General features: G+C 67.8%; 58 protein-coding genes (1 of these 58 running past the window's edge). 42 read left to right on the forward strand and 16 right to left on the reverse strand.

All coding sequences use genetic code 11. The features are described from left to right. Positions 1–63 precede the first annotated feature (63 nt). The 6 genes from fabZ to BRO63_RS12935 all read left to right on the forward strand — a co-directional run bounded on the left by fabZ (position 64) and on the right by BRO63_RS12935 (position 4,363). Positions 64–519: a 3-hydroxyacyl-ACP dehydratase FabZ gene (fabZ, locus tag BRO63_RS12910; protein WP_008167730.1), complete on the forward strand. Its 456-nt coding sequence runs from the start codon at positions 64–66 to the stop codon at positions 517–519. Further along, complete coding sequence (gene lpxA / locus BRO63_RS12915) at positions 520–1,314, forward strand: acyl-ACP--UDP-N-acetylglucosamine O-acyltransferase (protein WP_088140178.1); 795 nt, start codon at positions 520–522, stop codon at positions 1,312–1,314. Further along, positions 1,311–2,507 (forward strand): lipid-A-disaccharide synthase, encoded by a 1,197-nt coding sequence (gene lpxB / locus BRO63_RS12920; protein ID WP_088140179.1) that lies wholly within the window; start codon positions 1,311–1,313, stop codon positions 2,505–2,507. The genes lpxA and lpxB overlap by 4 nt, the downstream gene beginning before the upstream one ends. After that, a complete protein-coding gene (gene rnhB / locus BRO63_RS12925; RefSeq protein ID WP_088140180.1) occupies positions 2,494–3,102 on the forward strand; it encodes a ribonuclease HII in 609 nt (202 codons plus the stop codon). The genes lpxB and rnhB overlap by 14 nt, the downstream gene beginning before the upstream one ends. Then, positions 3,099–3,887 (forward strand): TrmH family RNA methyltransferase, encoded by a 789-nt coding sequence (locus tag BRO63_RS12930; protein ID WP_088140181.1) that lies wholly within the window; start codon positions 3,099–3,101, stop codon positions 3,885–3,887. Before rnhB ends, BRO63_RS12930 begins: the two co-directional genes overlap by 4 nt. Positions 3,888–4,093: 206 nt before the next feature. Then, positions 4,094–4,363 carry a hypothetical protein gene (locus BRO63_RS12935; RefSeq protein WP_256943295.1) on the forward strand — a complete coding sequence of 90 codons (270 nt, stop codon included), beginning with the start codon at positions 4,094–4,096 and terminating at the stop codon, positions 4,361–4,363. A 15-nt stretch (positions 4,364–4,378) separates the two neighbouring features. Here BRO63_RS12935 and ppsR read toward each other — a convergent pair whose 3' ends face one another. Further along, the gene (gene ppsR, locus BRO63_RS12940) at positions 4,379–5,206 is read right to left on the reverse strand and encodes a posphoenolpyruvate synthetase regulatory kinase/phosphorylase PpsR (RefSeq protein WP_088140182.1); all 828 of its coding nucleotides are present in this window, start codon (positions 5,204–5,206) and stop codon (positions 4,379–4,381) included. 192 nt (positions 5,207–5,398) lie between these two features. Here ppsR and ppsA point away from each other — a divergent pair, with 192 nt between their 5' ends. Continuing rightward, complete coding sequence (gene ppsA, locus BRO63_RS12945; protein ID WP_088140183.1) at positions 5,399–7,765, forward strand: phosphoenolpyruvate synthase; 2,367 nt, start codon at positions 5,399–5,401, stop codon at positions 7,763–7,765. 72 nt (positions 7,766–7,837) lie between these two features. Here ppsA and BRO63_RS12950 read toward each other — a convergent pair whose 3' ends face one another. Further along, complete coding sequence (locus tag BRO63_RS12950) at positions 7,838–8,680, reverse strand: bifunctional transcriptional activator/DNA repair enzyme AdaA (RefSeq protein ID WP_088140184.1); 843 nt, start codon at positions 8,678–8,680, stop codon at positions 7,838–7,840. A gap of 101 nt (positions 8,681–8,781) precedes the next feature. Continuing rightward, complete coding sequence (locus BRO63_RS12955) at positions 8,782–9,519, reverse strand: glutamine amidotransferase (RefSeq protein WP_088140185.1); 738 nt, start codon at positions 9,517–9,519, stop codon at positions 8,782–8,784. Between the two features lie 168 nt (positions 9,520–9,687). Between BRO63_RS12955 and BRO63_RS12960 the strand changes: the two genes are divergently transcribed. The 3 genes from BRO63_RS12960 (at position 9,688) to BRO63_RS12970 (ending at position 12,363) form a co-directional block, all read left to right on the forward strand. Continuing rightward, on the forward strand, positions 9,688–10,122 hold the full coding sequence (locus tag BRO63_RS12960) for an NfeD family protein (protein WP_088140186.1): 435 nt from the start codon (positions 9,688–9,690) through the stop codon (positions 10,120–10,122). Between the two features lie 101 nt (positions 10,123–10,223). Then, positions 10,224–11,150, forward strand: a complete 927-nt coding sequence (locus BRO63_RS12965; protein WP_054456873.1) for an SPFH domain-containing protein — start codon at positions 10,224–10,226, stop codon at positions 11,148–11,150. 25 nt (positions 11,151–11,175) lie between these two features. Next, positions 11,176–12,363 (forward strand): GGDEF domain-containing protein, encoded by a 1,188-nt coding sequence (locus BRO63_RS12970; protein WP_088140187.1) that lies wholly within the window; start codon positions 11,176–11,178, stop codon positions 12,361–12,363. A 1-nt stretch (position 12,364) separates the two neighbouring features. Here BRO63_RS12970 and smpB read toward each other — a convergent pair whose 3' ends face one another. After that, the gene (smpB, locus tag BRO63_RS12975) at positions 12,365–12,838 is read right to left on the reverse strand and encodes an SsrA-binding protein SmpB (protein WP_059380331.1); all 474 of its coding nucleotides are present in this window, start codon (positions 12,836–12,838) and stop codon (positions 12,365–12,367) included. Between the two features lie 104 nt (positions 12,839–12,942). Here smpB and BRO63_RS12980 point away from each other — a divergent pair, with 104 nt between their 5' ends. The 7 genes from BRO63_RS12980 to BRO63_RS13010 all read left to right on the forward strand — a co-directional run bounded on the left by BRO63_RS12980 (position 12,943) and on the right by BRO63_RS13010 (position 18,428). Beyond that, complete coding sequence (locus tag BRO63_RS12980; RefSeq protein WP_006223413.1) at positions 12,943–13,377, forward strand: type II toxin-antitoxin system RatA family toxin; 435 nt, start codon at positions 12,943–12,945, stop codon at positions 13,375–13,377. After that, on the forward strand, positions 13,367–13,714 hold the full coding sequence (locus tag BRO63_RS12985) for an RnfH family protein (protein ID WP_088140188.1): 348 nt from the start codon (positions 13,367–13,369) through the stop codon (positions 13,712–13,714). Before BRO63_RS12980 ends, BRO63_RS12985 begins: the two co-directional genes overlap by 11 nt. Positions 13,715–13,910: 196 nt before the next feature. Continuing rightward, positions 13,911–15,065, forward strand: coding sequence for an acyl-CoA dehydrogenase family protein (locus BRO63_RS12990; RefSeq protein ID WP_088140189.1), 1,155 nt, complete (start codon positions 13,911–13,913; stop codon positions 15,063–15,065). Next, positions 15,062–16,237: an enoyl-CoA hydratase/isomerase family protein gene (locus BRO63_RS12995; RefSeq protein ID WP_088140190.1), complete on the forward strand. Its 1,176-nt coding sequence runs from the start codon at positions 15,062–15,064 to the stop codon at positions 16,235–16,237. The genes BRO63_RS12990 and BRO63_RS12995 overlap by 4 nt, the downstream gene beginning before the upstream one ends. A 100-nt stretch (positions 16,238–16,337) precedes the next feature. After that, entirely contained in the window at positions 16,338–17,228 is an 891-nt protein-coding gene (mmsB, locus tag BRO63_RS13000) for a 3-hydroxyisobutyrate dehydrogenase (RefSeq protein ID WP_088140191.1), read from the forward strand. Between the two features lies 1 nt (position 17,229). Further along, positions 17,230–17,667, forward strand: coding sequence for a PaaI family thioesterase (locus tag BRO63_RS13005; protein ID WP_088140192.1), 438 nt, complete (start codon positions 17,230–17,232; stop codon positions 17,665–17,667). A 71-nt stretch (positions 17,668–17,738) separates the two neighbouring features. After that, positions 17,739–18,428: a VIT1/CCC1 transporter family protein gene (locus BRO63_RS13010; protein ID WP_088140193.1), complete on the forward strand. Its 690-nt coding sequence runs from the start codon at positions 17,739–17,741 to the stop codon at positions 18,426–18,428. A gap of 76 nt (positions 18,429–18,504) precedes the next feature. On the opposite strand, the gene ygfZ is transcribed toward BRO63_RS13010, so the two are convergent. Further along, positions 18,505–19,503, reverse strand: a complete 999-nt coding sequence (gene ygfZ / locus BRO63_RS13015; RefSeq protein ID WP_088140194.1) for a CAF17-like 4Fe-4S cluster assembly/insertion protein YgfZ — start codon at positions 19,501–19,503, stop codon at positions 18,505–18,507. A gap of 152 nt (positions 19,504–19,655) precedes the next feature. Between ygfZ and mltG the strand changes: the two genes are divergently transcribed. The 5 genes from mltG to BRO63_RS13040 all read left to right on the forward strand — a co-directional run bounded on the left by mltG (position 19,656) and on the right by BRO63_RS13040 (position 24,295). Next, positions 19,656–20,819, forward strand: coding sequence for an endolytic transglycosylase MltG (mltG, locus tag BRO63_RS13020; RefSeq protein ID WP_088140195.1), 1,164 nt, complete (start codon positions 19,656–19,658; stop codon positions 20,817–20,819). Then, the gene (gene tmk, locus BRO63_RS13025) at positions 20,816–21,439 is read left to right on the forward strand and encodes a dTMP kinase (RefSeq protein WP_088140196.1); all 624 of its coding nucleotides are present in this window, start codon (positions 20,816–20,818) and stop codon (positions 21,437–21,439) included. The genes mltG and tmk overlap by 4 nt, the downstream gene beginning before the upstream one ends. Next, positions 21,436–22,527 carry a DNA polymerase III subunit delta' gene (gene holB / locus BRO63_RS13030; RefSeq protein ID WP_088140197.1) on the forward strand — a complete coding sequence of 364 codons (1,092 nt, stop codon included), beginning with the start codon at positions 21,436–21,438 and terminating at the stop codon, positions 22,525–22,527. The genes tmk and holB overlap by 4 nt, the downstream gene beginning before the upstream one ends. A gap of 68 nt (positions 22,528–22,595) precedes the next feature. Continuing rightward, on the forward strand, positions 22,596–23,366 hold the full coding sequence (locus tag BRO63_RS13035) for a TatD family hydrolase (RefSeq protein ID WP_088140198.1): 771 nt from the start codon (positions 22,596–22,598) through the stop codon (positions 23,364–23,366). A gap of 38 nt (positions 23,367–23,404) precedes the next feature. Then, positions 23,405–24,295 (forward strand): ankyrin repeat domain-containing protein, encoded by an 891-nt coding sequence (locus BRO63_RS13040; protein WP_088140199.1) that lies wholly within the window; start codon positions 23,405–23,407, stop codon positions 24,293–24,295. Between the two features lie 44 nt (positions 24,296–24,339). Here BRO63_RS13040 and BRO63_RS13045 read toward each other — a convergent pair whose 3' ends face one another. Then, a complete protein-coding gene (locus tag BRO63_RS13045; RefSeq protein ID WP_088140200.1) occupies positions 24,340–25,038 on the reverse strand; it encodes a GntR family transcriptional regulator in 699 nt (232 codons plus the stop codon). 164 nt (positions 25,039–25,202) lie between these two features. Here BRO63_RS13045 and gabT point away from each other — a divergent pair, with 164 nt between their 5' ends. From gabT to BRO63_RS13130, 17 genes are all read left to right on the forward strand, one after another. Continuing rightward, the gene (gabT, locus tag BRO63_RS13050; protein WP_088140201.1) at positions 25,203–26,561 is read left to right on the forward strand and encodes a 4-aminobutyrate--2-oxoglutarate transaminase; all 1,359 of its coding nucleotides are present in this window, start codon (positions 25,203–25,205) and stop codon (positions 26,559–26,561) included. A 10-nt stretch (positions 26,562–26,571) separates the two neighbouring features. Continuing rightward, on the forward strand, positions 26,572–27,552 hold the full coding sequence (locus BRO63_RS13055; protein WP_088140202.1) for an aminopeptidase: 981 nt from the start codon (positions 26,572–26,574) through the stop codon (positions 27,550–27,552). Beyond that, the gene (locus BRO63_RS13060; RefSeq protein WP_088140203.1) at positions 27,549–28,322 is read left to right on the forward strand and encodes an enoyl-CoA hydratase/isomerase family protein; all 774 of its coding nucleotides are present in this window, start codon (positions 27,549–27,551) and stop codon (positions 28,320–28,322) included. The genes BRO63_RS13055 and BRO63_RS13060 overlap by 4 nt, the downstream gene beginning before the upstream one ends. Before the next feature lie 29 nt (positions 28,323–28,351). After that, positions 28,352–29,551: a CaiB/BaiF CoA transferase family protein gene (locus tag BRO63_RS13065; RefSeq protein ID WP_088140204.1), complete on the forward strand. Its 1,200-nt coding sequence runs from the start codon at positions 28,352–28,354 to the stop codon at positions 29,549–29,551. Positions 29,552–29,670: 119 nt separating this feature from the next. Further along, positions 29,671–30,906 (forward strand): ABC transporter substrate-binding protein, encoded by a 1,236-nt coding sequence (locus tag BRO63_RS13070; protein ID WP_256942955.1) that lies wholly within the window; start codon positions 29,671–29,673, stop codon positions 30,904–30,906. Positions 30,907–30,934: 28 nt separating this feature from the next. Next, entirely contained in the window at positions 30,935–31,810 is an 876-nt protein-coding gene (locus BRO63_RS13075; protein ID WP_088140206.1) for a branched-chain amino acid ABC transporter permease, read from the forward strand. Positions 31,811–31,814: 4 nt separating this feature from the next. After that, entirely contained in the window at positions 31,815–32,717 is a 903-nt protein-coding gene (locus tag BRO63_RS13080) for a branched-chain amino acid ABC transporter permease (protein ID WP_088140207.1), read from the forward strand. Beyond that, complete coding sequence (locus tag BRO63_RS13085) at positions 32,714–33,475, forward strand: ABC transporter ATP-binding protein (protein WP_088140208.1); 762 nt, start codon at positions 32,714–32,716, stop codon at positions 33,473–33,475. Before BRO63_RS13080 ends, BRO63_RS13085 begins: the two co-directional genes overlap by 4 nt. After that, positions 33,472–34,218: an ABC transporter ATP-binding protein gene (locus tag BRO63_RS13090; protein WP_088140209.1), complete on the forward strand. Its 747-nt coding sequence runs from the start codon at positions 33,472–33,474 to the stop codon at positions 34,216–34,218. Before BRO63_RS13085 ends, BRO63_RS13090 begins: the two co-directional genes overlap by 4 nt. Before the next feature lie 81 nt (positions 34,219–34,299). Beyond that, on the forward strand, positions 34,300–35,652 hold the full coding sequence (locus BRO63_RS13095) for an amidase (RefSeq protein ID WP_088140210.1): 1,353 nt from the start codon (positions 34,300–34,302) through the stop codon (positions 35,650–35,652). Between the two features lie 184 nt (positions 35,653–35,836). Next, the gene (locus tag BRO63_RS13100; RefSeq protein ID WP_088140211.1) at positions 35,837–36,583 is read left to right on the forward strand and encodes an IclR family transcriptional regulator; all 747 of its coding nucleotides are present in this window, start codon (positions 35,837–35,839) and stop codon (positions 36,581–36,583) included. Between the two features lie 74 nt (positions 36,584–36,657). Further along, on the forward strand, positions 36,658–37,401 hold the full coding sequence (locus BRO63_RS13105; RefSeq protein WP_013393488.1) for a transporter substrate-binding domain-containing protein: 744 nt from the start codon (positions 36,658–36,660) through the stop codon (positions 37,399–37,401). Beyond that, entirely contained in the window at positions 37,398–38,066 is a 669-nt protein-coding gene (locus BRO63_RS13110; protein ID WP_088140212.1) for an amino acid ABC transporter permease, read from the forward strand. Before BRO63_RS13105 ends, BRO63_RS13110 begins: the two co-directional genes overlap by 4 nt. An 8-nt stretch (positions 38,067–38,074) precedes the next feature. Beyond that, complete coding sequence (locus BRO63_RS13115) at positions 38,075–38,860, forward strand: amino acid ABC transporter ATP-binding protein (RefSeq protein ID WP_088140213.1); 786 nt, start codon at positions 38,075–38,077, stop codon at positions 38,858–38,860. Further along, complete coding sequence (gene hutG / locus BRO63_RS13120) at positions 38,857–39,804, forward strand: formimidoylglutamase (protein WP_088140214.1); 948 nt, start codon at positions 38,857–38,859, stop codon at positions 39,802–39,804. Before BRO63_RS13115 ends, hutG begins: the two co-directional genes overlap by 4 nt. A 297-nt stretch (positions 39,805–40,101) precedes the next feature. Then, positions 40,102–41,391 (forward strand): Glu/Leu/Phe/Val family dehydrogenase, encoded by a 1,290-nt coding sequence (locus BRO63_RS13125; protein ID WP_088140215.1) that lies wholly within the window; start codon positions 40,102–40,104, stop codon positions 41,389–41,391. 344 nt (positions 41,392–41,735) lie between these two features. Then, positions 41,736–42,845 (forward strand): porin, encoded by a 1,110-nt coding sequence (locus tag BRO63_RS13130; protein WP_088140216.1) that lies wholly within the window; start codon positions 41,736–41,738, stop codon positions 42,843–42,845. Between the two features lie 197 nt (positions 42,846–43,042). Here BRO63_RS13130 and BRO63_RS13135 read toward each other — a convergent pair whose 3' ends face one another. The 6 genes from BRO63_RS13135 to BRO63_RS13160 all read right to left on the reverse strand — a co-directional run bounded on the left by BRO63_RS13135 (position 43,043) and on the right by BRO63_RS13160 (position 47,195). Then, on the reverse strand, positions 43,043–43,861 hold the full coding sequence (locus tag BRO63_RS13135; RefSeq protein WP_088140217.1) for an RsiV family protein: 819 nt from the start codon (positions 43,859–43,861) through the stop codon (positions 43,043–43,045). Positions 43,862–43,895: 34 nt separating this feature from the next. Further along, positions 43,896–44,672: a lipoate--protein ligase family protein gene (locus BRO63_RS13140; RefSeq protein ID WP_088140218.1), complete on the reverse strand. Its 777-nt coding sequence runs from the start codon at positions 44,670–44,672 to the stop codon at positions 43,896–43,898. Then, the gene (locus BRO63_RS13145; RefSeq protein WP_013393496.1) at positions 44,669–44,944 is read right to left on the reverse strand and encodes a lipoate protein ligase C-terminal domain-containing protein; all 276 of its coding nucleotides are present in this window, start codon (positions 44,942–44,944) and stop codon (positions 44,669–44,671) included. Before BRO63_RS13145 ends, BRO63_RS13140 begins: the two co-directional genes overlap by 4 nt. Positions 44,945–44,974: 30 nt before the next feature. After that, a complete protein-coding gene (locus BRO63_RS13150; protein WP_088140219.1) occupies positions 44,975–45,439 on the reverse strand; it encodes a GNAT family N-acetyltransferase in 465 nt (154 codons plus the stop codon). Positions 45,440–45,450: 11 nt separating this feature from the next. Next, positions 45,451–46,152, reverse strand: a complete 702-nt coding sequence (locus BRO63_RS13155) for a glutathione binding-like protein (protein WP_088140220.1) — start codon at positions 46,150–46,152, stop codon at positions 45,451–45,453. A gap of 137 nt (positions 46,153–46,289) precedes the next feature. Further along, positions 46,290–47,195, reverse strand: a complete 906-nt coding sequence (locus BRO63_RS13160; protein WP_088140221.1) for a DMT family transporter — start codon at positions 47,193–47,195, stop codon at positions 46,290–46,292. A gap of 123 nt (positions 47,196–47,318) precedes the next feature. On the opposite strand from BRO63_RS13160, the gene BRO63_RS13165 reads away from it, so the two are divergent. Next, on the forward strand, positions 47,319–47,786 hold the full coding sequence (locus BRO63_RS13165; protein WP_088140222.1) for an Lrp/AsnC family transcriptional regulator: 468 nt from the start codon (positions 47,319–47,321) through the stop codon (positions 47,784–47,786). Between the two features lie 8 nt (positions 47,787–47,794). On the opposite strand, the gene BRO63_RS13170 is transcribed toward BRO63_RS13165, so the two are convergent. Both BRO63_RS13170 and BRO63_RS13175 read right to left on the reverse strand, forming a co-directional pair. Further along, positions 47,795–48,286 carry a glutathione peroxidase gene (locus BRO63_RS13170; RefSeq protein ID WP_088140223.1) on the reverse strand — a complete coding sequence of 164 codons (492 nt, stop codon included), beginning with the start codon at positions 48,284–48,286 and terminating at the stop codon, positions 47,795–47,797. A gap of 13 nt (positions 48,287–48,299) precedes the next feature. After that, positions 48,300–49,505, reverse strand: a complete 1,206-nt coding sequence (locus tag BRO63_RS13175) for an MFS transporter (protein WP_088140224.1) — start codon at positions 49,503–49,505, stop codon at positions 48,300–48,302. A gap of 261 nt (positions 49,506–49,766) precedes the next feature. Between BRO63_RS13175 and BRO63_RS13180 the strand changes: the two genes are divergently transcribed. After that, positions 49,767–50,099, forward strand: coding sequence for a tetratricopeptide repeat protein (locus tag BRO63_RS13180; RefSeq protein ID WP_088140225.1), 333 nt, complete (start codon positions 49,767–49,769; stop codon positions 50,097–50,099). A gap of 29 nt (positions 50,100–50,128) precedes the next feature. On the opposite strand, the gene BRO63_RS13185 is transcribed toward BRO63_RS13180, so the two are convergent. Beyond that, entirely contained in the window at positions 50,129–51,100 is a 972-nt protein-coding gene (locus tag BRO63_RS13185) for a methyl-accepting chemotaxis protein (RefSeq protein WP_088140226.1), read from the reverse strand. A gap of 130 nt (positions 51,101–51,230) precedes the next feature. Then, entirely contained in the window at positions 51,231–52,649 is a 1,419-nt protein-coding gene (gene phrB, locus BRO63_RS13190; protein ID WP_088140227.1) for a deoxyribodipyrimidine photo-lyase, read from the reverse strand. A 283-nt stretch (positions 52,650–52,932) separates the two neighbouring features. Here phrB and BRO63_RS13195 point away from each other — a divergent pair, with 283 nt between their 5' ends. Then, positions 52,933–54,369 carry the 5' portion of a CoA transferase gene (locus BRO63_RS13195; RefSeq protein WP_088140228.1) on the forward strand. The gene runs 12 nt beyond the window's last position, so 1,437 of the gene's 1,449 nt are visible here — the first part of the coding sequence; its start codon is at positions 52,933–52,935; the stop codon falls past the right edge of the window.

Genomic DNA, 54,369 nt, shown 5'->3' on the forward strand with positions numbered 1-54,369 from the left:
CACTGCCGCCCCTGGCGCGTCCGCGCCGCACAATTACTTTACTTCGCAGGAAAGCATAGAAAAATGGAACTCGACATCAAGGGGATCATGGAGAGGCTGCCGCATCGTTACCCGATGCTGCTGATTGACCGCGTCGTCGAAATGGTGCCTGGCAAGTCCATCGTGGCCATCAAGAACGTCTCGATCAATGAACCGTTTTTCAACGGCCATTTCCCGCACCACCCGGTGATGCCGGGCGTGCTCATCGTGGAAGCCATGGCTCAGGCCTCCGCCCTGTTCTCGTTCACCGACGAGAACGGCGGCCTGAAGTGCGAAGGTTCCAAGACCGCGTATTACCTGGTCGGCATCGACGGCGCGCGTTTCCGCCGCCCCGTGGTGCCGGGCGACCAGCTGCGCATCGAGGTCGAAGCCGAACGCCTGAGCCGCAGCATCTGTAAGTACCAAGCGCGCGCGACAGTGGACGGCCAGGAAGTCGCCTCGGCCAAGCTGATGTGCGCGATTCGCAGCCTGGAAGAGTAAATGGCAGGAAACATTCACCCCACCGCCGTGGTTGATCCGGCGGCAAAGCTCGACCCGACCGTCGTCGTGGGTCCGTTCGCGACCATCGGTCCCGATGTGACCATCGGCGCGGGTACCGAGATCGGCCCGTACTGCATGGTGGACGGGGTGACGACCATCGGGCGCGACAACCGCTTCTACCGCTATTGTTCGGTGGGCGGCATGCCGCAGGACAAGAAGTACCAGGGCGAGCCTACTCGCCTGGAAATCGGCGACGGCAATACGTTCCGGGAGTTCGTCACGCTCAACACGGGCACCGTGCAGGACGGCGGGGTCACGACCATTGCCGACGACAACTGGATCATGGCGTACGTGCACGTCGCGCATGATTGCCACATCGGCAGCCACACCATCCTGGCCAACTCGGTGCAGCTTGGCGGCCACGTCCACGTCGGCGATTGGGCCATCGTGGGCGGCCTGACCGGCGTGCACCAGTTTTCGCGCATCGGCGTGCACAGCATGACGGGCGGCAACAGCTCCCTCATGCAGGACACGCCGCCGTTCGTGCTGGCCGCGGGCAACCCCTGCCGTCCGGTGGGCATCAACGCCGAAGGCCTCAAGCGCCGCGGCTTTACACCCGCCGACATCGCGGCGCTGCGTGACGCCTACAAGATCATCTATCGGCGCGGGCTGTCCCTGGACGCCGCGCGAGCCGAGCTGCGCGCCCGCCAGCAGGCGGAGCCCGAAGTGGCCCCGCATCTGCAGACCTTGCTCGACTTCCTGGACGTCGCGAGCCGCGGCATCATCCGCCCATGAGCACTCGGATCGGCATGGTGGCCGGCGAGCCTTCGGGCGACCTGCTGGCCGGGCGCATCATTGCCGGTCTGCAAGCGCGCGACGCCGGCGTTCGCTGCGAGGGTATCGGAGGGCCGCAGATGCAGGCCCGCGATTTCGACACCTGGCATCCCATGCACGCCTTGACGGTGTTCGGCTATGTCGACGCGCTTAAGCGCCTGCCCAGCCTGCTCGGCACCTATCGCGACGTGAAGCAACGCTGGCTGGCGGAGCCGCCCGCGGTCTTCGTCGGCATCGACGCGCCAGACTTCAACCTGCGGCTGGAGCATCAGCTGCGCCAGGCGGGCACGCCCACGGTGCATTTCGTCGGGCCGTCGATCTGGGCCTGGCGCTACGAGCGCATCCACAAGATCCGCGAATCCGTGTCGCACATGCTGGTGCTGTTCCCGTTCGAGGAAGAGATCTACCGCAAGGAAGGCATACCCGTCACGTACGTGGGCCATCCGCTGGCCGGCGCCGTGCCCATGCAGCCGGACCGCGCCGCGGCGCGCGAGCGCCTGGGCATGGACCAGGATGCGCGCGTGCTGGCGATCCTGCCGGGCAGCCGTTCCTCCGAAATCCGTCTGCTGGCGCCGCGCTTCCTGCAAGCCGCGCAGATACTGCAGAAGAAGGATCCGGCCCTGCAATGCGTCGTTCCCATGGTCAACGACCAGCGGCGCGCGGAGTTCCAGGCCATCCTGGCCCAGTATCCGGTGCCGGGGCTGCGCTGCGTCACCGCGAATGATCTGCACGGCGAGGGCGGAGAACGCCAGGCGCCCGTGGCCTGGTCGGTCATGGAGGCGGCCACGGCCGTGCTGGTGGCCAGCGGTACCGCCACGCTGGAAACGGCGCTGTACAAGCGGCCCATGGTCATTTCCTACGTGCTGTCGCCCTGGATGCGCCGCATCATGGCCTGGAAGTCCGGCCAGCAGCGCCCGTATCTGCCCTGGGTGGGCTTGCCGAACGTGCTGCTGCGCGATTTCGCCGTGCCGGAACTGCTGCAGGACGATGCGACCCCCGAGAAACTTGCCGAGGCGACCTGGACGTCGCTGACCGACGACGCGGGCAGGGCGCGCATCGAGGCCCGCTTTACCGCCCTGCATCAGGAACTGCTGCGCGATACGCCCGCGTTGGCCGCACAGGCGATCCTGGAGGTGGCCGGTGGAGCAGCCTGACCTGTTCGTGGCTCCCGAGCAGCCTGCCATGGTCACGGCGGGCGTGGACGAGGCGGGCCGCGGCCCGCTGGCGGGCGCCGTCTACGCTGCGGCCGTCATCCTGGACCCGGCCCGGCCCATAGGCGGCCTGGCGGATTCCAAGGTACTCAAGGCCGCCACGCGCGAGGCGCTGGCGCTCGAAATCCAGGAATTCGCGCTGGCCTGGTGCATCGCCAGCGCCAGCGTGGCCGAGATCGACAGCATGAACATCCTGCGCGCCACGATGCTGGCGATGCAGCGCGCGGTGCAGGGCCTGTCCACCATGCCGCAGCTGGCGCTGGTGGACGGCAATCAGGCTCCCAAGCTCGGCTGCACGGTGCAGACCGTCATCAAGGGCGATGCCCTGGTGCCCGCGATTTCCGCGGCCTCCATCCTCGCCAAGACGGCGCGCGACGCGGACCTGCTGCGCCTGCATGCGCTGTATCCCCAATACGCCTTCGACCAGCACAAGGGCTATGGCACGCCGCTGCATCTGGAGATGCTGCGCGAGCACGGCCCCTGCGCCGAGCACCGGCGCAGCTTCGCACCCATCAAGGCCTTCGGCCTGAATTCATGAAGCACATCAGTTCTCGCGACAATCCCGCGGTCAAGGCGCTGGTCAAGCTGGCCGGCACGGCGGGCAAGCGCGGCGCGCCGGTGCTGCTGGACGGCGTGCACCTGTGCCAGGCCTGGCTGCAGCACCACGGCGCGCCCGATCAGGCGATTTTCGACGTGGAGCGCTTGTCCCAGCCCGACATCGCGGCACTGGCGGCGGCCGTGCCGGAGCGCGACTGCCTGGCCCTGGACGCGCGGCTGATGCAGTCCCTGGCGGCCGTCGAAAGCGGGCAGGGCGTGGCGTTTCTGGTGACTCCTCCGATCCTGGAGTTGCCGCAAGCCGTGGACGAGAACTGCGTGCTGTTCGATCGCATCCAGGATCCCGGCAATGTCGGCACGCTGCTGCGCACCTGTGCGGCGGCGGGCGTGAAGCGCGTCTTCCTGGCCACGGGCACGGCCGCGGCCTGGTCTCCCAAAGTGCTGCGCAGCGGCCAGGGCGCCCATTTCGCCCTCGCCATCCACGAACATGTCGATCTGGCCGCCTTGCTGCCCAGGCTGCAGGTGCCGTTGGTGGCGACCGCGCTGGATGGCGCGCGCGACCTGTACGAAGGCGTGCTGCCGCAACGCTGCGCCTGGGTGTTCGGCCACGAAGGCCAGGGCGTGGCCGCGGAGCTGCTTGGCGCCGCGCGCCTCAGAGTGCGCATACCGCACGACATGGCGGCGGTGGAATCGCTCAATGTGGGCGCCGCAGCTGCAATCTGCCTCTTCGAGCAGCGGCGGCAGGCCTTGCGCGGCGCGTCCCGCTGACACGCTTTTTTTGCTGCCAGGCGGCCGTGTCCAGCCTGCTGTTTTCCCGAGGGAGCATGATGGCGTCAATACTGGGGAATGGGTTCATGCGTGCAGGGCGGGCGCTATTGCTGACCGCCGGGTGCGCGCTGGCGGTGAGCGCTTGCGGTTCTGGCGGCGCTCAAACGGTCGGGATGGTCCGGGCGGATGTTTCCGAGTCGGCCTACGTGATCCAATTGTCCCGGGCGGTGTCGGCGATGCTGCCGGACAAGACGGCCGTCGACCTGGCGGCGTCGTCCAGATGGGTCCGGGTGGGAGCGTTGCCGCAAGGCGACGTTTATCGGGGAGCCGACGGCCCGTTGATGCTGCAGGGCCGCCGGGGCGAGGCCCGTCTCGTGGCCTCGTCGGGCAAGCTGCTGGGGGTTTACCTGCCGGGAGAGAGCCTTTACCTGCCCCTGTCCCGGCCGATGCCCCTGCCGATGTCGGTGCGCCAATAAGCGCCTACAGGCCTTTCAGCCCCGGTCCAGGCCTACTTCCTGCAACACCGTCGTGGCGATCTCCTCGATCGATTTGGTGGTGCTGGACAGCCAGGAAATGCCCTCGCGGCGCATCATGCGTTCGGCCTCGGCCACTTCGTAGCGGCATTGCTCCAGCTGGGCGTAGCGGCTGTTGGGGCGGCGCTCGTTGCGGACTTCGGCCAGGCGCTCGGGCTGGATCGACAGGCCGAACAGCTTGCCGCGATGCGGCGCGATGGTCGAGGGCAGGGTGCCGCGCTCGAAATCGTCTGGCGTCAGGGGGAAATTGGCCGCCTTGATGGCGTATTGCATGGCCAGGTACAGGCTGGTGGGCGTCTTGCCGCAGCGCGATACGCCGACCAGGATCACGTCCGCCTGGTCCAGTTGGTTCACGAACTGGCCGTCGTCATGCGCCAGGCTGAAATTGATGGCGTCGATGCGGTTGCGGTACTTTTCCGAGTTGGCCTGCATGTGCGAGCGGCCAATGGAATGGCTGGACTTCAGGCCCAGCGCCTGTTCGATATGGCTGACGAAGGTGCCGAACAGGTCCAGGAAAACGCCGTTCGCCTGGCGAACGCGCGCCAGGATGTCGGGATTGACCAGGGTACTGAACACAATCGGGGGGACGCCGGCCTCCTGGGCGCTGCGGTCGATCCGCATGGCCACTTCCGCCGCCTTTTCCAGCGTGTCGACAAAGGGCAGGCGGATAGGCTTGAAATTGACCTCCTCAAACTGCGAAAGCACTGACTGGCTGAAGGTTTCTGCGGTGATGCCGGTACTGTCGGAAACGATGTATACCGTGCGTACGATCGGGGTAGATGTCATGTGTAAAAAATTCCAACCAGGCAGATGGCCGGATGCACTCCACCGAGTACAATCAGGCCCCTATAAGTCACCCCAAGGGCGGTCCAAGGCCAGTTTGGTCAGCGCGTAAATTGGGGCTGTGATCCGGTTCTGATCCAGCTTCCTGATGCATTGACCAAACTCGCTTTCATTCCATTGTAAAAGGTGACTTCAATGTCGTACGTTGTTTTGTTCGAGCAGCTCCGCATGACGGATGTGGACTCGGTAGGAGGCAAGAACGCATCACTAGGCGAAATGATCAGCCAGCTGTCTGGCGCGGGCGTCCGCGTACCGGGCGGCTTTGCCACGACCGCTGATGCTTTCCGCGACTTCCTCAAGGCCTCGGGCCTGGACAAGCGCATCGCCGAACGCCTTACCACGCTGAACCCCGAAGACGTGCGCGAACTGGCCAACGCCGGCTCGCAGATCCGTCAATGGATCATCGACGCGCCGTTCTCGTCCGAGTTCGAAACGCAGATCCGCGAGGCCTTCGCCAAGCTCGACGCTGACGGCAAGGGCTCGTTCGCCGTGCGTTCCTCCGCCACCGCCGAAGACCTGCCCGACGCCTCGTTCGCCGGCCAGCAGGAAACCTTCCTGAACGTCGTCGGCATCGACGACGTGCTGGACAAGATCCGCCACGTGTTCGCGTCGCTGTACAACGACCGCGCCATTTCCTATCGCGTGCACAAGGGCTACGCCCACGCCGACGTCGCGCTGTCGGCCGGCATCCAGCGCATGGTGCGTTCCGACAAGGGCAGCGCCGGCGTCATGTTCACCATCGACACCGAATCGGGCTTCCAGGACGTGGTGTTCATCACCTCGTCCTACGGCCTGGGCGAAACCGTGGTGCAGGGCGCGGTCAACCCCGACGAGTTCTACGTCTTCAAGCCGACGCTGGCCCAGGGCCACTATCCGATCGTCGGCCGCCGCATCGGCTCCAAGCTGATCAAGATGGAGTTCGACCCCGAGCGCCCCGAAGGCCGCGCCGTGCGCACGGTCGACGTGCCGGTGTCCGAGCGCAACCGCTATTCGCTGACCGACGACGAGGTCAACGAGTTGGCCCGCTACGCCGTCATCATCGAGAAGCACTACCAGCGCCCGATGGACATCGAGTGGGGCCGCGACGGCATCGACGGCAAGATCTACATCCTGCAGGCGCGCCCGGAAACCGTGAAGTCGCAGCAGGGCGTCAACGACGTGCAGCAGCGCTACCGCCTGAAGGCCACCGGCCAGGTCCTGATCACCGGCCGCGCGATCGGCCAGAAGATCGGCTCGGGTCCGGTGCGCGTGGTCGGCGACATCTCCGACATGGACAAGGTCCAGCCGGGCGACGTGCTGGTCACCGACATGACGGATCCCAACTGGGAACCCGTGATGAAGCGCGCCTCCGCCATCGTCACCAACCGCGGCGGCCGCACCTGCCACGCGGCGATCATCGCGCGCGAGCTGGGCATTCCGGCGGTCGTGGGCTGCGGCAACGCCACCGACCTGCTCAAGGAAGGCCAGGCCGTGACCGTGTCTTGCGCCGAGGGCGACGAAGGCCGCATCTATGACGGCCTGATCGAGACCGAAGTGGAAGAAGTGCGCCGCGGCGACATGCCCCCCATCGATCTGAAGATCATGATGAACGTGGGCAACCCGCAGCTGGCCTTCGACTTCGCCCAGATCCCCAACGGCGGCGTGGGCCTGGCTCGCCTGGAATTCATCATCAACAACAACATCGGTATCCACCCCAAGGCGGTGCTGGACTACCCGAACGTCGACGGCGAACTGAAGAAGGCCGTGGAATCGGCGGCCCGCGGCCATGCCAGCCCGCGCGCTTTCTTCGTCGAGAAGATGGCCGAAGGCGTGGCGACCATCGCCGCCGCCTTCTATCCCAAGCCCGTCATCGTGCGCATGTCGGACTTCAAGTCCAACGAGTACCGCAAGCTGGTCGGCGGTTCGCGCTATGAGCCCGAGGAAGAGAACCCCATGCTGGGCTTCCGCGGCGCGTCGCGCTACATCGCCGAGGACTTCGCCGAGTGCTTCCGCATGGAATGCGAAGCGCTGAAGAAAGTGCGCGATGAAATGGGCCTCACCAACGTCGAGATCATGGTGCCGTTCGTGCGCACCCTGGGCCAGGCGTCCAAGGTGGTGGACCTGCTCGCCAAGCACGGCCTGGCGCGCGGTGAAAACGGCCTGAAGCTCATCATGATGTGCGAAGTGCCGTCCAACGCCATCCTGGCCGACGAGTTCCTGCAGTACTTCGACGGCTTCTCGATCGGTTCGAACGACATGACCCAGCTGACGCTGGGCCTGGACCGCGACTCCGGCATGGAACTGCTGGCCGCCGACTTCGACGAACGCGACGAGGCCGTGAAGTTCATGCTGCGCCGCGCGATCAAGGCTTGCCTGGCCGCCAACAAGTACGTGGGCATCTGCGGCCAAGGCCCCAGCGACCACCCGGACTTCGCGCAATGGCTGAAGGACGAGGGCATCCTGTCGATGTCGCTCAACCCGGACACCGTTGTCGATACCTGGCAGCGCCTGGCCAAGAACTGATAGGCCTTGCCCACGTAAAAACCCCGCGCCTGCAAGGGCGCGGGGTTTTTTTGTTGCTGGACCAAGGTAGGGCTAGGCCGCCAGCGCTTCGCGCGCAATCAATTCGCGCTTGCGGTCTATGCCCCAGCGGTAGCCGGCAAGCGAGCCGTCGGTGCGGACCACGCGGTGGCAGGGGATGGCCAGCGCGATGTTGTTGGTGGCGCAGGCGCGGGCCACGGCGCGCACGGCACGCGGCGAACCGATGCGTTCGGCGATGTCGGTGTAGGTGGCGGTCGCGCCCACGGGGATCTCGCGCAGGGCTTGCCATACCTGGCGCTGGAAGGCGGTGCCGCGCACGTCCAGGGGTAGGTCCAGGCCGCGGGAGGGGTCTTCGACGAAGCCCACCACGGCCGCCACCCAGCTTTCGAACTGCGCGTCCGCGCCGATCAGGCGGGCGGCCTTGAAGCGGTCCTGCAGGTTGCGCACCAGTTGTTCCGGGTCTTCGTGTAGCGCGATTTCGCAGATGCCGGTGTCGCTGGCCGCCACCAGCAGCGCGCCCAGGGAGCATTGCGCCACCGCGAAGCGGATATCCACGCCCTCGCCGCTCTTGCGGAAGGCGGTGGGCGTCATGCCCAGAATGGCGGGGGCGGCTTCGTAGAAGCGGCCGCTGGAATTGAAGCCGGCGTCGTACATGGCGTCGGTGACGCTGGCGCTCTGCTTGAGCTGCTGGCGGGCGCGGCCCGCGCGCAGGGCGTCGGCGTAGGCCTTGGGGGTGATGCCGGTGGCCGCCTTGAAGATGCGGTGAAAATGGAAGCGGCTCATGCCAGCCTGTTCGGCCAGGGTGGACAGATCCGGCGGCTGCTCGGCTTCCAGGGCGCGGCAGGCGCGTTCGACGGCGGCGGCGTGCTGTTTGCTCAGGGCGGCGGCTTGGTTCATGAAAAAGCTCCTGTTGCGCATGGATTCACGCGCTTGGACCCATCGTCTCAAAAGCCTGCCGCCGCCGCACTCCGTATGTTGCGCGGCGGCCGCGCCGGGTGTCACGCGGGCGCGTAGGCGTCCAGAAAGCGCCGCAGCAGGCCGCCCGCGACCGGCGTGGCGCGGACGTTGGCGGATAGCCCAGGGACGTCGAGGTTTTCAGCCGCGTAGCGGCGGCCGAAGCGTTCCAGATGGGCGCGGATGAAGTCAGGGCCGAATTCGGGATGGAACTGGGTCGAGAACACGTTGAGCCCGATGCGGATCATCTGGTGTTCGTCCAGGTCCGAGCGCGCCAGCACCGCGGCGCCAGGCGGGGGCTGCAGCACGGTCTGCGCATGCAGCATCTGGGCGGGGAAGGTGGACGGCAGTCCGGCCAGCAGCTTGTCGCCGGCGGCGGGCGGCAGCAGCTCCACGGTCTGGGTGCCGACTTCGCGCCCGGCGGGGTTGTAGCCGACCTTGCCGCCCAGCGCGTAGGCCAGCAATTGGTGGCCGTAGCAGACGCCGAACATGGGCAGGCCGGCGGCGGCAGCTTCGCGCAGCCAGGCGGCGGTGTCCTCGCTCCAGGGTTCCTTGTCGGTCACCATGGCGGGCGAACCCGTGATCAGCGCGGCGCGATAGCGGGCGGGGGCCTGCGGCCGCTTGCCCTCGTGGACGGGCACGATTTCCATGGCCTCGGCGGTCAGGCCGGCGGCCTGCGCGAGTTGTTCGGCATAGCCGCCGAACTGGCTTTTGAGCGTGTCGTCCGGATCGCCGGTGTGCAGGATCAGGACGGGGAGAGCGGAGGGTATTGCAGCGGTCATTGGGGGCTTGTGCGTAAAGGATGCGGGCGCCGGGTTCCAGGGGGAGATCCACCGCCAGCGCACATCATAATCCAGCGCTCCGATCCACGATGAAAGGCGCTTTTCCGTTCCGTCCCGGAAATACGTACAATCCGCTCAGATACTCATCCTTTCGGGCGAACGAAGACTATGTGGATTTGGCTGGGACTGGCCGCGCTGGCCCTGATCGGGGAATTGGCGACTGGCACTTTCTATCTGCTGCTGGTGGCCCTGGGGCTGGCGGCCGGGGGCGTGGCCGCCTGGTTCGGCGCCGGCCTGGAGTGGCAACTGGTGGGCTGCGGCATCGTGCTGTTGCTGGGCCTGCTGGTGCTGCGCAAGACCCGCGTGCTGAAAAAGCGCGAGGTCGATTCCGCCCGCAATGCCGACGTGAACCTGGACATCGGCCAGACGGTGTCGGTCGAGGCCTGGTCCGACCAGGGCACCGCGCGCGTCTGGTACCGCGGCGCGCACTGGCAGGCGGAGCTGGCCCAGGGCCAGGCGCCGGTGGCCGGGGAACAAACCATCATTGAAATGCGCGGCTCTATCCTGGTGCTGGCCCCCAAGGGCGCACCCGGCTTGGCCTGAGCAAGGCCGGCCCGCCGCGGGCGGGGCCGGCTGCGGACGTCCGCAAGGTCCGGACGGTTTTCCGCGTATGTATTTACCAGAAGGAGAGGCTCCGAATCATGATGATCGATACATCCACCATCGTCCTGCTCGTCATCGTCGCGCTGGCGATACTGATAGTCATCAAGGCGATCGCCATCGTGCCTCAGCAGCACGCCTGGGTGGTCGAGCGGCTGGGCAAGTTCGACCGGGTGCTGTCGCCCGGCGCGGGCTTCGTCATTCCGTTCATCGAGCGTGTGTCGTACAAGCACTCGCTCAAGGAAATCCCGCTGGACGTGCCCAGCCAGGTCTGCATCACGCGCGACAACACGCAGTTGCAGGTCGACGGCGTGCTGTACTTCCAGGTCACCGATCCCATGCGCGCGTCGTATGGTTCGTCGAACTACATCTCGGCCATCACGCAGCTGGCGCAGACGACCCTGCGCTCGGTCATCGGCAAGATGGAACTGGACCGCACCTTCGAAGAGCGCGACTCCATCAACAGCAACATCGTCTCCTCGCTGGACGAGGCGGCGCTGAACTGGGGCGTGAAGGTGCTGCGCTACGAGATCAAGGACTTGACCCCGCCCAACGAGATCCTGCGCGCGATGCAGGCGCAGATCACGGCCGAGCGTGAAAAGCGCGCCCTGATCGCGGCCTCCGAAGGCCGCCGCCAGGAGCAGATCAACATCGCCACCGGCGAGCGCGAAGCCGCCATCGCCCGTTCGGAAGGCGAGAAGCAGGCGCAGATCAACCAGGCGCAGGGCGAGGCCGCCGCGGTGCTGGCGATCGCCGAGGCCACCGCCAAGGCCATCACCCAGGTGGCGGACTCGGTGCGTCAGCCGGGCGGCATGGAAGCCGTGAACCTGAAGGTGGCCGAGCGCTACGTCGAGGCTTTCGGCAACGTCGCCAAGGAAGGCAATACGCTGATCCTGCCGGCGAACCTGGCGGACGTGGGCGGCATGATCGCGTCCGCCATGACGATAGTGAAGTCCACCCGCAACAGCTGATAACCGCGCCCGGCGGCGCCTGACGATGATCGCTCCCGTTAACTTGCTTCTGATAGCGGCATTGGCGGGAGTGCTTGCGCTGTGCGTGCTGGGGTCCCTGGCCCGCAGCGGCATGGCGGGCATCAAGGAGGCGATCCGCGCCAATCTGCTGACGCTGGCGGCATTCGGGCTCTACGCCTTGCAGGTCACCGAGGCGCCGCTGTGGGTGTCGGTGATGGCCGCCAATACCGCCGTTGCCCTGGCGCTATGCGCGTACTACACGGGATTGCGACGGCTGGTCGGCCTGACCGTCCCCAAGCGCCTGATGGCGCTGGCTTGCGGCGTGAGCCTGCTGGCGCTGGCGTTCTACACCTACATCGATCCCCAGGTCGGGCCGCGCATGGTGGTCATGTCCTGGCTGATGTTCGGGTTCATGGCGGCCATCGCCATGACGGTCAAGCGCGGCATGCCGATGAACCGGTCGCGCTACAGCTACCATTTCGTGCGCGTGGTGGCCCTGATCTCCGCGCTGGTGTGCGCGACGCGGGCCGTCGTCTACATGTTCGACATCGCCATCGCGCAGGCCCTGTTGCTGCCCACGGCATGGAACATCGCGTTCATGACGCTGGGCGTGCTGACGATGCCATGCCTGACGCTGGGCACCATCATGATCATCCACGACCGCATGCTGGCCGACCGCGAACAGGAGGCCAGCACCGACTTCCTGACGGGCCTGATGTCGCGCAAGGCGTGGTGGCTGCAGGCCGAACGCTATTGCGCGCAGGCCCTGCGCACGCGCCGCCCGCTGACGCTGCTGTTGCTGGACATCGACCATTTCAAGCGCATCAACGATACCCACGGCCATGCTGCCGGGGATGCGGTGCTGCGGCATTTCGGCCTGCTGGCCACCGCCACGCTGCGCACCGGCGACCACGTCGGGCGCGTGGGCGGCGAGGAGTTCGCGGTGCTGTTTCCGGACATGCGCAGCGACGCGGTGCTGGATGTGGCGGAGCGGCTGCTGGATTCGGTGCGGCGCACGCCTTGCGCGCACGGCGGCAGCACCATGTCCTATACGTTCAGCGCCGGGGTGGCGGACTGGATGCCCGGGGAGAGCCTGCAGGCATTCTTCGAACGGGCCGACCGCAAGCTGTACGCGTCCAAGGCGGCGGGGCGCAACCGCATCACGGGCCCGGGGCAGGAGTCCGACCGCCAGGCGCTGCCCGAGGCCGCCTGAATCAGTCGTCCTTGCCCTTGCGCGGGGCGCGGGTGTCGTGCTTCATGATGCGCTCTTTTTCGCGCTGCCAGTCCTTTTCGCGCGCGGTGTCGCGCTTGTCGAACAGCTTCTTGCCGCGGCCCAGCGCGAAGTCCAGCTTGATGCGCCCGTTCTTGTAATGCAGGTTGAGCGGCACCAGCGTGTAGCCGCGTTGCTCGACCTTACCGATGAGCTTGCTGATTTCCTCGGCCTTGAGCAGCAGCTTGCGCGTGCGCATGGCGTCGGGGTGGATATGGGTGGAGGCCGTGGGCAGGGGGCTGACGTGCATGCCCAGCAGGTAGAGCTCGCCGTCGCGCACGATGACGTAGCTTTCCTTGAGCTGCACGCGGCCATCGCGGATCGCCTTGACTTCCCAGCCCTGCAGCACCAGGCCAGCCTCGTAGCGGTCTTCGATGAAATAGTCGTGCGTGGCCTTGCGATTGTCGATAATGCTCATAAAGCCCTTGTGCCTGGGTGTCGCGCGCCATGGCTAGGCGTATTCTGGCCCCAGGTCGTGTTGTGCCGGTAAAATCGTGCCATTCTAGCCATTTGCGATAGTCGATGCACAAAGTACAACGATCCGTCCTGGTGCCTTACAGCGCCGCCCAGATGTTCGATCTGGTCGCCGACGTGGAGAAGTACCCCGAGTTCATGCCCTGGTGCGGCGGCGCCGAGGTGCAGACCCGCGACGAGCACGGCATGCAGGCCTCCATCCTGATCAGCTTCGCGGGCATGAAGCAGCGCTTCACCACCCGCAACACCCACGTCTATCCCGACCGGATCGACCTGGAGCTCGTCGACGGGCCGTTCTCCAGCCTGGTGGGGCACTGGGAGTTCCAGCCGCTGGCCGAGGATGCCTGCAAGGTCCTGTTCACCATGGAGTACGCGTTTTCCAACCGGGCGCTGGAAATGGTGGTGGGGCCGGTGTTCAACCGCATCGCCACCAGCTTCATCGATTCCTTCACCAAGCGCGCGCAGGCCAAGTATGGCGAATGAGCCGTCCGCGGGGCCGCAGATCGGCGTCAGCGTCTGCTATGCCTTGCCGGGCCATGTCTGGCTGCGTGAATTGCGCCTGCCCGATGGCGCCACCGTGGCCGACGCGCTGGCGGCCAGCGGTTTCGCCCAGGCCTTTCCGGTGGTGCAGCCCTGGACCCGGGGCGTGGGCATTTTCGGCCGCGCCACCGAACCGCAGGCCAGGCTGGCCGACGGCGACCGCGTGGAAATCTACCGCGGCCTGAGTTTCGATCCCAAGGAATCGCGCCGCCGCCGCGCCGAGCACCGCCGCGCCAAGACGGCCAAGAACGGCAGGGTCCGCCCGGCCGGACTGCTGTAGGAAGCCTCGCGGGGGCGGCAACTTGCCGCCCCACGCAATGTCGCGAATAGGACAAATGCCGCCGCCGCTTCCGGCGTAACATAAGCACCGTCACGCATTTACGTTTACGTCAACGTCATGTCAAAATCGACGGGCAGGCGTTCACGAGACGGCAGCAACGCCAACAGAGAATACTCAGTACAACAGGAGACAGGCTGTGGACTTGGAACTGACCGACGAGCAACGCGCTTTTGCGCAGGCGGCGCGCGACTACGCCGAGGGCGAGCTGGCGCCCAACGCCGCGCGCTGGGACGCCGAAGGCATCTTCCCGCGCGAGGCCTTCGCGCGGGCGGGCGAGATGGGTTTTTGCGCCATCTACGCCAGTGAGGACATTGGCGGCCTGGGCCTGCCGCGGCTGGACGCCACCCTGGTGTTCGAGGAAATGGCGGCGGTGGACCCGTCGACCACGGCTTTCCTCACGATCCACAATATGGCCACCTGGATGGTCGGCAACTGGGGCCAGCCCGCGCTGCGCGAGGCCTGGGGGCCGTTGCTGGCGAGCGGCCAGAAGCTCGCCTCCTACTGCCTGACCGAGCCGGGCGCGGGTTCGGACGCCGCATCGCTGTCGACCCGGGCGCAGCGCCAAGGTGACGACTACATCGTCAACGGCGCCAAGGCCTTCATTTCCGGCGCGGGCGACACGGACCTGCTGGTGGTCATGGCGCGCACCGGCGGCGAGGGCGCGGGCGGCATCAGCGCGTTCGCCATTCCAGCCGATAGCGAGGGCATAGCCTATGGCCGCAAGGAAGAGAAGATGGGCTGGAACAGCCAGTCCACGCGCCCCATCACCTTCGAGAACGTGCGGGTGCCTGCTGCCAACATGCTGGGCCAGGAGGGCGAGGGCTTCAAGATCGCCATGAAGGGCCTGGACGGCGGACGCATCAACATCGGCACCTGCTCGGTGGGCGCGGCGCAGGGCGCGCTGGACGCTGCTCGGCGCTACATGGACGAACGGCGCCAGTTCAACCGGCGCCTGGCCGAGTTCCAGGCCCTGCAGTTCAAGCTGGCCGACATGGCGACGCACCTGGTGGCGGCGCGCCAGATGGTACGTCTGGCGGCCTGCAAGCTGGATGCCGGGGCGCCGGACGCGGCGACCTACTGCGCCATGGCCAAGCGCTTCGCCACCGACATGGGTTTCCAGATTTGCCTGGACGCGCAGCAGATCCACGGTGGCTACGGATACCTGCGGGACTATCCCTTGGAGCGTCTGGTGCGCGATACTCGCGTTCATCAGATTCTGGAAGGGACCAACGAGATCATGCGCGTGATCATCGCCCGCCAATTGTTGGAAAAAGGAGCCGACATAAGATGAATGCACCGGTGCTGTTCGAAGAAAAAGCCGCTGCCAATGGAGTACGGTTCGGGATCGCGACGCTGAATTCGCCGCAGACCCTGAACGGCCTGTCGCTGGAAATGGTGGACCTGCTGGCCGAGCGCCTGGACGCCTGGGCACGCGATCCGGGCGTGGCCCTGGTGGTCCTGCAGGGCGCGGGCGAAAAAGCTTTCTGCGCGGGCGGAGACCTGCACGGCCTGTACCGCAGCATGACGGAAAACGCCGGCAAGCCGGGCTGGAACAACGCCTACGCGCGCCGCTTCTTCGAGCACGAGTACCGGCTGGACTACCGTATCCACACCTATCCCAAGCCGGTGCTGTGCTGGGGCCATGGCATCGTCATGGGCGGGGGCATCGGCCTGATGATGGGCGCCAGCCACCGGGTGGTCAGCGAGACCTCGCGCCTGGCGATGCCGGAGGTCACGATCGGCCTGTTTCCGGACGTGGGCGGCAGCTGGCTGCTGAACCGCATGTCAGGCAGGATCGGGCTGTTCCTGGCCCTGACCGGCGCGCAGCTGGGCACGTCGGACGCCATTTTCGCCGGCCTGGCGGACTTCCGCCTGGACCACGCGGATTGGCCCAAGCTGCTGGCTTCGCTGGAAGAGCAGCCCTGGGCTGGCCAGGCGGCGGATGCGGCGGAGGACGCCATTCCCCCGCGCTCGATCAACGATGGCCTGCTGCGCCGCGCCCTGACGGCGCTGGAGCCCAAGACGCCGCTCGCGCCGGGCAACCTGCGCCAGCATTCGTTCCTGATCAACAGCCTGTGCAACGGCAACCGCCTGGACGACATCTACGAAGAACTCGCGGCGCTGAAGGACCACGAGGATCCGTGGCTGGCGCGCGCTGCGCAGACCATGCTGGCCGGCTCGCCCGGATCGGTGCGCCTGTCGTTCGCGCTGCAGCAGCGCATGCGCCTGCGTTCGCTGGACGACGTTTTCCGCGCCGAGTACATTGCGGCGCTGGCCTGCACCGGCCATGGCGATTTCGCCGAAGGCATCCGCGCCTTGCTGATCGACAAGGACAAGAAGCCGCGCTGGAATCCCGCCGCCATCGACATGGCGACCGACGCCTGGGTGCAGAAATTCTTTGACGAGCCCTGGCCCGAGGGCGAGCCCCATCCGCTGGCGGACCTGGGGCAGGAAGGGCGCTAGGCGCCACGCGGCGGCGTTTCGGCCGCCGCCTGCCGGCGCGGCAACGCTAGTAACACGATGATTTCACACCTATAGCTATAGCAACAGGAGACAGGACATCATGAGCAGCATCGCGTTTATCGGTTTGGGCAACATGGGCGCGCCCATGGCATTGAATCTGGTCAAGGCCGGACATAGCGTGACGGTTTTCGATCTGGTGCCGGCAGCGGTGAAGACCCTGACGGACGCCGGCGCCCGGGCCGCCGCGTCCGCCTCGGAAGCCGTCAAGGGGGCCGAGGTGGTGGTCTCGATGCTGCCCGCCAGCAAGCACGTCGAAGGGCTGTACCTGGGCGAGGACCTGCTGGGCAAGATCCCGTCGAGCGCGCTGGTCATCGAATGCAGCACCATCGCGCCGGACTCGGCGCGCAAGGTGGCGCAGGCGGCCGAGGTGCGCGGCATCGCCATGATCGACGCGCCGGTTTCCGGCGGCACCGGCGGCGCGGCCGCGGGCACGCTGACCTTCATCGTCGGCGGCCAGGCTGCCGCGCTGGAGCGCGCCCGTCCCGTCCTCGAAAAAATGGGCAAGAACATCTTCCACGCGGGTCCGGCCGGCGCCGGCCAGGTGGCCAAGATCTGCAACAACATGCTGTTGGGCATCCTGATGGCGGGTACCTCCGAAGCCTTGGCGCTGGGCGTGGCCAACGGGCTGGATCCCAAGGTGCTGTCGGACATCATCGCCAAGAGTTCCGGCCGCAATTGGGCCACGGAGCTCTACAACCCCTGGCCCGGCGTGATGGAACATGCGCCGGCCTCCAAGGGCTATGCGGGCGGTTTCGGCGTGGACCTGATGCTGAAGGACCTGGGCCTGGCGGTTGAGGCCGCCTTGTCGGCGCGGGCCTCGATCCCGCTGGGCGAGCTGGCGCGCAACCTGTATTCGCTGCACAGTTCCGGCGGTTCGGGCAAGCTGGACTTCTCCAGCATCGTCAACCTGGTCAAGCGCGAGCAAGACTGACATGGCGCCATCGCAAGCGCAGCTGGACCCGGCTGGCCGGGTCCAGGAGAGCTTCGCCCGGCAAAGCATCATGACTTTGCTGGGTGCGCAGCTGGACGTGGTCGAGCCGGGCAGGGTGGACATCGTGCTGCCTTACCGCGCCGACCTGTGCCAGCAGAACGGCTTTCTGCACGCCGGCATTTCCACGACCATCGCCGACAGCGCCGGCGGCTATGCCGCCTATACCTTGTTCGCGCCCGGCGAGGACGTGCTGACCTCGGAGTTCAAGATGAACTTCCTGGCGCCCGCCAAGGGCAGCCGCTACGTGGCCAGCGGCCGCGTGGTCAAGCCCGGCAAGCGCCTGTCCGTCTGCCAGGTCGAGGTGCATGCGTACGACGGCGAGCAAGCCACGCTTTGCGTGATAGGCTTGCTTACCGCGGTGCGCGTGACGCCGCGCTGAATCCCGCGCGCGGCGGGTCCCGGTCGCTGGACCCGCCGCGCGTTCATCGCGCGGTGCATGGGTTTGCGGCAATGCCTTCAAAAGAACATCATCGGATTTTCCGCAGCAACTGGCTGCGCGCGGCCGTGCTGGGCGCCAACGACGGTATCGTGTCCACCGCCAGCCTCATTACCGGCGTGGCGGCGGCCCAGGCCACGCACGGTGCCATCCTGACCTCGGGCGTGGCCGGACTGGTGGCGGGGGCGCTGTCGATGGCGGCGGGCGAGTACGTGTCGGTGCGCTCGCAGGCCGACACCGAGGCCGCCGACCTGCGCCTGGAGCAGCGCTCGCTCAAGCGCAATTCCAGCGAGGAACTGGCCGAACTGATCGACATCTACGTGGCGCGCGGCCTGACCCGCGATCTGGCCGAACAGGTGGCGCGGCAATTGACCAGCCACGATGCGCTGGACGCGCATGCCCGCGACGAGCTGGGCATCTCCATGCATAACCGCGCCCGTCCGGTGCAGGCCGCCGTGGCGTCCGCGGCATCGTTTGCAGGCGGCGCGGCCTTGCCGCTGGCCGTGGCGGCGACGGCGCCCTTGCCGCAATTGATCGTCTGGGTCATAGGCGCATCGGTCGCCTGTCTGGCCGGCCTGGGCGCCCTGGCCGCGGGCGCGGGCGGAGCGCCCAAGGGGCCGGCGGCGTTGCGGGTGACGATCCTGGGCGGCCTGGCGATGGCGGCGACGGCGGGCGTGGGCGCGTTGTTCGGCGTGGCGGTGTAGGGGCAAAGGCCGGCTTGAGAGCATCCGGTCCGGCGCAACCGTGCCGGCTCAGGCGCCGGCGCGGCGGCCCCTGGTTTTACGGCGTGATGGAGTAGGGCAGCGCGACGGCCGAAATGCGCGGACCGTCCGCGGCGCCCAGGCGCAGGTCGCCTTCGGGCAGCGCCGCCAGCGTGGTTTCGAACAGCACCGAGACGACGCCTTGCGCGCCGGCCGCGTCCACGATCCGGCCGGTGGGCTCGCCGGGCTGGGTGGCGTCATAGACGTCCACGCCGGCCAGCGCCTGGTCCTGGACGGCGGCGTCGGCGATGGTGCCGTAGGCCATGCGCCGCTTGACCGTGCCGCGATAGTGGCTGCGCGCCACCACTTCCTGGCCCGGATAACAGCCCTTGGTGAAGCTCACGCCCTGGATCAGGTCCAGGTTGACCGTCTGCGGGATGAAGACGTCCTGGGTGGCCGCGGTGATCCACGGGATACCCGCGGCCAGGTCGGCGGCGTGCCATTGCGCGGCGGGCGCCAGGCCCAGCGCGCCGGCCAGCGCGGCTGACTGCTCCAGTTGTTCGTCGGAGGCGATCCACCACCAGCGCAGGCGCGCGTCGGCGGACGGCGCGGCGATCCAGGTGCCGGACGGCAGGTCGGCGCGCTGCCAGGGCGCGCGCGGCAGCGCACCGGCGGCGGCTTCCAGCGCGGCCAGGTCCGCGGCCGATGCCGTGACGCCCGCCACGTGCAGCGGCGTGGCGGCAAGCTTGGCCTTGGCGCGCAGCACGAACATCGACAGGCGCTTGAGCAGGGCCTGCGCCAGGTCCTGGCGCACCAGGCCGTAGAGTTGGGGGGCGTCGTCCGCGCCGGGGGCGCCGCGCCACATCACCAGGGTGGCCAGCAGGCGGCCCTTGGCGGTGCAGTAGCCGGCCAGACGGGCGGCGTCCTGGGGCAGGCCGGTGACGTCCTGCGTGAGCTGGCCGTGCAGGAAGGAGAGAGCGTCCGCGCCGGAGGCGGCAAAGACCAGGAAATCGTCCAGCGGCGCAATTTGCGCGCAACCTTCCGCGCGGGCGGGAATCGAAGAATGGAAAGCGTGCATGGAGGCGGTGTTATCGCGTCATCAAAGTGCTGATGATAGCCGTGTTCCCCTCCGGGCTGGGCCATGTCCCCGCCGCGCGCAGGGACGCGCGCTACGTTCCGCCCCTCTTTAGCCGCAACAGGTCCGCGCGATCAATTAAACTTCCGACACTTATGAAGAAGCGACTCTTTTCTTACGTCCTGTGGTTTTTCCTGTTGATCGCGCTGGCGGCCGCCGCGGCCGTGGGCGGCGCCTGGTATTGGGCGCACAAGCCCATGCAGTTGCCGGCCGACCGGATAGATTTCGTGGTGGATCCGGGCAGCAGCCCGCGCACGGTGGCGCGCGCGCTGAACGAGGCCGGCGTGCCGGTCTGGGAGCCTGGGTTCGTCTGGATGGCGCGCCTGTCCGAACTCGACAAGCAGATGAAGGCGGGCGGCTACCAGGCCATCAACGGCGATACGCCGTGGAAGCTGCTGGAACGCCTGGCGCGCGGCGACATGACGCAGCGGCAGATCACCTTCCTGGAAGGCTGGACCTACCGCCAGATCCGCCAGGCGCTGCGCGCCAACCCGGACGTCAAGCAGACGCTGGGCGAAACCACCGATGAAGAATTGATGGAACGCCTGGGGTCCGACATCAAGCAGCCAGAAGGGCTGTTCTTCCCGGACACCTATATCTTCACGCCCGGCAGCACCGACTACGACCTGCTGCGCCGCGCCTACCAGGAAGGCCAGCGCATCCTGCAGGACACCTGGGCCAAGCGCCAGCCGGACCTGCCGGTGACCACGCCCTACGAGGCCCTGGTGCTGGCGTCCATCGTGGAAAAGGAAACCGGCCACGGGCCGGACCGCCGCCGCGTGGCCGGCGTGTTCACCAACCGGCTCAAGATCGGCATGCTGCTGCAGACCGACCCGACCGTGATCTACGGCATGGGCGACGCCTACCAGGGCCGCATCCGCAAGCGCGACCTGCAGACCGACACGCCCTGGAACACCTACACGCGTCCGGGCCTGCCGCCCACGCCGATCGCCGCGCCGGGCCGCGCGGCGCTGCTGGCGGCGGTGCAGCCGGAACAGCACAAGTTCCTCTTTTTCGTTTCCCGCGGCAACGGCACCAGCGAGTTCTCGGTCAACCTGAACGAGCACAATCGCAACGTTTCCCGCTATATCCTGGGCCAAGGCCAGAACGCGGCGCCCAGCCCGGCCTCGAACCGTGGCGCAGCCAACGGCGGCCCGGCCAATGGGACGCCCGCAGCCGCGCCCAGCGCCAGCCCGGCGCCGGACGCCGCGCCCGAGCCGGACCAGGGACAGGCACAAGTACAAGGACAAGACCAATGACCACGCGCGGACGCTTTATCACGCTGGAAGGCGTGGACGGCGCGGGCAAGAGCACGCATACCGTCTGGATCGCCGATTTCCTGCGCGCGCAGGGCCTGGACGTGGTGTCCACCCGTGAACCCGGCGGCACGCCGCTGGGCGAGAAGCTGCGCGCCTTGTTGCTGACCGACCCCATGGGGCTGGACACCGAGACGCTCTTGATGTTCGCCGCCCGCTGCGAACATCTGCACCAGGTCATCGAACCGGCCCTGGCGCGCGGCGCCTGGGTGGTCTGCGACCGCTATACCGACGCCACCTACGCCTACCAGGGCGGCGGCCGCGGGCTGGGCGCGGCGCGCGTGGCCGCGCTGGAAGCCTGGATGCAGGCCGGCCAGCCCGACCGCACCTGGCTCTTCGACGTGCCGCTGGAAGTGGCGCGCGCCCGGCTGGCCGACGCGCGCGAGCCGGACCGCTTCGAGCGCGAAGGCGCGGCCTTTTTCGAACGCACCCGCGAGGCCTATCACGCGCGCGCCGCGGCCGAGCCGCAGCGCATCCGCATCGTCGATTCGACTCAGTCCATCGCCCAGATCCGTACCGGCCTGGAAGCGGGGCTGCGCGAATTGCTGGGGCAGGCGGCATGAACGCGACCCGCGCCGCCAAAGACGAGGACGTCACGGCGTCCAACGCGCCGCAATTCCTGCCCTGGCAGGCCGAGACGGCGCGCAACTGGCTGGGCAACCGCGACCGCTTCGCCCACGCCTGGCTGATCCATGGACTGGCCGGCATCGGCAAGCTGGACTTCGCGGTCGCCGCGGCGGCCAGTCTGCTGTGCGAAACCCCGGATAACGGCCTGGCCTGCGGCCGTTGCGCCGCCTGTGCCTGGTTCGCCAGCGGCAACCATCCCGATCTGCGCCGCATTCGCCCCGAGGCCGTGGCCGTGGAAGAGGGCGCGGACGCCGCCGAGCCCTCGGAAGACGCCGAACCCGCCACGGGCACCGCCAAGCGCGCGCCGTCCAAGGAAATACGCATAGACCAGATCCGCTCGCTGGAGTCCTGGTTCAACACCGCCACGCACCGCGGCGGCTGGCGCGTGGCGCTGCTGTACCCGGCTCATGCGCTGAACGTGGTGTCTTCCAACGCCTTGCTCAAGGTGCTGGAAGAGCCGCCGCCGCACACGGTATTCCTGCTGGTCGCGGATGCGCCGGACCGCCTTTTGCCCACGCTGGTGTCGCGTTGCCGGCGCCTGCCGCTGCCGGCGCCGGACGCCGATACCGCGCTGCAATGGCTGCGCGAACAGAACGTGGAGCCGGCCCGCGAATGGCTGGCCGCGGCCGGCGGCGCGCCGCTGGCGGCCCTGCGCCTTGCCCAGTCGGGCGAGGCCGCTTGCCCGCCGTGGCTGACGCAACTGGTCGGCCCCTTGTCCAAGGGCCAGTCGCCCGACGTGGGCACGCTGGCCGAGGCCCTGGAAAAAGTTGCGGCGACCGAATGGATCGACGCCTTGCAGCGCCTGTACACCGACCTGATGCTGGCCAGCGCGGGAGCGCCCGCGCGCTACTTTCCAGCCTTGGGCAGCGCGGTCGCGCAGGTCGCCACGCGCATGAACCCGGCCAAGGTGGCCGAGGCCGCGCGCTGGCTGACGCGCCAGCGCGCGCTGGCCACCCATCCCTTGAACGCCAAGCTCTTCGCCCACGCGACCTTGCAGCGCGTGGTGCTATCCTGCCTGGCGTAAGCCCTTGATCCGGCGGCGCTTCGTCCGGCAAAGGGCGCAGCGCCGCGGCACTTGTATCCAGACTCATCATGTACGTCGATTCCCACTGCCATTTGAACTTCCCGGAACTGGCCGCCGACTTGCCGACCATTCTCGACCGGATGGCCGCCAACCAGGTCACGCACGCGCTGGTCGTCAGCGTCAACATGCCGGAATGGTCGGGCCTGATGTCGCTGGTCGAACCGCAGGCCAATCTGTGGGCCTCGGTCGGCGTGCATCCCGATTACGAAGACACTCCGGACCCCACGCCCGAAGAGCTGGCGCGCCTGTCGGAGCATCCCAAGGTCGTGGCCATCGGCGAGACCGGGTTGGACTACTACCGTCTGTCCGAACCGCTGGACTGGCAGCGCGAGCGTTTTCGCCGCCACATCCGCGCCGCCCGCGACACGGGCCTGCCCCTGATCGTGCACACGCGCTCGTCCGCCGAGGACACCGTGCGCATGCTGCGCGAAGAGCAGGCGGCCGAGGTCGGCGGCGTGATGCATTGCTTTACCGAAAATTGGGAAGTGGCACAGGCTGCGCTGGACCAGAACTTCTATATTTCCCTGTCGGGCATCGTGACCTTCAAGAATGCGCAGATCGTGCATGAAGTGGCCGCCAAGGTGCCGCTGGACCGCTTGCTGATCGAAACCGATTCGCCGTACCTGGCGCCGGTGCCGTACCGCGGCAAGCTGAACGATCCGTCCAAGGTGATCCACGTGGCCGAGAAGATCGCGGATCTCAGGGGCATACCCGTGGCCGAAGTGGCGCGTGCGTCAACCGATAATTTCTTCCGTCTTTTCAATAAGATAAAGAAATAATCTAATCTAATTTATTTAAAGTAATTTATAGGAATCCCATGGCTGCCCGCAACGCTTCCGTCCAGAACACCCTCTTGTCGTGTTGCCGTGGAGCGCTGCTGGCGCTGGCCATCGGCATGACGGTGCCGGCCGCGGCGCAGGCGGCCAACCCAGGCGATTGGTGGGTCTATGTCGCCAACGACTATCCGGACGACATCAAGGAACTGCTGGCGCGCGGCGAAGATCCCAACGTGCGCTACAAGAACGGCCAGCCCGCGCTGATGCGCGCGGTGGTGGACGGCGCCTGGAAGGTGTTCGACGTGATCGCCGCCGACAAGCGCACCGACGTCAACGCCGAGAACCCGGCGGGCGAGACGCCGCTGATGTACCTGGCCATCGCCGGCCAGACCGAACGCGCCAAGACGCTGATCGCCCGCGGCGCCCAGGTCAACCGCCTGGGCTGGACGCCGCTGCACTACGCCGCGTCCAAGGGCCAGCTGGAAATGGCGCGCCTGCTGCTGGCGCACAAGGCCATGGTCAACGCACCCGCGCCCAATGGCGAAACGCCGCTGATGATGGCGGCGCTGTCGGGCCGCAAGCCCATGGTGGACCTGCTGCTCAAGGCGGGGGCGGACGTGGGCTCGCGCGATACCAAGGGCCAGACGCCGGCCGATTGGGCCAGGACGGGCAAGTCCACGGCGGTGGCCGCGGAACTGGACAAGCTGATCGCCCAGCAAGAAGAAACCCGCCGCAAGCTGCGCGCGTCGCGGCCGGCCGAAGAAGGCGCCGAGGCGGCGGGCGCGGCAGTGAGCGTGCCGGCCAGTCCGGAGCCGGGCGCGGCAGCCGCGCAGGCTCCCGCTGCAGAAAAGAAAGCCCCGGCCGCGTCTTCCGCGGTCCAGGGCGTTTCGGGCGTGAAGCTCAACAACTACGACGAGCCCGCCGCGCCCTGAGGCGCGGGCTTGCCCGAGGCCGGCCCGCAAGGGGCCGGCCCGATTCAGATCACGTAGTTCTTGTAGCGCTCGATGTAGTCGCGGGCGCTGCCGTTCAATTCGCGCACGCAGCGCTCGGCCTCGTCGCCGTCGCCGCGCACCATGGCGTCCAGCAGGGCGCGGTATTGCTTGATCCCCATCTCTGAGCGGCCCGGCAGCAGGGCCACGCGGCGCATCGACACGCGGGTGCGGTCGTAGATGCGCTCGATCATGTCGCTTAGCACTGGATTGCGCGCCAGTTCCTTGATGTGGTTGCGGAACTGTTCGATCGTGGCCACGTGGGCCTCGATGTCGCCGCTTTTCAGGCTCTGTTCGAAAGGTTCGCCCAGCAGGGCCTGCATCGCTTCCCAATCCGCGGGCGTGGCGTTGGCCATGGCCAGGCGGACGGCCAGGCCGTCCAGCGCCTCGCGCACCTGATACAGGCGGTAGGTGGTTTCCATGTCGACGAGGGCCACCACGGCCCCCTTGTTGGGCACCCGCTCCACCAGCGCGCGGTCTTCCAGCGTCGCCAGCACTTCGCGCGCCTTGGCGCGCGGAATCTCGTAGGCCTGCGCCAGGTCTTCTTCCGGCACGCGGGTGCCGGGCAGCAAGGCCTGCGACGCAATGCGTTCCCGCATATCGAGTATGACTTCGTGGGTGGAGGCCGCCTTGCGTGTTTCGGGGGCGGCGGCGTCAGCAGAGGCAGTCGCGCGTTTAGTGGGCATGTAGGCACCTGGATTAAGTGGGGCCAAGCATAGCATATTTTGGACGCAAGATTGTGCACAATTTAGAATGCGTAGTTGTAAATCATCATTGACACAATAAAACGCACAAGAATATAGTGACTTCACTTCGTCGCCGTACCTACTCATCCAAGGAGCCCAGGGCAATGAAAGACGCCGCGCAGTCCCCTCAACTTCCCGGCCCGCAGTGCCAGGCATACCTGGCCCGGCGCAATGCCGCGGTCGCGCTGGGCGTGGCCAACGGGCCGCCGGTGTTCGCGGCCGCTGCCCGCGGCGCCACGCTGACCGACCTGGACGGCAACGCCTACATCGATTTCGCCGGCGGTATCGGCACCCTGAACGTGGGCCACGCGCACCCCGAGGTGGTGGCCGCCGTCCAGGCGCAGGCGGCGCGCTATCTGCACACCTGCTTCAACATCGTCATGTACCCGGAATACATCGAGCTGGCCGAGGCGCTGGTCGACCTGGTACCCGGATCCTGGCCCAAGAAAGCCATGCTGCAGACCACGGGCGCCGAAGCCGTGGAAAACGCCATCAAGGTGGCGCGCCGCGCCACCGGCCGGCAGGCGGTGGTGGCCTTCGAGAACGCCTTCCACGGCCGCACCTACATGGCGCTGTCGCTGACCGCCAAGGCCCCCGCCTACAAGACCGGCTTCGGTCCCTTCGCGTCCGAGGTCTACCGCGCGCCGTTCCCGGTGCGCTACCGCTCGGGGCTGACCGAAGCCGAATGTTCCGAGGCCGCTTTCAATGAATTCCGCCGCCTGGTCGAAACCGAGGTCACGCCGGAGCAGGTCGCCGCGGTCATCATCGAACCGGTGCAGGGCGAGGGCGGCTTCCATGCCGCGTCGCCCGCCTTCCTGCAGGCGTTGCGCGCCTATTGCACCCAACACGGCATCGTGCTGATCGCCGACGAGATCCAGTCGGGCTTCTGCCGCACCGGGGAATGGTTTGCCACCCAGCATGCCGGCATCGAGGCCGACCTTTACACCCTGGCCAAGTCCATGGGCGGGGGGCTGCCGATAGCGGCGCTGGTGGGGCGCGCCGACCTGATGGACGCGCCGGCCGTGGGCGGCCTGGGCGGCACCTATGGCGGCAACCCGCTGGCGTGCGCCGCGGCGCTCGCCACCATCGCGGTCATGCGGCGCGAAGACTACGCGGCGCGCGCCCGCGACCTGGGCGGCCGGGTGCGCGCCCGCTTTGCGGACTGGGCCGGCCAGTACGGCATCGTCGGCGACGTGCGCGGCCTGGGCGCCATGGTGGCGTTCGAAGTCGTGCGCGGCGCGGGCGACGACAGTCCCGCCGGCGATCTGGCGGCCCATATCGTGCAGGCCGCCTACCAGGGCGGGCTGGTGCTGGTGAAAGCGGGCTTCTACGGCAACGTGATCCGCTTCCTGGCGCCGCTCTCCATAACCGACGAGGAACTGGCCCGCGGCCTGGACATCCTCGGGCGCGCGGTGGCCGACGCCCAGCGCATCGCCGACGCCCGCGCGTCGCAAGCGGCTTGAGGAGCGCATCATGCACACGCTGTTGAAACTGAAGAACGCGCGCAAGGTGGTCAGCCAGCTGGGCGCGGCCAAGCCGGGCATGGAAGTGCTGGTGCTGTACGACCTGCACACCCACCACAACGTCGAGCCCCTGGCGATCGCGGTGGACGAGGCGGGCGCCGGCCTGCACCTGCTGCAGATCGCGGGCTCCGCGCGCCACGGCCGGCAGTTGTCGCCGGTGGTGGCCCAGGCCATGCAGGGGGCCGACCTGGTCATCGCGCTGACTCGCGCCAATGCCGCGCACACCGACGCGCGCCAGCAGGCCACGCGCGCCGGGGTCGGCGTGATCGTGCTGCCGGAATCGCATCTGCCCGACTTCTTCCTGGCCGAGGGCTGGGACTGCGACTTCGACGCGCTGCGCCCGCAGATCCAGGGGTTGGCCGACGCGCTGACCCGCGCCGACACGGCCCGCGTCACCAGCGAACTCGGCACCGACGTGACCATGAGCATCGCCGGCCGCCACGGCCGCGCGCTGCACGGCTTTGCCAACACCACCGACATTTCGGCGGGCTATTGCCTGGAGTCCAGCCTGGCGCCGGTGGAGGGCACGGCCGAAGGCGTGATCATGGTCAACGCCAGCATTCCCGGCGTCTCGCTGATCCGCGACGAGCCCGTGCGCATCCATATGGAAAAGGGCATGGCGGTGGCCATCGAGGGCGGCGCGGTGGCGCGCCAGTTCCGCGAACTGCTGGCCAGCTTCAACGATCCGCAGGTATACAACCTGGGCGAACTGGGCGTGGGCATGAACCCGCGCTGCCAGTTGGACGGCACCATGCTGTCCGACGAGTCGGTCTACGGCTCGATCCAGCTGGCGCTGGGCACCAGCGCCTATATCGGCGGCACCGTCAAGGCGGCGGCGCACTACGACACCATCGTCACCGACGCCACGCTGGAACTGGACGGCAAGGTGGTGCTCAAGGGCACCGAACTGCGCCTGGAGGACGCGGCATGAGCATAGACCTGAGCCGCGACGCCGACGGCGTGGCCACCGTGCTGATGAACCGCCCGGAAAAGCGCAACGCGTTCACGCTGGACATGTACCGGGAATTCGGCCGGGTCATGCGCGAACTCGACGCCGACGACGCCGTGCGCTGCGTGGTGCTGCGCGGCGCGGGCGGCGCTTTCTGCGCCGGCAGCGACATCGGCGGCTTCGAGGAAGACCGCGACGGCGCCGCGCAGGCGGCCGAGTACGCGCTCTTCACCCTGTCCATGACCGACACGCTCAAGCACCTGCGCCACCCCACCGTGGCCTGCATCGAAGGCGTGTGCGTGGGCGGCGGGCTGGAGCTGGCCGCGCTGTGCGACATCCGCATCGGCGGGCGCAACAGCCGCTACGGCATCCCGGTGAACCGCATCGGCCTGACCGTGGACCACCAGGAACTGGCCGACCTGATCCGCGTGGTGGGCGCCGCGCGCGTGCTGGAAATCCTGCTGGAAGGAAACATCTTCGGCGCCGAGGAAGCCATGTCCAAGGGCCTGCTGACCCGCGTGGTGGATGACGAGCGCGTGGCGGAACAAACCTACGCCACCGCCCGCCGCATCGCCGCGGCGGCGCCGCTGGTCAATCGCTGGCACAAGCGCTTCGTGGGCCAGCTGCGCGAAGGACGCGCGTTGACTCCGGACGAACGCAGCGAAGCCTACGAATGCTTCGGCACCGAGGATTACCGGCGCGGCCGCGAAGCCTTCGCCGCCAAGCGCATTCCCGAATTCATCGGCCGCTGATCCGGCCATCGACCCAAGACGGACCGCATATGACTCAAGCTGCATCCCCCCTTGCCGGCATCAAGATCCTGGATCTCTCGCAGATCATGGCCGGCCCGTACTGCACCATGGTGCTGGCCGACCTGGGCGCCGAGGTCATCAAGGTCGAGAAGACCGGCGCCGGCGACGACTCGCGCGAAATGGGCCCTTATGTGAACGGCGAATCCACCTGTTTCGCCCAGATCAACCGCAACAAGCAGGGCGTGGCGCTGAACCTGAAGGACCCCGAGGCCCGCGAGGTGCTGTACGAGCTGGCGCGCTGGGCCGACGTGGTGGTGGAGAACTATCGCGTGGGCGTGACCAAGTCGCTGGGCGTGGACTACGAAACGCTGTCGCGCATCAATCCGCGCCTGGTGTATTGCTCCATCTCGGGCTACGGCCATTCCGGACCCTATGCGGGCAAGGGCGGCTTCGACCTGGTGGCCCAGGGCATGAGCGGCATCATGAGCATGACGGGCGAACCCGGCGGGCGGCCCTTGAAGTCGGGCATCGCCATCTATGACGTGGGGGCGGGCCTGACCGCGGTCTACGCCATCCTGGCCGCCTGCATCCACCAGATGAAAACGGGCGAAGGCCAGCACATCGACATCGCGCTGGCCGAGTGCGGGCTGCCCTGGTTCGTCTGGGAAGCCGCCGCCTATTTCGCCGACGGCACGGTGCCGGAAGGCACCGGCAGCCGCCACCGGGTGTCGGCGCCATACCAGGCGTTCAACACGCGCCAGGGCTACATCATGATAGGCGCGGCCAACCAGCGCACCTGGGAACGGCTGTGCGGGGACGTGCTGGAACGTCCCGAGCTGATCACCGATCCGCGCTTCATCACGAACTCCGACCGGCTGACCCATATCGCCGAGCTGGAACCCATACTGGAAGCGGAGTTCGCACGCGCCGACGCGGCCGAATGGATCGAGCGCTGCGAGCGGGCCTCGGTGCCTTGCGGCCCGATCAACGACTTCGGCCAGGCCATGCAGGACCCGCACTACCTGGCGCGCGGCATGGTGCAGGAACTGGACCATCCGGCGCTGGGCAAGATGAAGACCATCGGCATTCCGACCAAGTTTTCCAAAACCCCAGGCGCCTTGCGCACGGCGGCGCCGCTGATGGGCCAGCACACCGACGAGGTGCTGCGCCGCTTCGGCGTGGCGGAAGACAGCATTGCAGGCATGCGCGCCCGAGGAGTCATCGCGTAGCAGGCAAACCGCAGCAGGCAGTATCGAAGTCGCATCCAAGCTCCAAGGGGACGCCGGCCGTTAGAACGCCGGCGGCTATTCGAAGTTGAACAAAGATGTTCACGCCGCAAGGAACCTTCATGACACAGCCCATCCATCTTTCCCGCCGCGGCTTCATCGCGGCCAGCGCCGCGCTGGCCGCCTGCGGCGCGCTTCCCTCCCTGGCCAGGGCGCAATCGGCCCAGCCGTTCCGCCTGGGGGCGCTCAATTCCATCACCGGCGTCGGCGGCCCCTACGGGCCGGCCATGCTGGAAGCCATCAAGATCGCCATTGACGAGGTCAACGCCGCCGGCGGCGCCGCCGGCCGCAAGATCCAGCTTTACGCCGAAGACGACCAGACCAAGCCCGACGCCGCCGTGCTGGCCGTGAAGAAGCTGATCGAGATCAACAAGGTCGAGGCCGTGGTCGGCATCTGGCCGTCGTCGGTGGGCCTGGCCGCCATGCCCATCACCAATGCCGCCGGCCTCATCACCATGAACACCTGCGGCGCGCCGGAAATGCTGACCGAGAACAAGCAGGGGCTGGCCTGGATGTTCCAGGCGTCCAACGCCGTGTTCGGCCGCGCCTTTGCGGAGGTGGCGCGCCAGCGCGGCTTCAAGCGGCCGGCGGTCATGGCCTTCAATAACTCCACCTTCGTGGGGCAGGCCAACTACTTCCGTGATGCCTGGCAGGAGAAGGGCGGCAAGGTCAGCGCCTTCACCATCTACGAACCCAACCAGACCACCTACCGCACCGAGCTGACCAAGGTGCTGGCCTCCAAGCCCGACGTGATCTCGCTGAGCGCCTACCGGCCCGACGCCACCATCATCCTGAAGGAATGGTTCCAGACCGGCCAGGACTGCAAGTTCATCATGCCCGGCTGGACCGCCAACGAAGACCTGGTGAAGGCGCTGGGCAAGGAAGCCACCGAGGGCATCATCTCGATCTCCAACGTGGCCGCCCACGAGCACCAGGCGTACAAGACCTTCGCCGCCGAATTCCGCAAGCGCACCAAGCGCGAGCCGGACATCTTCGCGTCGCAGTCCTACGACATGGTGATCACGCTGGCGCTGGCGATCGAGGCGGCGGGGGCGACCGCGGACGTGGCCGCCATCAACGGCAAGATCCGCGCCGTGACCGCGCAGGGCGGGGGCGAGAAGGTCAGCGGCTTCGCGCAAGGCCAGGCGCTGCTGCGCGCCGGCAAGCCGGTGGACTACGACGGCGCGTCCTCGCGCCTGGACTTCGGCAAGCAGGGCGAGACCGTGCCGGACTTTGGCGTCTTCGATATCCGCGACGGCAAGCTGGTGCTCAAAGAAGTCATCGCCGGCCAGGTCTGACGATAAAAAACACTAGGGGAACACAAGTATGGATGCAATCACCGTCATCAACGCCGCCATCAACGGCGTTGTGATCGGGATGCTGCTGGCCTTGCCGGCACTGGCGATCACGCTGGTGTTCGGCATCGCCCGCTTTCCCAACGCCGCCAGCGGCGACTACATGACGTTGGGCGCCTACGCCGCCGTCTTCACCCAGGCGCTGGCCGGCGGCTCGATGCTGGCGGGCGGCCTGGCCGCCGTCGCCGCCACCACCCTGGTCAGCCTGTTCTTCTATGCCTGGGTGTTCCGGCCGCTGGAGTCGCGCTCCAACGTGTCGCGCCTGATCGCGTCCATCGGCGTGGCGTTCGCGCTGCGCAGCACGATCACCTTTTTCGCGGGACAGGACCAGTACACCTTCGACCTGCCGCTCACGCGCGCCTGGAACTTCGGCGGCGTGCGCATCCTGCCCACCGACCTGTACATCGTCGGCACGGCGGTGGCGGCGCTGGCGCTGGTGTTCGCCCTGATGCACATGACCCCGACGGGGCGGCGCATGCGGGCGGTGGCCGACAACCCCGAGCTGGCCGCGGCCAGCGGCATACGCGGGCGGCGCGTGATGATCACGCTGTGGAGCATCGCGGGCGCGTACTGCGGGCTGGGCGGCGTGCTGCTGGGCATCAAGGCGGTGGTGATTCCCGAACTGGGCTGGGAATTGCTGATGCCCATGTTCGCGGCCGTGATCCTGGGCGGCATCGGCAATCCGGTGGGCGCCATCGTCGGGATCATGGTGTTCAGCATTGCGCAGGAAGTCGCCAGCCTGGTGGTCGGGCCGGCCTACAAGATCGTGTTCGCCTTCGCGGTGCTGCTGTGCGTGTTGCTGCTGCGTCCCCAGGGCATCTTCGGCCGTCCGATGGCGGCGAGGTGAAATCATGGAAGCCTATCTGATTGCTATCGCCATCGGGATCCTGATCTACATGCTGCTGGCCTTCGGCCTGTCGCTGCACTACGGGTTCACCGGACTGATCAACTTCGGCCACGTCGGCTTCTTCGCCATCGGCGCCTATACCTCGGCCTTGCTGTCGCTCAAGGGCGTGCCGATACCGATATCCATGGCGGCGGCCGCCGCCTTCGCGGCGCTGGCGGCTTGGCCGCTGGGCATGATCGCCTTGCGGCTGGGCAGCGACTACCTCGCCATCGTGACGCTGGGCTTTTCGGAGTCGGTGCGCATGATGCTGCAGACCGAGGAATGGCTGACGCGCGGCATGCACGGCCTGCCCGGCATCCCGCGGCTGTTCGCCGGCTGGGCCTCGCCGCAGACGGTGGACCTGTGGATCATGCTGCTGCTCCTGGCGGTCAACGCCGGCGCCTTGTTCCTGATCCACCTGGTGATACGCAGCCCCTTCGGCCGCGTGATCGAGGCGGTGCGCGACAACGAGGTGGCGGTGCGGGCGCTGGGCAAGGACCCGGCCCGCTTCAAGACCCGTTCGCTGATGCTGGGCGCGGGCCTGGCCGGCCTGGCCGGCGCCTTCCAGGCGCACTACCTGACCTTCATCAGCCCGGAACAGTTCGTGCCGCTGATCACCTTCTACATCTGGATCGCCATCATCCTGGGCGGGGTGGGGCGCTTGAGCGGCGTGGTGGCCGGCACGGTGCTGCTGGTCGGGTTCCTGGAAGGCTCGCGCTTCGTGCGCGACTTCGTCGGCGGCATCTCGGAGGTGCAGATGGCCAGCGTGCGCATCGGCGTCATTGGCCTGGCGCTCATCTGCGTGGTGCTTTACCGGCCCCAGGGCATTTTCGGCAATGCTGCCGCTACGCGCAGGAGAAAGGCATGACGCTGCTTTGCATCAAAGGGCTGAGCGCCAGCTTCGGCGGCTTCAAGGCGCTGGACGACGTGTCGCTGGAAGTGTGCAAGGGTGAAATGGTCGGGGTGATCGGCACCAACGGCGCGGGCAAGAGCACGCTGTTCTCGGTGGTCACGGGCTACATCCCGCCCAGTTCCGGGTCGGTGCGCTTCGCGGACGAGGACATCACGGGCATGGCCGTGCACCAGCGCGTGCGCCGAGGGCTGGCGCGCACCTTCCAGGTACCGCGCGAGTTCAGCCAGCTGACGGTCTTCGACAACATGATGGCGGCCGCGCCGGACCAGCGCGGCGAAAAGCTGGCGGCGCTGGTCTTCGCCCGCCGCGAGGTGGCCCGCGAAGAGGCGCGCAACGCGGAGCGCGTGCACGAGCTGCTGGCCTTCCTGAACCTGTCGCGCGTCGCGGACGAGCCGGCCGGGAAGCTGTCGGGCGGCCAGAAGAAGCTGCTGGAGCTGGGGCGGCTCTTGATGCTGGAGCCGCGCTGCATCCTGCTGGACGAGCCGTTCGCCGGCGTCAATCCGGTGCTGATCGAAGAGCTGTCGGCGCGCATCGTGGAACTGAACCAGCGCGGCCTGACCGTCGCCATCATCGAACACAACCTGGAAGAGCTGTCGCGCATCGTGCCGCGCATGTACGTCATGGACCGTGGCCGCGTCATCGCCGAAGGCACGCCCGACAGCGTCCTGGCCAACGAACAGGTGCGCGAAGCGTACATGGGGGGAGTGATATGAGCCAGCTCGTCATGCAAGGCCTGTCCGGCGGCTACGGCGAGGTCGATATCGTGTCCGGCATCGACATGCACGTGGCGCCGCGCGAGATCGTCACCATCGCCGGCACCAACGGCGCGGGCAAGTCCACGCTGGTCAAGGCGGTGATGGGCCTGCTGCCGCGCATCGCCGGCACGATGAGCTTCGATGGCCGCGACCTGCTCACGCTGCCGGTCGAGGAGCGCGTGCGCATCGGTATTTCCTATGTGCCGCAGGTGCGCAACGTGTTCGGCGCGCTGACCGTGCTGGAGAACCTGCAGGTGGTGGAACACGTGCAGGCGCGTGAGAAGCGCATCCGCGACATGTTCGAGCTGTTCCCGGCGCTGGCCGGGCGGCGCAAGACCCACGCCGAGAACCTGTCCGGCGGCGAACGCCAGCAGTTGGCTTTCGCCCGGGCGCTGATGTCCTCGCCGCGCCTGATGGTGCTGGATGAGCCCTCGGCCGCCTTGTCGCCGGCGCTGACCGAGCAGGTGTTCGCCGAAGTGCGGCGCCTGCCGCAGATCGGCGTGGGCGTGCTGATGGTGGAGCAGCGCGCGCGCCAGGCGCTGGCGTTCAGCGACCGCGGCTACATCCTGGATTCCGGCCGCATCGTGCTGACCGACACGGGGCAGGCGTTGCTGGCCAACCAGCATATGAGCGATCTGTATATCGGGCGGGGCGGCCACGCGGGCGCGGACCGTCCTCCCAGCGGCAGTGTTCCCGCTTGAATCAGCCAGAGCCATCCCGCCGGCAGCCGCCGTCGCGGATGGCAAATCCCTACTTCCATATCCCTTTGCAGGAGCCGTATCTTGCCTACTTCCGAAACCATGGTTTCCCCGGCGCCCGTTGCGCGCCGCCCGGCGCCCGGCGCCATCGCCGCGTTGACCGCCACCCAGGGTCTGGCCGCGCTGGAGCAGGGCAGGCTGACCTGCGAGGCCTGGGCGCGCGCCTGCCTGGACCGCATCGAAGAGCGCAACGGCGGCGTCAAGGCCTGGGTCCGGGTGGACGCCGAGGGCGCGCTGGCCCGCGCCCGGGAATGGGACCGCCACGGCCGGCGGCGTGCGTTGGACGGCGTGCCGCTGGGCATCAAGGACACCATCGACACGGCGGCCATGCCCACCGAATTGGGCGATCCCGAGATCTTCCCCGGCCGCCAGCCCGAGGCCGACGCGCCCGTGGTGACGCAGGCGCAGGAACTGGGTTTCAACGTGCTGGGCAAGAACACCGTGTCGCGCCACGCCATCATGCTGCCGGGGCCTGCGCGCAATCCGCATGACCTGACCCGCACGCCGGCCGCGTCCTCGGCCGGTTCGGCGGCGGCCGTCGCCGACTTCATGGCGCCGCTGTCCATCGGCACGCAGACGGCGGGTTCGATTCTGCGGCCGTCGGCGTTCTGCGGCGCGGTGGGCTTCAAACCCACGCTGGACGCCATTCCCTACGTGGCGATCCGGCGCTATTCGCGGGTATTGGACGTGATCGGGCCGATCTCGCGCTCGGTCGACGATGTGGCCTTGTTCATGCGCGCGTTTACGGGCGATCCCCGGTTTGATCCAGCGTCCACATTGCGCCGCGATTTCCGCCTGGGCGTGTGGCGGCCGAAGGACTGGGCCGACACCGAACCCTGCATGCGCGAAAGCTTCGAGGCCAATCTGCGCGCGCTATCGGCCGCGGGCGTGAAAGTCACGGAACTGGTTATGCCGCCGGCCTTCGACACCATGGGCGAGGCGCAGGACGTGATCATGGCCTACGACCTGGCGCGCGAGTACGCCGCCATCAAGCGCGACCATGCGGCGCTGTGCGATCCCGGGCTGATCGAGTACCTGACGATGGGCGAGGGCCTGTCCGCGGCCGACTACGCCGGGGCGCTGGATGCCGCCGACGCCTGCCGCCGGGCGTACTACGACGTGGCGCGCGAGGTCGACGCGGTGGCCATGCCTTCCACGCTGGGCGAGGCGCCGCCCGCCAGCTCCACCGGCAGCTCGGCCTTCATCCGCATCTGGTCGCTGCTGCACAACCCGTCCATCACCTTGCCCGTGGCGCGCGGCCCCAACGGCCTGCCGCTGGGGTTCCAGATGGTCGGCTTCGTCAAGGAAGACGCGCGGCTGCTGTACTGGGCGCGTTGCGCCGAGCGCATCTTGGGGTCGACCGCCCACCAACCCTGACCGGCCCCTGGGCAGGGTCAGGTCCGACGCGCGCCGCCGGGGCGCGGCGGACTCTTTGGCGCCTTCGGGCGCCTTTTTTGCGCCGGCTATTCGGGGTTTTCCCCAGTAATTCTCAATATTCGGGAATAAAAAGTAGGCTAAGAGCCATAAATTGATAATCTGCGCTCCGTTAGCTTGGAGCCAAATGTTGAAAGCGGATCTATCAGTCGGGGCAGGCGCGGATCGCGTGCTGTACGTGCTGGCCACCCTGGCCAGGCACGACGGCCCCCTCAGCATCGCCGCCCTGGCCGAGCAGACCGGCCTGGCGCAAAGCACCCTGTACCGGCAGGTGGCGCTGCTCAAGCGCTGGGGCTTCGTCGCCGAGCACGATGGCGAATACGGCCCCGGCCCGCTGTGCGTGCAGCTGGCCTGGGGCTTTGACCAGTCCTCGTTCCTGATCCATGAAGCGCAGCCCGACATGGCCGCGCTGGCCGCCGCCTCCGGCGAAACCATAGGCCTGCTGGTGGCGGTCAAGGACCAGGCGGTGTGCCTGGACATGATCGAAAGCCAGCATCCGCTGCGCTGTTCCTTCACCAAGGGGCGCGGCCTGCCGCTGGCGCGCGGCGCCTCGGCCAAGTCGCTGCTGGCCTTCATGCCGCTGGCGCGCCTGCAGGCCGCGCTGGCTTATCTGGCGGCCGAGGCCGGCGTGGACGCCGGACGCCTTGGGCAAGAACTGGAAGCCATCCGCGCCCAGGGCTATGCCGTCACCGACAGCGAGGTCGATGCCGGCGTCTGGGGCGTGAGCGTTCCGATTTTTCAACGCGCCAACCAGGCCGTGGCCTCGATCACGCTGATGGCGCCATCGACCCGGGCCGCCCAGCGTCCCGAGGCATTGACCGAGATGACCGTGGCCGCGGCCCGGCGCATTTCGGCGAAGTTGCAGGCGCATTGAGACAGTCTTCGTCCATTCCACGCCGTATCCATACCCACCCGACCGCCGTATCCATATTCCATAGAGGACCCACCATGACCACTCGCCGCACATTGCTGACCGCCGCCCTGACGCTGGGCCTCGCCTGGAGCGCCGGTCCGGCGTTCGCCCAGGAAACCATCCGCGCCGTGACCGACGCGACTTTCCCGCCGATGGAGTTCGTCAAGGACGGCAAGCGCACCGGCTTCGACATCGAATTGGTGGAAGCCTTGGCCGGCGCCATGGGCAAGAAGGTCGAATGGATCGACATCGACTTCAAGGGCCTGATTCCCGCCCTGCAGGCCGGCCGCGCCGACATCGCCGTGTCCGCCATCTACATCACGCCTGAGCGCGCCAAGGTCGTGGACTTCACCGATCCGTACTACGCGGGCGGCCTGGTCGTCATGACCAAGAAGGACGGCCCGGTCAAGACGCTGAAGGACCTGGACGGCCGCAAGGTGTCGGTGCAGGTCGGCACCAAGTCGGTTAACTACCTGAAGGAACACTACCCGGCGGTGCAGCGCGTGGAAGTCGAGAAGAACCAGGAGATGTTCAACCTGGTGCAGATCGGCCGCGCCGAAGCCGCGGTGACGGGCAAGCCCGCCGCCAAGCTGTTCGCCCAGAGCACGCCCGACCTGACCGTGCTGAACGACCAGATCACCACCGAGGACTACGGCATCGCCGTGCCCAAGAACAAGCCCGAGCTGACCCGTGAGCTGAACGCCGCGCTGCAGAAGCTCAAGGCCGACGGCAGCTACCAGGCCATCGTCAACAAGTGGTTCGAGGCCCCCGCGAAATGAACCTGGATTTTTCTCCCGTCTTTGCCGACTTCGGCGCGCTGATCAACGGCGCCGTGGTCACCGTCGAGGTGACCGCGGGCGCCTTGCTGCTGGCCTGCGTCATCGGCCTGCTGGTGGGCGTGGGGCGCCTGAACCCCAAGCGCTACGTCATCTACAACCTGTGCAGCGTCTACCTGCTGCTGTTCCGCGGCACGCCCTTGCTGGTGCAGCTGTTCATCTGGTTCTTCGGCCTGCCGCATTTCGGCATCACCCTGCCGGCGTTCGCCTGCGGCGTGCTGGGCCTGGGCATGTATTCCGGCGCCTACGTGTCGGAAATCGTGCGCGGCGCGATCCAGTCGGTGGACCGCGGCCAGACCGAGGCGGCGCGCTCGCTGGGCATGTCGTCCGGCCAGGCCATGCGCATCATCGTGCTGCCGCAGGCGGTGGTGCGCATGATCCCGCCGCTGGGCAATGAATTCATCGCGCTGATCAAGAACTCGGCCCTGGTGTCGCTCTTGACGATCCACGACCTGATGCATGAAGGCCAGAAGATCATCAGCGTGTCCTATCGCTCGCTGGAAACCTATCTGGTGGTGGCGCTGATTTATCTGATCCTGACCACGGCTACCATGCTGGTGCTGCGCAAGATTGAACACCGCCTGCGCGCGGGGGGGATGGTGCAATGAACTCCGCAATGAACTCTGCCGCGGACCCGCAAGAAATGATCCGCATCCGCGGCCTGCGCAAGTCCTACGGTGACCACGAGGTCTTGCGCGGCATCGACTTCGACGTGCTGCCGTCCCAGGTGGTGGTGGTGATCGGGCCCAGCGGCTCGGGCAAGAGCACCTTGCTGCGCTGCTGCAACGGGCTGGAAGTGGCGCAGGCCGGCACCATCGACATCTGCGGCCAGACCCTGCTGGACCACGGCAAGCTGTTGCCCGAGGCCGAACTCAACCAGCTGCGCATGCAGGTGGGCATGGTGTTCCAGGGCTTCAACCTGTTCCCGCACCTGTCGGTGCTGGACAACGTGACGGTCGGTCCGCGCAAGCTGCGCGGCATGGGCCGCGAAGAAGCCCACGCGCTGGCCGCGGACCTGCTGGACAAGGTCGGCCTGGGCCAGAAGATGGCGGCCATGCCGGCCAGCCTGTCGGGCGGGCAGAAGCAGCGCGTGGCCATCGCCCGCGCCCTGGCCATGCAGCCCAAGGTCATGCTGTTCGACGAGCCGACCTCGGCGCTGGACCCGGAACTGGTGGGCGAAGTGCTGCAGGTCATGAAGCTGCTGGCCAAGGAAGGCATGACCATGATGGTGGTCACGCACGAAATGGGCTTTGCCCGCGACGTGGCCGACGTGGTGGCGGTGATGGACGGCGGCGTGATCCTGGAATCCGGTTCGCCCGACGTGATCTTCACCCAGCCGCGCGAGCCGCGCACCCGCGAATTCCTGCAGGCGGTGCTGAACGCGGGGCAGGGGGCGGCATGAGCGCGGCGCAATTCGACCGAAGCTTGTGGAAGGCCCGCGACGACAGCGCCGAACAAGGCGACACGCGCCGCCTGGCGCATATCGTCGAGGCGGCCGCCGGCCAGGTCCGCAAGGGCGAGCCGGTGCTGCTGGGCTTCGCCTGCGATGCCGGCGTGGCCCGCAACCAGGGCCGCATCGGCGCGGCCGAAGGCCCGTCGGCCATCCGCAAGTTCCTGGCGGGCCTGCCGGCGCACGGCCTCACGCGCCTGCTGGACGCCGGCGACGTGGCCTGCGAGGGCGACCGTCTGGAAGACGCCCAGGAGCAACTGGGCCTGCGCGTGGCGGAACTGATGGAGCAGGGCGCCCGCCCGCTGGTGCTGGGCGGCGGCCACGAGATCGCCTGGGGCAGCTTCCAGGGCCTGGCGCGCTGGCTGGACGCCTGCGGCGACACGGAACCCGTGCTGGTGCTGAACCTGGACGCGCACTTCGACCTGCGCACCGGACGGCCCGGCAGCTCCGGCACGCCGTTCGACCAGATCTCGCGCTATTGCGAGGAACGCGGCCGGGCCCTGCAATACGCCTGCCTGGGCGTATCGCGGCTGGCCAATACCCCGGCGCTGTATGCGCGCGCCGCCGAAGTCGGCGCCATCTGGGTCGAGGACCGCGACATGCAGGAGCGCCACCTGGCGGCGCGCCTGGCCAACGTCGACGCCTTGCTGGCCCGGGCGCGGCACGTCTACCTGACCATAGACCTGGATGTGCTGCCCGCGGCGGTCATGCCGGGGGTGTCGGCCCCGGCGCCCTATGGGGTGCCACTGACGGTCATTGAGGAAATCGTGCTGCGGGTCAAGGCCAGCGGCAAGCTGCGCCTGGCGGACATGGCCGAATTCAATCCGCGCTTCGACCAGGACGGTCATGGCGCGCGCGCGGCGGCTCGCCTGGCCTGGCAGTTGCTGAACGATTGAACGGACCGGCGCCTCATCCTTCGGATGGGGGCAGGATCAGACGGGGCGGTTTCCTGGTAGGAAGCCGCCCCGTTTTTCATCCCCCTCATGGCGGGCGGCAGGGCTTGCAGCTTATGGCTGGCAGGCTGGACGCTGCCGGTTTGGCGGCTTAGGATAAGGGCAGCATCAGGCCTGGGTTTGCGGCCCGTTCAACCGCCTCAACAGTTATATGTCCCCAATTAAAATATTTTTGTTTTAAATGGGGACGCTATAACTTTCGTGGATAAAATGGCGCAACTTTGTCAGGAGAGCCAGCTCATGTCTCAAACTCCCACCCACGCATTGCCGTCTTATCTGAACGCCGAGGACCTCGGCCCCTGGGGCAACTACCTGCAGCAAGTCGACCGGGTCACCCCGTATCTTGGTTCGCTGGCGCGTTGGGTCGAGACCCTGAAGCGCCCCAAGCGTTCCCTGATCGTCGACGTGCCGATCGAACTCGACAACGGCAGCATCGCCCACTTCGAGGGCTACCGCGTCCAGCACAACGTCTCGCGCGGCCCCGGCAAGGGCGGCGTGCGTTTCCACCAGGACGTCACGCTCTCTGAAGTGATGGCGCTGGCGGCCTGGATGTCGATCAAGAACGCCGCGGTGAACCTGCCCTACGGCGGCGCGAAGGGCGGCGTGCGCGTTGACCCGCGCAAGCTGTCGGCTTCTGAGCTCGAGCGCATGACGCGCCGCTACACCTCGGAAATCGGCGTCATCATTGGACCGTCCAAGGACATCCCGGCGCCCGACGTGAACACCAACGCCCAGACCATGGCCTGGATGATGGACACGTACTCCATGAATGAAGGCGCCACCGCCACCGGCGTGGTCACCGGCAAGCCGATCGCGCTGGGCGGCAGCCTGGGCCGCGTCGAGGCCACCGGCCGCGGCGTGTTCGTGGTGGGCTGCGAAGCCGCGCGCGACATGAACATCGACGTGTCCAAGGCGCGCGTCGTGGTGCAGGGCTTCGGCAACGTGGGCGGCACCGCCGCCCGCCTGTTCCATGAGGCCGGCGCCAAGGTCATCGCCGCACAGGACCACACCGGCACCGTGCACAATCCGGCGGGCCTGGACGTGCACAAGCTGCTGTCCTACGTGTCGCAGCATGGCGGCGTGGGCGGCTTCGCCGGCGGCCAGGCCATGGACAAGGCTGAGTTCTGGACGCTGGAAACCGAATTCCTGATCCCGGCCGCCCTGGAAAGCCAGATCACCGCCGACAACGCCGCCAAGGTGCGCGCGAAGATCGTCGTGGAAGGCGCCAACGGTCCCACCACGCCGGAAGCCGACGACATCCTGGCCGAACACGGCGTGTACGTGGTGCCGGACGTGCTGGCCAATGCCGGCGGCGTGACGGTCAGCTACTTCGAATGGGTGCAGGACTTCTCCAGCTTCTTCTGGAGCGAGGACGAGATCAACCAGCGCCTGGAGCGCCTGATGCGCGAAGCCTACGCTTCGGTGTCGCAAGTGGCCAAGGAGCACAAGGTCACGCTGCGCACGGCGGCGTTCATCGTCGCTTGCACGCGCATCCTGCAAGCGCGCCAGGTGCGCGGCCTGTACCCCTGATACCCGATACGGCGGGGCGTCCCCGGACGCCGCGCCGAGGAGGGCAGGAGACAAAAATGGAAATCGCCCCGCAAGGGGCGATTTCCATTTGCGCGTCCGCACGCGCACCGCGCATGAATAGCACATCGGTATTGCAGGCCTGCGCGCGCCGCGTCCTTGCTTGCGGGCTGTCGGCGCGGCGCGACATCCTGCGCTTTTTTCGCGGCCTAGGGAATTTCCCAGCTTGCGTAACCAGAACTGACACATTGCGTCCCTAGAATTCGTTCCTGCCATGCGCCAGGCGCGCCGCACGCGATGCGTGCCAGCCCGGATGCGCATGTCTGTTCAATCAATGGGAATTTGCAATGAAAAAGACTTTGTTCGTCACCGCCATGCTGGCCGCGTTCGGCGCAACGGCGCAGGCGGAAACCTCGGTGACGCTGTACGGCTTGATCGACACCGGTATCGGCTACCAGCGCATCAAGGGTGATGGCTACCATGAGTCCAAGGTTGGCATGGTCAACGGCGTGTCCAGCGGTTCGCGCTGGGGCCTGCGCGGCGCCGAGGACCTGGGCGATGGCCTGAGCGCCGTGTTCACGCTGGAAAGCGGCTTCAACTCGGCCAACGGCACGTCGGGCCAGAGCAGCCGCCTGTTCGGCCGCCAAGCCACCATCGGCCTGAAGAGCACCTCGTGGGGCCTGTTGGAACTGGGCCGTCAGACCAACATCGCTTCGAAGTACTTCGCCGCGATCGATCCGTTCGGCGGCAGCTACGGCCAGGCCAACATCGGCGTGGCCTTCAGCGCCGCCAACACGGTCCGCTACGACAACATGGTGCAGTACTCGACGCCGTCGTTCAGCGGCCTGCAGTTCGGCATCGGCTACTCGTTCAACGCCGCCGACACGACCGCCGCGCAAACCGGCTTCAAGACCGCCGACAACACCCGCGCCATCACCACCGGCCTGCGCTATGTCAGCGGCCCGGTGAACGTGGCCCTGACCTATGACCAGCTGAATCCCGCGAACCAGCTGAACACCGACGCCACGCCCAAGTCGTGGATGATCGGCGGTTCGTATGACTTCGAAGTGCTGAAGCTGGCGCTGGCCTACGGCCAGACGCGCGACGGCTGGTTCACCGGCCAGGGCGTCAATGCCTTCGGCAGCGGCAGCCCCACGGCCAAGGGCTTTGGCACCAACGTGGCGGTGTCGGGCTTCAAGGCCAATTCCTACCTGGTGGGCCTGAGCGTGCCGATCGGCGGCGCCAGCAACATCCTGGCTTCGTGGCAGCGCGCCGACACGGACAGCGACAAGCTGACCGGCGACGACGCCACCATGAACATCTACAGCCTGGGCTACACCTACAACCTGTCCAAGCGCACCAATCTGTACGCCTTGGGTTCGTATGCCACCAACTTCGCGTTCACCGACGGCGTGAAGAGCACCGTGGCCATGGTGGGCGTGCGTCACCGCTTCTAAGACGCAAGGCGAGCCAGGGCGGCGCGCCTGCGCCGCCCCGCCGCCGCGGTTGCACTGAGCGGACTGGGCGTCTTACCCGGCCACAGACGCGAAAAAAGCGGCCACCTCCCTAGCTCCATCCTCAGTCCGCTCAACCGAACCCCGGCTTGTTGCCGCAGGGAGCGCCCGCGCAGGCCGCGGGCGCTGCCGGGTGCGGCCTATGACGCAGGCAGCAGCTCAGGCTTCAGGATCCCGCGCAGTTCCGAATAGGGAATGCTCAGCTCGGGTTCGCCATGCGAGTACGGCGCGATGGAATAGGCGTCGTACTTGACCACGATGCCCTCGCGCGTCAGCGCATAGTTGTCGCTTTCCTGGAATGGCCACATCTTGTTGTAGGCCGCCGGATCGCGGCGCGCGTCCGGATTGCCGGCCAGCCACTTGGCGTGCGCTTGCCGCAAGGCCGCCACGTACTGCGGATGGCGGCCCGGTATCAAGGCTTCTTCCAGGCCCATCACGCGGCCGCGGCTGCGCTCCCAGTTCAGGTACTGGGTGGCGGGAATGCCGTGCGCGGCGCCGGTCAGGAACTGCTCGGTGTGCAGTTCGACGGCCACGATGTCGCCCACCGTGTCCTTCACGCTGGCCTTGAAGTAGGTGGCATCGCGCGGGCGCGCGACCGACCAGAAGTACTGCGTGTATTCCGACAGCGTGTCGTAGGGGCCGCGGCGGTTGGCGTCGGTGCCGGTCATGTAGGCCAGCACGTGGTCCACCAGCGCGGTCAGCTTGGGGATGCCGGGAAACGCGACGCTGTCGATTTCGATGCGCGGGCAGTCGCCCTCGCAGCCCGGCTTGCTGGATGCCCACTTGATGCGTTCGGTGGACAGGTCGCCGACTTTTTCCGGCGTGGACGCCGAGGCCGGCGCCTGCGTGGCCAGGGTGATGTCGGCGGGCGGCGTGCTGCCGCAGCCGGCCAGCGCCAGCAGGGCCGCGCCCAGGATGAGACCGCTTATCGCGCCTTGCGGCGTGAAGGTGCGACGCATTGAAACTACCTCCAGAAAATCGGGGCGCGGCCGTTCAGGGCACCACGCCGGTCCACTCGGGCGTGGCGAACTTCTCGGCTGCCTGCGCCTGCGCGCGCGCCAGCGTGTCGCTGCCTATCTGCCCGGGGGTGAGACGGTGCAGGCCGGCAAAAGTTTCCACCATGCGGTCGATGATGACTTCCCGCGCGAGCCCGGTCTGGGTGCGCAAGGGATCGACGCGTTTCTTGGCGCTGGTGGTGCCTTTGTCGGACAGCTTTTCGCGGCCGATGCGCAGGACCTCGACCATTTTATCCGCGTCGATGTCGTAGGACATGGTGACGTGGTGCAGCACCGCGCCGCCGCGGCGGGCCTGCGCCGCGCCGCCGATCTTGCCGATGTCCGAGGCGATGTCGTTGAGCGGCTGGTACCAGGCCTTGATGCCCAGGCCCTGCAGTGCGGTCAGCACCCAGGCGTCCAGGAAGGCGTAGGACTCCTGGAAGCTCATGCCGTGCACCAGCGCCTGGGGGGCGCTGAGCGAATAGGTGATGGAGTTGCCGGGTTCCATGAACATCGCTCCGCCGCCGCTGACGCGGCGCACGACCTGGATGCCGTGGCGGCGCGCGCCGTCGGGGTCGACTTCGTTCTTGAGCGATTGGAAGCGGCCGATCACGACCGCGGGCGCGGCCCATTCCCAGATGCGCAGGGTGGGCGGACGCAGGCCGGCGCCGACCTCGTCGGTGATGACGGCGTCCAGCGCCATGTGCAGCACCGGGTCTTGCGGCCCTTCATGGATCAGTTGCCAGTCGTAGTCGTTCCAGTCGGTGCGCGTCATGCCAGCGCCCTCCGCAGCACGACGGCGACGGCCTCGGCCGAGAAGCCGAACATTTCGGCATCGGCGGGCAGGGCCGATTGCACGGCCAGCGCCAGTTCCAGTTCGCCGGCATCGGCCGGCAGGCCGTTCAGGCCGCTATTGATGGCGTCGAGGGCCTCGGGCGGCTCAAGAAAAAAGTCGCCGCTGATGCGCACATCGGCCAGGCGGCCATCGCGCACTTCCAGATCCGCGACGACCAGTTTGCCGCCGGGGACTTTGTATTCGCCATGCATGGGCGTTCCTTCCAAATCAGTACTGAAAAACTACAGGCTGAGCTTCATGCCGTCGTGGCTGGCCTTGAAGCCCAGGCTTTCATAGAACCGGCGCGCATCGGGCCGGGCGCGGTCGGTGGTCAGCTGCACCAGGCTGCAACCCTGGATGCGGCATTGCTCTATCGCCCACTCGAACATCCTGCGTCCGAGGCCGGCGCCGCGCGAGGACGAGGCGATGCGCACGCTCTCGATCTGCCCGCGCCATTGGCCCAGCCGCGACAGGCCGGGTATGAACGATAACTGCAAACAGCCGACCAGGTTCGAGCCCTGTTCGACCACGGCCAGGAATTGATTGGAATCCTGGCCGATTGCGGCAAAGGCGGCAGCATAGCGCGGGTCCAGCGGCAGCGCGGGATTCTCGCGCGTGGCGCCGAGTTCATCGTCGGCCAGCAGGGCGACGATGCCCGGCAGATCCCCCAGTCGCGCGCGGCGGAAAACCAGTTGCGGGTCGGGCATGGCGGCTCCTTTCAGCGGGCGGTGTTCTGGGCGGTCTGGCCGAACAGGATGCGGCGCGATTCCTCGTCGCTGATGGACGGCGCGGTGTTGATGGTGTCGGCCAGCGCATAGGCGCGCTGCGTGGCGGGGCGCGCCGCGATGGCGTCGAACCAGCGCTTGAGGTGCGGGAAGTCGTTCAGGTCCTGGCCCTGCTTGGCGTGCGGCACGATCCAGGGGTAAGCCGCCATGTCGGCGATGGAGTAGTCGCCGGCGACGAATTCGCGGTCCGCCAGGCGCTTGTTCAGCACGCCGTAGAGGCGGTTGGTTTCCTTGACGTAGCGCTCGATGGCGTAGGCGATGCGCTCCTGCGCGTAACCCGAGAAATGGTGGTTCTGGCCGGCCATGGGGCCCAGGCCGCCCATCTGCCAGAAGAGCCACTGCGACACCTCGGCGCGGCCGCGCAGGTCGGCGGGCAGGAAACGTCCGGTCTTCTCGGCCAGGTACAGCAGGATGGCGCCCGACTCGAACAGCGAAATCGGCGCGCCGCCGCCGGCCGGGGCCTGGTCGACGATGGCGGGAATGCGGTTGTTCGGGGCAATGGCCAGGAACTCGGGCTTGAACTGATCGCCGCGGCTGATGTTCACCGGATGGATCTTGTAGGGCAGGCCGGTTTCTTCGAGGAACAGCGTGATCTTGTGGCCGTTGGGGGTGGTCCAGTAGTAGAGATCGATCATGGGATGTCCTGTGCGTCGCGCCGGCGGCGGCCGGCGCAGGAAAAAGCCATGATAGCGGGGCCGGCTTGGCGCCGGCCCCAATAACCGGGGGGCGGGTACGGGTTTGCCCCGAGGCTTGCCCCTGCGGCAGCCCGCGTTCAGGCGGTGCCTGCGCGCGGCCGCCCCGGCAGGCGCCAGGTCCAGTTCAGGCTCACGCCCGCCGCCGCCAGGAAGATCATGGCCACGCCGGCGATCTGCGTGGCGTCCATGCGGTGCCCGTAGACCACGAAGTCCAGCAGGATGGCGACGGCGGGATAGATGAAGCTCAGCGCGGCGGTGGACGTGGTCGGCAGCTTCTGGATGGCCGAGTACATCAGGATGTACATCAGGCAGGTATGGATCAGTCCCAGCGCCACCAGATAGCCCCATTGCAGCGGCGCGGCGGGCAGGGCGTTGAAGTCCGCCATGGGCAGCAGCATCACGGCGCCCAGCGTCACCTGCACCAGCGCCAGCACCTGCGGCGGAATGTGCTTGAGCCGCTTGACGATGATGGCGGTGACGCCATAGAGCGCCGCCGCGCCCAGCCCCAGCATCAGCCCCGACAGATAAGCGCGGCCGTCCGCGCCGCCGGCTTCGGACAGGCGCAGCACCAGCATCAGGCCGGCGAAGGCCAGCACCGACCAGGCCAGCTTGCCGCGCGTGGGCCGTTCGCCCAGGAACAGCACGCCCAGCCCGATCAGGAAGAAGGGCTGCACGTTGTAGACCGCGGTGGCCAGCGAAATGGAGGCCAGCCGGTAGGCGGAAAACAGCAGCACCCAGTTCAGCACCAGCGCGGCGCCCGCGGCCAGGGCCAGCGCGAGCGTGCGGGCGGTGAACAGGCCGGGCTTGAGCAGGCCGCGCGCCCAGCAATACAGGAACAGCGACAGGGCGCCGAACACGCAGCGGAAGAACACCACGTTCCAGGCGCTTTGGCCGGACTCCAGCACAAACACGCCGAGGGTGCCGGACAGGGTCATCGCCGCGGCCATCTGGGCCAGGCCCAGGCGTTCTGACGAGGGATTCATGAGGGTTCTCCAGGGGCCTTGCGGCCGCGATGTTCGATGGAGAAATTATCCCAGGCGGATCAAGCTGGTTATATGATGTTGATGTGGTGAATCGATTCCAAAACCTTTGTTTAGGTGGAATTTATGCAAAACGACCTAAAAACTGAAAACCCGGTCCTGGACGGTATCGACCGCCGCCTGGTGGAGATGCTGACCGCCAATGCGCGCACCACCACGGCTGACCTGGCGCGCCAGGTCGGGATGTCCGCGCCCAGCGTCGCGGACCGCTTGCGGCGGCTGGAAGAGTCGGGCGTGATCCGGGCCTATACCCTGGATGTGGACCCGGTGGCGTTGGGCTATGCGCTGGAGGCCATCGTCCGCATCCGCCCCTTGCCGGGGCAGCTGCGCCACGTGGAGGGTCTGATCCAGCAGATTCCGGAATTCGTCGAATGCGACAAGGTCACGGGCGACGACTGCTTCATCGCCCGCGTCGTGCTGCGCTCGATCTCGCACCTGGACGGCATCCTGGAGCGCGTGACCGAATTTGCGGAAACCAACACCGCCATCGTCAAGTCGCACACGGTGCGCCGCAGGCTGCCGCCGCTGCGCTGAAGCGCGCCTCAGACCGGCGCCGACAGCGCCTTTTCGATGTCGTCCTTGATGCCGGCCGGGGTGTCGGTGGGCGCGTAGCGCTTGATGACCTGGCCGTCGCGTCCCACCAGGAACTTGGTGAAGTTCCACTTGATGCCCTCGGTGCCGAAGACGCCGGGCTTCTCGCCCTTGAGCCAGCGGTACAGCGGATGGGCATCGTCGCCGTTGACGTTGATCTTGGCGTAGAGCGGGAAGGTGATGTCGTACTGCGTGGTGCAGAAATTGCGGATCTCGGCCTCGTCGCCCGGTTCCTGGTGGCCGAACTGGTCGCAGGGAAAGCCCAGCACCGTGAAACCGTCGTCGTGGAACGAGCGGTACAGCTCTTCCAGGCCGGTGTATTGCGGCGTGAAGCCGCACTTGGACGCCACGTTCACCACCAGCAGCACGCGGCCGCGGTAGGTGTCCAGGGACTGTTCCGTGCCGTCGAGGGCGCGGGCGGAGAAATCATGGATGGTGCTCATGCGGGCTCCCAGGTCAGGCGTCCGAACGCGAGGGCGTCAGCGCGCCGGCTTGTTGTCCAGCGAGTGTAGCCCCGGCGCCGCGCCCGTAGTAGCGCGTGCCCCACAAGGTCAGCAGCAGGACGGCGGCGGTGATGCCGGCCGACATCCAGGGCAGGTCCGTCAGCGGCAGGCCGTGGCCCAGCGCCACGCTGCCCAGCCAGGCGCCGCCCGCATTGCCCAGGTTGAACGCGCCCTGGTTCAAGGTCGAGGCCAGGTTGGGCGCATCGGCCGCCTGGTCCACGATCAGCGTCTGCAGCAGCGGCACCACCGCAAAGCCCAGCACGCCCCAGATGAAGGTCACGGCCAGCATGGGCGCCAGCGCGTGGATGGCCTGGCTGAGCGCCAGGAACACCAGCAGCAGGCCGATGAAAATGCGGCGCAGCGACACTTCCAGGTTGCGGTCGCCCAGCTTGCCGCCCAGGGTGCTGCCCGCGGTCAGCGCCACGCCAAAGAGCAGCAGCACGCCGGTCACGCCGCGCTCGGACACGCCGGTCACTTCGCGCAAGAGCGGCGCGATATAGGTCAGCACGCAGAACAGCGCCGCGGAGGCCAGCACGCTGGCGGCCAGCGGCCAGACCACGCGCACGTCGCGCAGCACCTTGAATTCGCGCAGGATGTTGCCGGGCTGCATGGGAATGCGCGCCGGCAGCCAGGCGGCCAGCGCGGCCACGGCGGCCAGGCCGATGCCGCTGACCACCCAGAAGGTCGAACGCCATCCGGCGACCTGGCCCAGCGCCGTGCCCAGCGGCACGCCCAGCACGTTGGCCAGCGTCAGGCCGGTGAACATCAGCGCAATGGCGCTGGCGCGCTGGTTGCGCGGCACCAGGTCCGCGGCCACCACGGCGCCCAGGCCGAAAAAGGCACCATGGCAGAACGCCGTGAACACGCGCGCGGCCATCAGCAAGCCGTAGTTCGGCGCCAGCGCACACAGCAGATTGCCGACCACGAAAGTGCTGGCCAGGCCGATCAGCGTGGCGCGGCGCGGCAGCCTGGCGGTGATGACGGCCATGATGGGCGCGCCGATCACCACGCCCATGGCGTAGCCGGTGATCAGCAGGCCCGCGACGTCGATGCTGACGCGCAGGTCTGCGGCGACGTTGGGCAGCAGGCCCATGATGACGAACTCGCTGGTGCCGATGCCGAAAGCGGCGGCGGCCAGCGCGATGAGGTGCAGGGGCATGGGAGACAGGGCCGGGACGAAGAGGAAAACCCCGGCGGCAGAGAAAGGGCAAGGGCGGAATTCTAAGGCAGCGCGCTGTGGGCGCTTGCGCAAAGCCCTATTGCAATTAAGGGTATACCCTGAGAAATGTCTGAGCATGCTTGACGCCGGCCGCGCTTCCCATTTGGGCCTGCGCCGCGCGGGGCCATTGCCCGGGTTCGGGCACCGCCGTCCTATGATGTGCCATCAGATCGAATGGCGTGCCTGCAGGAGAAATTGGCAATGGAAGGAATGATCGAACGGCTGGAAGCGATGCTGGCCAAGGGCACGGACAACATGCTGCTGCGTTTTTCCCTGGGCAAGGCCTATGCCGAGCAGGACCGCTTCCGCGAAGCCGAGCCGCATCTGCGCGCGGCGCTGGCATTCGATCCCGCCTATTCGGTGGCCTGGAAATGGCTGGGCAAGGCGAGTCTCGGGCAGGGCGACCGGGCGGGTGCGCGCGCCGCCTGGGAATCGGGCCTGCAGGCCGCGCAGGCGCGCGGCGACCAGCAGGTGGTGAAGGAGCTGCAGGTGTTCATCAAGCGCCTGGACAAAGAGGCCGCGGCCGGCGCCTGAGGCCGCTGCAAGCCTGAGCCGGCGTGGCGCTACAAGGATTGGCGCGTGCCCAGGGGCTGGACGCGCCCGATCCTGAACACCTCGATCGCGTGGCGCAGGTCGCCCGCGCCGGATGGCGGCAGGGTGGGCGCCGCGTCGGGGCTCCCCGCATCTGCAATGCCGCTGTGCACGTCGCGGGCCAGGCCGACCAGATTCCTGCGCGTGGCCTCCAGCGACCAGCTCAGCGCGCCGATTTCATCATCCGTGCTGGCGGGCGCCAGCGGCGTGCCCAGATTGCCGGCCGCGATCTGCCGCGTGAAGTCGGTGGCCGTGGCCAGCAGTCCGGACAGCGTGCGGGCGTAGGCCCAGCCCGATGCGAAGATCAGGCAGACGCCGGCGGCCAGCACCGCCGCGGCCAAGGCCAGTTGCTCGATGTCCAGGTTGGCTGCCATGCCATGCAGCGCAATGCCGCCGGCGGCCAGGAACAGCGCGGACGACAGGCCTGCCCAGGCCAGCATGCGCCCGCGTATGCCCGCCGCCCGCCAGTCGCGCAGGCGCGCCAGCAGGCCCCCGGGATGGATCCGCCCCGCGCTCAGGCGCAAGCCGCCGGTGATGCCGGTGCGCAGGCGCCGGTAGGCGCTGTCGGCGGTCTCGATCTGGGCGCGCGTCGGCTTGACGCGCACGCAGGCATAGCAGACGGTGACGCCGCGTTCCACCACCGGGGTGATGCTGGCCAGCGACCAATAGTGGCCGCCATGCTTGCGCCGGTTCTTGATCACGCCCGTCCAGGACTGGCCGCGCTGTATCGTGCGCCACAGATCGTCGTAGGCGGCCAGCGGCATGTCGGGGTGGCGCATGGTGTCATGGCCCTTGCCGATCAGGTCCGCTTGCGTGTAGCCGCTGACTTCCAGGAACGCGGGATTGGCATAGATGATGCGGCCGCGCGCGTCGGTGCGGGTGATGAGGCACTGCTCGTCGTGCAGCGTGTATTCCTGGTCATGGACCTGCGGATGGTCGCGCATGCTGTGTCGTCCTGCGATCGGCGTTGGCGGGGAGTCGCGCAACCATCATCCAGGACGCGGACGGAAACGGCGTTGACCTAGGTCAAGCGCCGCCTACGCCCGTCCGCGCGGTGCGGCGCCAAGGCGCCTGTCAGGCCGGCGGCAGTCCGCTGAACGCCTCCAGCGCGCGCAGCCGGCTCTGGGCCAGGTCGACGATGGGCAGCGGATAGCCTGCGCCCGCGCGCTCCATGGGACTGGGATCGTGGATGGCGCGGCTGTCCAGATGCGCCAGTTCCGGCAGCCATTCGCGCAGGAACACCCCGTCCGGATCGAATTTGCGCGACTGCGACAGCGGATTGAAGATGCGGAAGTAGGGCACCGCGTCCGCGCCCGTGGATGCGCTCCACTGCCAGCCGCCGTTGTTGGCGGCGAGGTCGCCGTCCACCAGTTGCGCCATGAACCAGGCTTCGCCCAGCCGCCAGTCGATCAGCAGGTTCTTGGACAGGAACATGGCCGCCACCATGCGCAGGCGGTTGTGCATCCAGCCCAGCGCCAGCAGCTGCCGCATCGCCGCGTCGACGATGGGGATGCCGGTGCGGCCGTGCTGCCAGGCATGCAGGTCGTCCGGCGCGTCGCGCCAGGGCACGGCCGCGGTCTCCGGCTTCATGGGCTGGTGCATGGACAGCCTGGGGTAGGCGGCCAGCAGGTGTTGATAGAACTCGCGCCACAGCAGTTCGTTGATCCAGGTGGCCGCGCCGCGCTTGCCGCCGTCCACCTCGCCATGATTGGCGGCCAGCGCCGCGCGCAGGGCCTGGCCCGGCGACAGCACGCCCGCCGCCAGATAGGGCGAGAGGCAGCTGGTGGCGGGCAGCGCGGGAAAGTCGCGTTCTTCCTGGTAGGCGTCGATGACGCCGTCGGCAAAGGCTTCCAGCCGTACGCTGGCCGCGTCCTCGCCGGCGGGCCAGAGCGCGCGCACGGGTTCGGCGGGCGCATCGAAACCGTCGAAGGCCGTGGGCAACGGATCCGCCGGCCAGGGCGGCGGCGTCTGTGCGCGCGGGGCCGGCAGGGCGCGCAGCGGCGCCGTGCGCAGCCGTTCGCGGCAGGCCCGCGCATAGGGGGTGTAGACGCGATAACACTCGCCCTTGCCGGTCAGCACCGTGCCGGGCCGCAGCAGCGAGGCGCCGTGATGCAGCGTCCACTCCACGTCCATGGACCGCAGGCGGGCAGCGACCGCGGCATCGCGGCGGCGTTCGTTGACGGCCCATTCGGCATTGGCGTGGACTTGGCCGATGGCGTGGTCGCGGCAGAAAGCGGCCAGCGCGTCCGGCGCTTCGCTCCACTCATGAACGGTCAGCAGCCGCAGCGGTATGCCCAGGCGGCCGAGTTCGCGCGCGAGTTCGCGCAGGTTGCGCAGCCAGAAATCGACCTTGGCCGGCGCGTCGCCATGTAGGCGCCATTGGCCAGGCGCGGCCAGGAACAGGGCGGTGACCGTGCCGCCCTCGGCGGCCGCGGCCAGGGCGGGGTTGTCGTGCGCGCGCAGGTCGGTGCGCAGCCAGAGCAGCGTGTTCATGGGCGGTCCAGGGCAGGGAGGCGGCGAGGCTGGCATTCTATATTGCGTCCGCCGCGCGGGCGCACGGACGGTGCGGGCTTGGAAGACGATGTAAAAACTACGAGTAGATGTGTCCTGGCCGGCGCAGGCCCGCGCCGCGGGCCTCGCAGGGGAATCCGCGTGGCGCGGCCCGATCGCGGCGCTTTGCGGTCAAACCATGAAACACGCTGGCCCGCCGCGCGTATTGACGCGGCCAGGGCCCCGCCATGTAATTCAAATAAACGACTAGAGCAAGATGAACGCTATGGGAAATCTGATGGACCTACGCCCGTCTTTTCTGAGGGGCCGCACACCCGCAGGCAACGCGTCGCGCGACGTTTTGCAGAAGCTCTGGCGCTCGGTGGACCTGCCGGACGAGTCGCTGGACCACGTGGTGTTGACTGGCGCCGACCCGGTACTCCCATCGTCCTTCGCCGTCGGCGCGGCGGCGCAGGCCAGCATGGCGGCGGCCGCCCTGGCAGCGGCCGAAATCTGGCACTTGCGCGGCGGCGCCAGGCAGCAGGTCGCCGTCGACATGCTGCACGCGGCGCAGGAATGCCGCAGCCACTACACCATCAACGGCATCACCCCCAATCCCTGGGATCCCATCACCGGCCTGTATCGCTGCGGCGACGGCGGCTGGGTCCGCATCCACGCCAATTTCGCCCATCACCGGGATGGCGCGCTGGCGCTGCTGGGCTGTCCCGCGGGGGAAGACACCACCCGCGCAACGGTTGAGCGCGCCCTGAGCCGCTGGAAGGCCCTGGACTTCGAACAGGTCGCCGCCGATGCGGGCCTGCCCGTGGCCGCCATGCGCAGCTTCGACGAATGGGACCGCCACCCCCAAGCCGTGGCGGTGGCCGCGCAGCCCTTGCTGACCATCGAACGCATCGGCGAGGCCGATCCGCGGCCCTTGCCCAAGTATGGCAACGGCGCCAGGCCGCTCAAGGACATCCGCGTGCTGGACCTGACCCGCATCATCGCCGGCCCGGTCTGCGGCCGGGCGCTGGCGGCCTACGGCGCCGACGTGATGCTGCTCAATTCCCCGCATCTGCCCAACATCGACAACATCATCGACACCAGCCGCGGCAAGCTGTCGGTGCTGGCCGACCTGGACACGGCCGACGGCCGCATCGCGCTGGGCAACCTGCTGCGCAGCGCGCATGTGTTCGTGCAGGGCTACCGTCCCGGCGGCCTGGCCGCGCTGGGCTTCGGCCCGCAGGACGCGGCGCGCATCCGTCCGGGCATTGTTTACGTGTCCTTGTCCGCCTATGGCGATAAGGGCCCCTGGGCGGGCCGCCGCGGCTTCGATTCCCTGGTGCAGACCGCCACGGGCTTCAACCATGCCGAAGCGCAGGCCGCGGGCCAGGACGCGCCCAAGCCCATGCCCATGCAGATCCTGGACCATGCCTCGGGCTACCTGATGGCATTCGGCGCGCAGGCCGCGCTGGCGCGCCAGGCGACCGAGGGCGGCAGCTGGCACGTGCGCGTGTCGCTGGCGCAGACCGCGCATTGGCTGCGCGGCCTGGGCCGGGTCGAGGGCGGTCTCGCCTGTCCGATGCCGGGTTTTGAAGGCCTGCTGGAAACCGAACCCTCCGGCTTTGGCGAACTGGTGGCCTTGCGCCACGCCGCGCAGTTCTCCGCAACGCCGGCCCGCTGGACGCGTCCGTCCAGCCCGCCCGGCACGCATCCGCCGGTCTGG

Source organism: Achromobacter xylosoxidans (genome assembly GCF_002192695.1).
Lineage (GTDB): Bacteria > Pseudomonadota > Gammaproteobacteria > Burkholderiales > Burkholderiaceae_B > Achromobacter > Achromobacter xylosoxidans_C.

What these genes read in the sequence shown, in the direction of transcription:
- fabZ (WP_008167730.1), top strand. Translation starts at nt 64, where the DNA reads ATGGAACTCGACATCAAGGGGATCATGGAGAGGCTGCCGCATCGTTAC.
- lpxA (WP_088140178.1), top strand. Translation starts at nt 520, where the DNA reads ATGGCAGGAAACATTCACCCCACCGCCGTGGTTGATCCGGCGGCAAAG.
- lpxB (WP_088140179.1), top strand. Translation starts at nt 1,311, where the DNA reads ATGAGCACTCGGATCGGCATGGTGGCCGGCGAGCCTTCGGGCGACCTG.
- BRO63_RS12930 (WP_088140181.1), top strand. Translation starts at nt 3,099, where the DNA reads ATGAAGCACATCAGTTCTCGCGACAATCCCGCGGTCAAGGCGCTGGTC.
- ppsR (WP_088140182.1), bottom strand. Translation starts at nt 5,206, where the DNA reads ATGACATCTACCCCGATCGTACGCACGGTATACATCGTTTCCGACAGT.
- ppsA (WP_088140183.1), top strand. Translation starts at nt 5,399, where the DNA reads ATGTCGTACGTTGTTTTGTTCGAGCAGCTCCGCATGACGGATGTGGAC.
- BRO63_RS12950 (WP_088140184.1), bottom strand. Translation starts at nt 8,680, where the DNA reads ATGAACCAAGCCGCCGCCCTGAGCAAACAGCACGCCGCCGCCGTCGAA.
- BRO63_RS12955 (WP_088140185.1), bottom strand. Translation starts at nt 9,519, where the DNA reads ATGACCGCTGCAATACCCTCCGCTCTCCCCGTCCTGATCCTGCACACC.
- BRO63_RS12960 (WP_088140186.1), top strand. Translation starts at nt 9,688, where the DNA reads ATGTGGATTTGGCTGGGACTGGCCGCGCTGGCCCTGATCGGGGAATTG.
- BRO63_RS12965 (WP_054456873.1), top strand. Translation starts at nt 10,224, where the DNA reads ATGATCGATACATCCACCATCGTCCTGCTCGTCATCGTCGCGCTGGCG.
- BRO63_RS12970 (WP_088140187.1), top strand. Translation starts at nt 11,176, where the DNA reads ATGATCGCTCCCGTTAACTTGCTTCTGATAGCGGCATTGGCGGGAGTG.
- smpB (WP_059380331.1), bottom strand. Translation starts at nt 12,838, where the DNA reads ATGAGCATTATCGACAATCGCAAGGCCACGCACGACTATTTCATCGAA.
- BRO63_RS12980 (WP_006223413.1), top strand. Translation starts at nt 12,943, where the DNA reads ATGCACAAAGTACAACGATCCGTCCTGGTGCCTTACAGCGCCGCCCAG.
- BRO63_RS12985 (WP_088140188.1), top strand. Translation starts at nt 13,367, where the DNA reads ATGGCGAATGAGCCGTCCGCGGGGCCGCAGATCGGCGTCAGCGTCTGC.
- BRO63_RS12995 (WP_088140190.1), top strand. Translation starts at nt 15,062, where the DNA reads ATGAATGCACCGGTGCTGTTCGAAGAAAAAGCCGCTGCCAATGGAGTA.
- mmsB (WP_088140191.1), top strand. Translation starts at nt 16,338, where the DNA reads ATGAGCAGCATCGCGTTTATCGGTTTGGGCAACATGGGCGCGCCCATG.
- BRO63_RS13005 (WP_088140192.1), top strand. Translation starts at nt 17,230, where the DNA reads ATGGCGCCATCGCAAGCGCAGCTGGACCCGGCTGGCCGGGTCCAGGAG.
- BRO63_RS13010 (WP_088140193.1), top strand. Translation starts at nt 17,739, where the DNA reads ATGCCTTCAAAAGAACATCATCGGATTTTCCGCAGCAACTGGCTGCGC.
- ygfZ (WP_088140194.1), bottom strand. Translation starts at nt 19,503, where the DNA reads ATGCACGCTTTCCATTCTTCGATTCCCGCCCGCGCGGAAGGTTGCGCG.
- mltG (WP_088140195.1), top strand. Translation starts at nt 19,656, where the DNA reads ATGAAGAAGCGACTCTTTTCTTACGTCCTGTGGTTTTTCCTGTTGATC.
- tmk (WP_088140196.1), top strand. Translation starts at nt 20,816, where the DNA reads ATGACCACGCGCGGACGCTTTATCACGCTGGAAGGCGTGGACGGCGCG.
- holB (WP_088140197.1), top strand. Translation starts at nt 21,436, where the DNA reads ATGAACGCGACCCGCGCCGCCAAAGACGAGGACGTCACGGCGTCCAAC.
- BRO63_RS13035 (WP_088140198.1), top strand. Translation starts at nt 22,596, where the DNA reads ATGTACGTCGATTCCCACTGCCATTTGAACTTCCCGGAACTGGCCGCC.
- BRO63_RS13040 (WP_088140199.1), top strand. Translation starts at nt 23,405, where the DNA reads ATGGCTGCCCGCAACGCTTCCGTCCAGAACACCCTCTTGTCGTGTTGC.
- BRO63_RS13045 (WP_088140200.1), bottom strand. Translation starts at nt 25,038, where the DNA reads ATGCCCACTAAACGCGCGACTGCCTCTGCTGACGCCGCCGCCCCCGAA.
- gabT (WP_088140201.1), top strand. Translation starts at nt 25,203, where the DNA reads ATGAAAGACGCCGCGCAGTCCCCTCAACTTCCCGGCCCGCAGTGCCAG.
- BRO63_RS13055 (WP_088140202.1), top strand. Translation starts at nt 26,572, where the DNA reads ATGCACACGCTGTTGAAACTGAAGAACGCGCGCAAGGTGGTCAGCCAG.
- BRO63_RS13060 (WP_088140203.1), top strand. Translation starts at nt 27,549, where the DNA reads ATGAGCATAGACCTGAGCCGCGACGCCGACGGCGTGGCCACCGTGCTG.
- BRO63_RS13065 (WP_088140204.1), top strand. Translation starts at nt 28,352, where the DNA reads ATGACTCAAGCTGCATCCCCCCTTGCCGGCATCAAGATCCTGGATCTC.
- BRO63_RS13070 (WP_256942955.1), top strand. Translation starts at nt 29,671, where the DNA reads ATGACACAGCCCATCCATCTTTCCCGCCGCGGCTTCATCGCGGCCAGC.
- BRO63_RS13075 (WP_088140206.1), top strand. Translation starts at nt 30,935, where the DNA reads ATGGATGCAATCACCGTCATCAACGCCGCCATCAACGGCGTTGTGATC.
- BRO63_RS13080 (WP_088140207.1), top strand. Translation starts at nt 31,815, where the DNA reads ATGGAAGCCTATCTGATTGCTATCGCCATCGGGATCCTGATCTACATG.
- BRO63_RS13085 (WP_088140208.1), top strand. Translation starts at nt 32,714, where the DNA reads ATGACGCTGCTTTGCATCAAAGGGCTGAGCGCCAGCTTCGGCGGCTTC.
- BRO63_RS13090 (WP_088140209.1), top strand. Translation starts at nt 33,472, where the DNA reads ATGAGCCAGCTCGTCATGCAAGGCCTGTCCGGCGGCTACGGCGAGGTC.
- BRO63_RS13100 (WP_088140211.1), top strand. Translation starts at nt 35,837, where the DNA reads ATGTTGAAAGCGGATCTATCAGTCGGGGCAGGCGCGGATCGCGTGCTG.
- BRO63_RS13105 (WP_013393488.1), top strand. Translation starts at nt 36,658, where the DNA reads ATGACCACTCGCCGCACATTGCTGACCGCCGCCCTGACGCTGGGCCTC.
- BRO63_RS13110 (WP_088140212.1), top strand. Translation starts at nt 37,398, where the DNA reads ATGAACCTGGATTTTTCTCCCGTCTTTGCCGACTTCGGCGCGCTGATC.
- BRO63_RS13115 (WP_088140213.1), top strand. Translation starts at nt 38,075, where the DNA reads ATGAACTCTGCCGCGGACCCGCAAGAAATGATCCGCATCCGCGGCCTG.
- hutG (WP_088140214.1), top strand. Translation starts at nt 38,857, where the DNA reads ATGAGCGCGGCGCAATTCGACCGAAGCTTGTGGAAGGCCCGCGACGAC.
- BRO63_RS13125 (WP_088140215.1), top strand. Translation starts at nt 40,102, where the DNA reads ATGTCTCAAACTCCCACCCACGCATTGCCGTCTTATCTGAACGCCGAG.
- BRO63_RS13130 (WP_088140216.1), top strand. Translation starts at nt 41,736, where the DNA reads ATGAAAAAGACTTTGTTCGTCACCGCCATGCTGGCCGCGTTCGGCGCA.
- BRO63_RS13135 (WP_088140217.1), bottom strand. Translation starts at nt 43,861, where the DNA reads ATGCGTCGCACCTTCACGCCGCAAGGCGCGATAAGCGGTCTCATCCTG.
- BRO63_RS13140 (WP_088140218.1), bottom strand. Translation starts at nt 44,672, where the DNA reads ATGACGCGCACCGACTGGAACGACTACGACTGGCAACTGATCCATGAA.
- BRO63_RS13145 (WP_013393496.1), bottom strand. Translation starts at nt 44,944, where the DNA reads ATGCATGGCGAATACAAAGTCCCCGGCGGCAAACTGGTCGTCGCGGAT.
- BRO63_RS13150 (WP_088140219.1), bottom strand. Translation starts at nt 45,439, where the DNA reads ATGCCCGACCCGCAACTGGTTTTCCGCCGCGCGCGACTGGGGGATCTG.
- BRO63_RS13155 (WP_088140220.1), bottom strand. Translation starts at nt 46,152, where the DNA reads ATGATCGATCTCTACTACTGGACCACCCCCAACGGCCACAAGATCACG.
- BRO63_RS13160 (WP_088140221.1), bottom strand. Translation starts at nt 47,195, where the DNA reads ATGAATCCCTCGTCAGAACGCCTGGGCCTGGCCCAGATGGCCGCGGCG.
- BRO63_RS13165 (WP_088140222.1), top strand. Translation starts at nt 47,319, where the DNA reads ATGCAAAACGACCTAAAAACTGAAAACCCGGTCCTGGACGGTATCGAC.
- BRO63_RS13170 (WP_088140223.1), bottom strand. Translation starts at nt 48,286, where the DNA reads ATGAGCACCATCCATGATTTCTCCGCCCGCGCCCTCGACGGCACGGAA.
- BRO63_RS13175 (WP_088140224.1), bottom strand. Translation starts at nt 49,505, where the DNA reads ATGCCCCTGCACCTCATCGCGCTGGCCGCCGCCGCTTTCGGCATCGGC.
- BRO63_RS13180 (WP_088140225.1), top strand. Translation starts at nt 49,767, where the DNA reads ATGGAAGGAATGATCGAACGGCTGGAAGCGATGCTGGCCAAGGGCACG.
- BRO63_RS13185 (WP_088140226.1), bottom strand. Translation starts at nt 51,100, where the DNA reads ATGCGCGACCATCCGCAGGTCCATGACCAGGAATACACGCTGCACGAC.
- phrB (WP_088140227.1), bottom strand. Translation starts at nt 52,649, where the DNA reads ATGAACACGCTGCTCTGGCTGCGCACCGACCTGCGCGCGCACGACAAC.